Here is a 55,745-nt window from a genome sequence, read left to right on the forward strand (position 1 = left end):
GCCAGGCCGACAAGGACAAGGCCCTCGCGTTCGCCAAGTGCATGCGCGAGCAGGGCCTCGACTTCCCCGACCCCGACTTCGACGGCGGCATGCAGCGGGCCAGGCCCGTGCCCGTTGACAAGGCCGCCTTCGACAAGGCCAACAAGACCTGCAGTGAGAAGACGGGATGAAGCGCGCCACGACGACGCTGACCGCGGGGGCCGTCCTGGCGGCACTCGCGGGCGGTGTCGCCTTCGCCACGTTCGCCACGCCCGGCGGAGCGGAGCCGTCCGCCCCGTCGCCGCTCACCACCGCCACCGGCACCGTCGGCAAGGGCGACCTCACACAGAGCGTCCGCGCCAAGGGCACGCTCGGCTTCGCCGGCCGCCGCACCGTCGGCGCCGCCCTCGGCGGCGTCCTCACCTGGCTGCCGCGCGCGGGCTCGGCCGTCGGCCGCGGCGAGCGCCTCTACGAGGTCGACGGCAGACCCGTCCATCTCATGTACGGCGCCAAGCCCATGTACCGCACCCTTTCCCCGGGCGCGAAAGGCGCCGACGTGCGCCAGCTCGAAGCCAACCTCAAGGCCCTCGGCCACGGCTCCGGCATGACCGTCGACGACGAGTACACCTGGGCCACCGCCCAGGCCGTACGCGACTGGCAGGAGGACCACGACCTGCCCGAGACCGGCACCATCGGCCCGGAGCAGATCGCGTTCGCCCCCCGCGCGCTGCGCGTCCAGAAGCTCGAGACCGCGACGGGCGACCGCGTGACCCCCGGCGCCCGCCTGCTCACCGCCACCGGCGCGGAACGCGCCGTCACGTTCAAGGTGGACGTCGCCGAGGCCGCCCATCTCAAGACCGGCGACCGTGTCACGGTCGAACTTCCCACCGGGAAAACCGTCAAAGGCCGCATCGCCAGCATAGGCCGCACCGCCGAAGCCGACGACCAGGCCGCCGACAAGACCCCCAAGGTCGGCATCACCGTCGCCTTCGACCGCCGCGCGAACGTCAAGGGCGTCGACCAGGCTCCCGTCAGCGTCCTCATCAAGGGCGAGACCCGCAAGGACGTCCTGTCCGTCCCGGTCACCGCGCTGCTGGCCGTACCCGGGGGCGGCTACGCCGTCCGCGTCGTCGGCGCCGGACCACCGCGTGACGTGAAGGTCGAACTCGGCCTGTTCGCCGACGGCCGCGTCGAGGTCACCGGCGACGGGCTCGGCCCAGGCACGAAGATCGAGGTGCCCGGCACATGAGCGTCGTCGAACTCACCGGCGTCACCAAGCGCTACCCCGGCGGCGTCGACGCCCTGCGCGGCGTCGACCTGCACGTCGAACAGGGCGAACTCCTGGCCATCGTCGGCCCGTCCGGCTCCGGCAAATCCACGCTCCTGCACATCGTCGGCACCCTCGACCTGCCCACCGACGGACACGTGCGCATCGTTGGCCACGACGTCGGCCGCCTGTCCGACCGCGCGCTGTCGGCCCTGCGCGCCCGCCACATCGGCTTCGTCTTCCAGGCCTTCCACCTCATGCCCGGCGTCACCGCCCTCGACAACGTCGCCGAAGGCCTCCTCTACACCGGCCTCTCCCCGGTACGGCGCCGCCGCCGGGCCGCCGAAGCCCTGGAGCGCGTCGGCCTGGCCGACCGCATGCGCCACCGGCCCCACGAGCTGTCCGGCGGCCAGAAGCAGCGCGTGGCCATCGCCCGCGCCGTCGCCGGCGAACCCGACCTGCTCCTGGCCGACGAACCCACCGGCGCCCTGGACACCGCGTCGGGCGCGGCCGTACTCGATCTCCTGCACGAGCTCAACCGCGACGGCGCGACCATCGCCGTGATCACCCACGACCCCGAGATCGCGGCCGCCCTGCCCCGCCAGGTACGCGTCAGGGATGGGCAGGTGATCGGCTGATGGCCACGCTCACCCCCGCCCGCCTGCGCCCGCGCGACATCGCCCACGTGGGCTCCGCCGGGCTGCGCGGCCGCCCGATGCGCGTGGTGCTGTCCGCCCTGGGCATCGCCATCGGCATCGCCACCATGATCGCGGTCGTCGGCATCTCGGCCTCCAGCAAGGAACAACTGATGCGCCGGCTCGACCAGCTCGGCACCAACATGCTGGTCGTGACACCGGGCGACTCGATGTTCTCCGGCGGGCGCGCCAAACTCCCCAAGGACGCCCCCGCCATGGCCGCCCGCATCGCCGGCGTGGAGCGGGTGGCGGCCCTGGGCGCCCTGCCGTACCCGGTCTACCGCAACGACCGGGTCGACGAGCTCGACACGAACGGCATCACCCTGTCAGCCGCCGCGGAGTCCTTGCTCGCCACCCTGCGCGGCCGCATGGCGAAGGGCTCCTGGCTCAACGCCGCCAACGGCCGCTACCCCTCCGTCGTCCTCGGCCACGTCGCCGCCCGCCGCCTCGGCATCACCGAGCCCGGCAGGCAGGTCTACCTGGACGGCCGCTACTTCACCGTCGTGGGCATCCTCGCCCCGCTGCCGATGGCCGAGGAGATCGAGCGTTCGGCGCTGGTCGGCTGGAAGGCGGCGCAGGACCTGCTCGCCTTCGACGGCCACCCCACGTCCATCTACGAGCGCTCGACAGACGAGACCGTCGTCAAGGTCAGAGAACTCCTCCCGAGAACCGTCAACCCGGAGCACCCGGAAGAGGTGGAGATAACCGACCCGTCCGCCGCCCTGCAGGCGAAGGCGGCCTCGGCCGGCGCCTTCACCAACCTGCTGCTCGGCCTGGGCGCCGTCGCCCTGCTGGTCGGCGGCGTGGGAGTGGCCAACACGATGATCATCTCCGTGCTGGAGCGCCGCCACGAAATCGGCCTGCGCCGGGCACTGGGCTCCACCCGCGGCCAGATCCGCCTGCAGTTCGTGACGGAGTCGCTCCTGCTCTCCGGTCTGGGCGGCCTGGCCGGCGTCCTCCTGGGCGCCGCCGCGACCTGGATCTACGCGACATCAGGCGGCATGCCCTGGGTCGTACCGCCATGGGCGATGGCAGGAGGCTTCACCGCCACCCTGGCCATAGGCACGGTGGCCGGCCTGTACCCCGCCGTGAGAGCCGCCCGCACCTCCCCGACCGTTGCCCTCCACGCCACCTGACCCCCCGGCATCCGGCAAGCCCCGACCTCCGGCAAGTGGTACCACTCTTCGGCCCTCCCTCCAGATGGCCTCACCACCAACACCCCGCTCCGCGCGGAACGGCGGCTCCGCCCGCTGCCCACGAGTCGCCGCCTGCCCCCCGCCGTTCGCCGGCCGCCGACCAGGAGATGCCGACCGGGAGATGCCGACCGGGAGATGCCGACCGGGAGATGCCGACCGGGGGATGCCGACCGGGAGATGCCGACCGGGAGATACCGAGCCCGGGTAGGCCTGCCCCCTGTCGTTCCGGCGATGACGCGTCACAGCGGTCTTGCCGCCGGCCCCGGACAGATCTCCCGCGCCCGCACGGTCCTCCCCGCTCCGGGACCGACGTGGCGGTCGGGCATGAGCCGGTGGACGCCACGCCGTACGAGCCCGAGGACGGGGTCGTCGCGCGCTCCGCGGTCGCCGGTACGCCACCTTCTGATGGTTGCGGCGGAGACGCCGGCGGTCGGAGAGCCCTCGGGCGGAGAGATGGAGCGCGCGGGGTGCATGCGCTCAGTGTGACTGTCGTCACTGACAGTTTCGGTGGGGTGATGGTGCCGGAAGCGGGATTCGAACCCGCACGCCCTCTCGAGCGGGCGCTTTTGAGGCGCCTATGTCTGCCATTCCATCATTCCGGCTGGGAAAACCGGCAAAATCCGGTTTTGTGCCGGGACGCGCCTGACTAGATCAGGTTCGGACACCGGCGTGGATCTAATGTAGCGGACCTCGGTACTCTTCTGCTCGTGAGTACGCAGCGGCGAGTAGTGATCGCGGAAGACGAGGCGCTGATCCGCCTCGACCTCAAGGAGATGCTTGAGGAGGACGGCTACGTCGTCGTGGGTGAGGCGGGTGACGGTGAGCAGGCGATTTCGCTGGCCACCGAACTCAAACCCGACCTCGTCATTCTCGACGTCAAGATGCCCGTGCTCGACGGCATCTCGGCGGCCGAGCGTATCGTCGCCGAGCGGGTCGCCCCCTGTCTCATCCTCACCGCCTTCTCCCAGCGGGACCTGGTCGAGCGGGCCAGGGACGCGGGGGCGATGGCCTATCTGGTCAAGCCGTTCACGAAGGCGGACCTGGTGCCGGCGATCGAGATGGCGGTCAGCAGGCACGAGGAGATGGTGGCGCTGGCCACCGAGGTTTCGAGCCTGTCCGAGCGGCTGGAGACCCGCAAGCTGGTCGAGCGGGCCAAGGGGCTGCTCATGGCGGCGCACGGGTGGAGCGAGCCGCAGGCGTTCCGGTGGATCCAGAAGGCGTCGATGGACCGGCGCCTCAGCATGCGCGAAGTGGCCCAGATCGTCGTCGCGGACGCCACCAAGTCCGAATAGCCCAGGCCGAGGACTCTCTGCGGCCCCCGCCGCGCACCCTCGCGGGGTTCCGCGCCGCGAGGGTCCATGCCCCTGCGGGTCCATGCCCCTGCGGGTCCATGCCCCTGCGGGTTCATGCCCCCGCGGGTTCATGCCCCCGCGAGTTCATGCCCCCGCGGGTCCGTGCGCTCGCGGGTCCGTGCGCGCCCGCGCCAAGCCGAGGCCCCACGGGCCGGCTCATGGCTTCAAGGGCGCTCAGGGGCCGTGGGGTCTACAGGCCGCAGGTTTTGCGGGCGTAGCCGAGGATGAGCTGGTCCAGGCGCAGGGAAGGCGTCTGGACGGTGTCGGAGCGGAAGACGAGGAATCGGGGTTCGCCGGCTCCCAGCGCCACCCGCGCGTTGAAGAGCATGGCGATCTTGGCCTCCGCGAACGAGTGCGGGTCGCAGCGGCCCGGCGTGATCCGGACGGGGATCTCCAATTTCGCCATTCCCGCCTTGAGCGTCATTTTCCGAGAATTCAGCTCATAGTGCACGTTGCCTGACAACTCAGTAATGGTCACATCTTGATTGCTGTTGCGGCGCGTCACGATAACACTGCCATGGAGGACCTTGTCCTTCTCGGTCCAAGCCTGACCGAACCCCACCGACACCGCCTGCTGAACCAGGAACTGCTCGCATTCCTCCCTGAACAGCTTCGCCAGCAACGGGTCCGGATGGGGCAGCGCCCAGCTCACCTCGCGCGAGGGCTCGTCGCCTGCCTTGACGTGCGCGATCACCCGCGCCGGCCGCAGTTCCGGCACCGCTCCGGGGGCGCACTTGGCCGCGCCATACGCGATGCGCAAGGCCACCGGAACGCTCTTGACGGCGGTGTCCATGCGCGCGAACCCGGTCTCCTGGAACGAGGGCCCGCTCACCCGCACGTCGGACACCCACACCGGGGTGCTCCCGCTGTTGGCCATGACCACGCTCAGCATGTGCTTGGGCATGTCGGATCGTCCCTGCGTGAGGGTCACGGTGAGGCCCCGGGGCGGGCTCGTGGAGGGGGCGGGCGGAGTGCCCCCGCAGGCGGAAAGGCCGAGGATCAGGACCAGGAGGGCGGCGGTGCGCTTCACATCGCCACAGTAGAGGCGGCCCGCGGCCGGGCCAGGTTAAGGAGGAGTCACGACTGCGCATCGTAAGGTCGCGGCCTCTCCCGCCGGATATTTCCGGAGTCATGCTGATCGTGGATTTCGCGAACTCCATGTCCCCCTGCGCATCTGCACGAAGGAGATATCGATGATTCGGCGAGCGTTGGCCGTCGCGACCGCGGCGGTCTCGGCCCTCGCACTCGCGGCCTGCGGATCCTCCGGCCCCGACGGGGCGGGCACCCCGGCGAGCGACACGGCCTCAGCGCCGGGCACCACCGCCGCCAAGGGCGACGGCACGCTGGTCCTCGGCTCCGTACTCCCTCAGACCGGGAACCTGTCCTATCTGGGCCCGCCGATGTTCGCGGGCATCGATCTGGCGGTCAAGGAGATCAACGCGGCGGGCGGCGTGCTGGGCAAGCAGATCTCGGTCTCGCACACCGACTCCGGCGACACCACGACCCAGATCGCCGCCCAGTCCACCGACAGCCTGCTGGCCAAGAAGGTCGACGCGATCGTGGGTTCGGCCTCGTCCTCGGTCTCGCTGTCCATCCTCGACAAGATCACGGGTTCCGGGGTGCTGATGTTCTCGCCGTCGGCGACGGGCATCGAGCTCACCAACGCCAAGGACAACGGCCTGTTCTGGCGTACGGCCCCGCCCGACGTCCTCCAGGGCCGGGTGCTGGGCGACCTCGCGGTCTCGGAAGGCGACGACACGGTGGCGATCGTTGCCATGCAGGACGCCTACGGTTCCGGCCTGGCCGACTCGACCGAGAAGGCCGTCATCGCCGGCGGGGGCGAGGTCGTGGAGAAGATCCTCTACGACCCCAAGGCGGCTGACTTCTCGGCCGACGTGGCCAAGGTGAAGGCGAAGAACCCGAAGGGCATCGTGCTCATCGGGTTCGCCGAGACCAGCAAGGTCGTCCAGGAACTCGTCAAGCAGGGCCTGAGCAGCGACAAGCACCACTGGTACATGGTCGACGGCAACCTGTCCAACACCAACTACCTGAAGTTCCCCAAGGGCACGATGAAGGGCGTGAAGGGCACCCTGCCGGGCTCGGAGGCCCCGGGGGCGTTCCAGAAGAAGCTGCTGGAGGTCAACCCGGACCTCGACGTCTTCGGCTACGGCCCCGAGTCCTACGACGCGGTGAACCTGATCGCGCTGGCGGCGGAGGCGGCCAAGAGCGACGTGGCCGCCGACATGGCCGCGAAGCTGGGCGAGGTCAGCAAGGGCGGCGAGAAGTGCAACGCCTTCAAGGTGTGCGCGGATCTCCTCAAGGCGGGCAAGGACATCGATTACGACGGCGTGAGCGGGCCCGTGGAGTTCAACGACGCGGGCGATCCGGCGACGGCCACGATTGGCATCTACCAATTCGGGCAGAACAACACCTTCGACGCGGCCAAGGCTCTGGAGTATCGATCGGGGAACATCGCCGGGTAACAGGGTGTCAGCGGCCGGTTTCCCAGCTAACCGGCCGCTACCTGGGGGTTTTCTTCATAAGTTGAGGAGTGATTACGACTCAGCATCCAAGTGCCGACAGTTCTTCCAGGCATCTAGCTGGAAGCGTGCTGCTTTTTGTACGTTTCGCTCATTCGATCGGGAACGTCGGCGGTGCTGACAGCCTCCCGGCCTGGATGAAGGAGACACTTCATGACCCGCATTGCCCCACTCGGGCGCGTGCTCGCCGTCGCGGCTGCGGCGAGCCTCGCTCTGACGGCCTGTGGCGGCGGCGCTGACACCGCCGGCACCAAGGCCACCGATTCGGCCGCGCCGGCGACCTCGGCCGCGGCCGGCAAGGGCGACGGCACGCTGAACCTCGGCACCCTCCTCCCGCAGACCGGCTCGCTCGCCTACCTCGGCCCGCCCGAGTTCGCGGGCGTCGACCTGGCGGTCAAGGAGATCAACGACGCGGGCGGCGTCCTCGGCAAGCAGGTCTCGGTCTCGCACACCGACTCCGGCGACACCACGACGCAGATCGCTTCGCAGTCGGTGGACAGCCTGCTGGCCAAGAAGGTGGACGCCATCATCGGCGCCGCCTCCTCCTCGGTGTCGCTGTCCGTGATCGACAAGATCACGGGTGCCGGCGTGGTGCACTTCTCGCCCGCCAACACCTCCATCGAGCTCACCACCTACAAGGACAACGGCCTGTTCTGGCGTACGGCTCCGCCGGACATCCTGCAGGGCCGCGTCCTGGGTGACCTCGCGGTGGCCGACGGCGACGACACGGTCGCCATCCTCGCGCTGCAGGACTCCTACGGCACCGGCCTGGCCGACTCCACGGAGAAGGCCGTCATCGCCGGCGGCGGCGAGGTCGTCGAGAAGATCATCTACGACCCCAAGGCCGCGGACTTCTCGGCCGACGTCGCGAAGGTCAAGGCCAAGAACCCGAAGGGCATCGTGCTCATCGGCTTCGCCGAGACCAACAAGGTCGTCCAGGAGCTCGTCAAGCAGGGCCTGACGGCCGACAAGCACCACTGGTACATGGTCGACGGCAACCTGTCCAACACGAACTTCCTGAAGTTCCCGAAGAACACCCTGAAGGGCGTCAAGGGCACGCTGCCCGGCGCGGCCGCTCCGGACACGTTCCAGAAGAAGCTGCTCGAGATCAACCCGAAGCTCGAGGACTTCAGCTACGCGCCCGAGTCCTACGACGCCGCCAACCTCATCGCCCTGGCGGCCGAGGCCGCCAAGAGCGACGCGGGCACCGACATCGCCACGAAGCTGGGCGAGGTCAGCAAGGGCGGCGAGAAGTGCAACGACTTCAAGACCTGCGTCGACCTGCTGAAGGCCGGCAAGGACATCGACTACGACGGCATCAGCGGTCCGGTCGAGTTCAACGACGCCGGTGACCCGGCGACGGCCACCATCGGCATCTACCAGTACGGCGCGGACAACAAGTACCCCGCCAAGGCCATCGACTACCGCACCGGCAACATCGACGGTTAAGTAGTCAGGCGGGAGCCCCGGGACCTCGGTCCCGGGGCTTCTTCGCGTTCACCCGCCCTTGCAGCCCTCGACGATCCTGTCGGCGGCGGCCCGGTAGTCCTTCAGGAGCGCCACCTGGCGCTTCCTGGGTGTCTGGGCGCTGGACAGGCCCTTCGTGGCCTTCTCGACCTTTTCCGCCTCGTCCCGGAGCACCTGGGGGAGACGGGGGCCGAACTCCTGGACCATGCCGCGCAGCTCGGCCAGCCGGCCCAGGACGGCGTTCTCGAAGTTCTGCTCGTCCTCCCTGCCCGCGGGCAGGAGCAGCAGCCCGGCGTAGCCGATGGAGGAGACGACGCGGGTGCAGGGGTCGTCGTCGGGGTCGCCGCCGGTGCTGTACTTGGCGGTTTCGCTCGGCGCCGCCTGCGTCTTCTGCGCGGGCGGGCTGTTCTGGCAGGCCACGAGCATGGGCATTAACAGGGCGATAGCCGTAATGCGTCGCACAATGCTCATTAAACGCGGAGAAGGGGCCCCAAAGGGACCCCTTCGCGCGAAACAGGTGTTTACGCCCGTGCCAGCGTGCCCAGGTAGAGCTCGATGACCTTCGGGTCGTTGGCCAGCTGGCGGCCGGTGCCGGTGTAGGCGTTGCGGCCCTGGTCGAGCACGTAGCCGCGGTGGCAGATCTGCAGGCAGCGCCGTGCGTTCTGCTCCACCATGATCACGGTCACGCCGGCCTTGTTGATCTGCTGGGCCTGGATGAAGACCAGGTCCTGCAGCTTCGGCGACAGGCCGGCCGACGGCTCGTCCAGCAGCAGCACCGACGGCTCGGTCATGAGCGCGCGGGCCATGGCCACCATCTGCCGCTCACCGCCCGACAGGGAGCCGGCGCGCTGCTTGCGCCGCTCCTTGAGCGCGGGGAACAGCTCGGCGACGAACTCGAAGCGCTCCTTGAACTTCGTGGGCACCTGGTAGGCGCCCATCTCGAGGTTCTCCTCGATCGTCAGGCTGGGGAAGACGTTGTTGGTCTGCGGGACGTAGCCGACCCCGCGGGCGACCAGCTGGTGCGCCTTCATGTTCGTGATCTCTTCACCCTTGAGCACGACCGTGCCGCTGCGGATGTTGACCAGTCCGAACATGGCCTTGAGCAGCGTCGACTTTCCGGCGCCGTTGGGGCCGATGATGCCGATCAGCTCACCCTCGCCGACGTACAGGTCGGAGCCGTTGAGGATGTTGACACCAGGCAGGTATCCGGCGATGAGCTCGTCGCAGCGGAGCACGGCGTTCTCGGCCCCCGCCACGTGGGCGCTGCGGTCGGTGACGGCCGCCTTGGATTCCGGGGTGCTGCTCACTTGCCTGCCTCCTCCTCGACCTCGGCCTCGAGCGCGGCCTCGGCCTCCTGGAGCTGCTCTTCCAGCTCCTCCTCGGACAGCGGCGCGTCGTGGTGGGCGCCCAGGTAGGCGTCGATCACCCGGGCGTCGGACATGATCGTGTCCGGCGGGCCCTCCGCGATCACGGTGCCCTGGGCCATCACGATCACCCAGTCGCTGATGTCGCGGACCATGTCCATGTCGTGCTCGACGAACAGCACGGTCATGCCCTGCTCGCGCAGGTCCTTGACGTGGCCCAGCAGCGACTGCGTCAGCGCCGGGTTGACGCCGGCCATCGGCTCGTCGAGCATGACCAGCTCGGGGCTGACCATGAGCGCGCGGGCCATCTCCAGCAGCTTGCGCTGACCACCGGACAGGGAACCCGCGAAGTCCTCGCGCTTGGCGTCCAGCTTGAAGCGCGCGAGCAGTTCGTCGGCGCGCGCGGTGATCTCGTCCTCCTGGGCACGCCAGGATGACGGCACCAGCGCGCGGAAGAAGCTCTCGCCCTTCTGGTTCTGGGCGCCGAGGCGCATGTTCTCGATGACCGTCAGCTTCGACAGCGCCTTGGTCAGCTGGAACGTGCGGACCATGCCCGAGCGCGCGACCTTGTGGGCCGCGACGCCGTTCATCGTGGTGCCGTTGAACGTCCACTCGCCGGCGTCGGCGGTGTCGAAGCCGGTCAGCTGGTTGAAGAACGTGGTCTTGCCGGCGCCGTTCGGGCCGATCAGCGCGGTGATGGAGCCGCGCTGGATCTCCACGTGCTTGACGTCGACGGCGGTGAGGCCACCGAAGCGGCGCACGACGTTGTCGACGACCAGGATCGGGTCGGGCTTGCTGACGCCGGGCTCGCGCTGCAGGTCCTTGAAAGCGGCCAGCGCGGCGGCCTTGCTGTCAGTGGGCGTGGTTTCAGCGTGCATCGAGTGCGATCTCCCTCTTATCGCCGAAGATACCCTGCGGACGGAAGACCAGCAGCAGGACCAGGCCGAGACCGACCAGCATGAAGCGGAAGGCGCCGATCTGGTTGACCGTCATCCACGTGATGTACTGCGCCTCGATCAGTTCGTTGAGCAGGTTGCCGATGAAGACGAGCAGCACCCAGAAGATGATCGAGCCGACGACCGGGCCGAAGACGCGGGCCGCGCCGCCGAGGATGACGATCGTGTAGGCGTAGAAGGTCAGCTCGGTCGAGAACGCGTCCGGCTGCACCGAGGCGTAACCCAGCGCGTAGATGTAGCCGCCGAAGCTGCCGATGAGGCCGCCGAGGATCAGCGACTGCATCTTGTACGAGAACACGTTCTTGCCCAGGGCGCGCACGGCCTCCTCGTCCTCGCGGATGGCCTTGAGCACGCGGCCCCACGGGCTCTTCATGAGCATGTAGATCACCAGGCACGACAGGCCGACGAGGATCCAGCCGATGAGCAGGACCCAGGTGACGCGCTCGTTGAAGGTGAAGGGGCCGATGCCGTACTCGCCCTTGGAGAAGGGATTCATCGCGAAGAAGCCCTCGGAGAACCCGTAGCGGCCGTCGGAGCCGCCGAAGTAGTCCTTGAAGGTGACCGAGCGGAAGATCAGGCGGACGATCTCGGCCGCCGCGATCGTGACGATGGCCAGGTAGTCGGCGCGCAGCCGCAGCGTCGGGATGCCGAGCAGCAGGGCGAGCAGGATGACCGAGGCCAGGCCCACGCCGATGCCGACCCAGAACGGCAGGCCGATCGTGACCACGGTCACGGCCAGGCCGTACGCCGCGACGCCGAGGAAGGCCGCCTGGCCGAAGTTGAGCAGGCCGGTGTACCCGAAGTGCAGGTTGATGCCGATCGCGGCCAGCATGTAGAAGACCGTCTCGACGCCCACCGCCGCCTCGACGGTGGTCACCATGATGTTGAACCAGTCCATGATTCCCCCCGTCAGCCGATCCGCTCGCGGCGGCCGAGGATGCCCTGCGGCCGGAAGAGCAGGACGATGATGAGTACGGCCAGCGCGCCCACACTCTTGAGCTCAGGAGAGATCCAGAGGGTGGACAGCTGGATGAACAGGCCCACGATGAGGGAGCCGACCAGCGCGCCGAACGCGGTGCCGAGACCGCCCAGCGTGACTCCGGCGAAGATGAGCAGCAGGATGTCCTGGCCCATCGTGAACTTCACGGTCTGCGACAGACCGAGCAGGATGCCGGCCAGCGCCGCGATCGCGCCGCCCGCGGTCCAGATGACGCGGATGACCCGGTCGACGTTGATGCCCGAGGAGGCGGCGAGCGCCGGGTTGTCGGCGACGGCCCGCGCGGCCTTGCCGGTGCGGGTCTTGAGCAGCGCGATGCCGACGATGACGAGCACGGCCAGTTCGATGGCCATCATGATGAAGTTCTTGGGCGCCGCGGTGATCGGGCCGACGGAGATGCCCGCCTGGGCGTTGAACTCGGTGTACGGCTCGCTGTCACCGCCGTGCAGGAACAGGAAGAGGAAGCGCAGGAACATCGCCACGCCGATGGAGATGATCATCATGGCGATGACGCCGGTGCCCCGCCTGCGCAGCTGCCCCCAGAAGAAGCGGTCCTGGAGGTAGCCGAAGGCGCCGCCGACCAGCACCGCGATGATCGCGGACGGGATGACGCCGAGGCCGAAGCCGACGTTGAAGAGGTAGGCGATCAGCGCTCCGAACGTCACCAGCTCGCCGTGGGCGAAGTTGGTGAGCTTGGTGGTGCCGAAGATGAGCGACAGGCCCATCGCGGCCAGGGCGATGATCAGGCCGAGGTTGAAACCCTCGAAGGTGAGCTGCGCGGCCCGTGTCCAGAAACTGCTGTCGCTGGAGGTGTCGGTGGGAGCCGGGGCTCCGGGAGTCTGCTCGCCGCCGGCCTTGGGAACCAGGGCGAACAGGACAGTGGAGCAGTTGTCCTTATAAACCGTTGGAGTGCGGACGTTGTTGCCGCCGCGAACCTCAGCGGTCTGAGGGAGCGAGCTGACATCCAGGGTGACCTTGTACTTCCCTGGTTTGTCGACCTGGACGTCCCATGTGCCTTGGGCGTTACTGGCGACCTCCTTGACGGGTTTTCCGTCCTCGGTGGTCACGACGATTTTCGCGCCGTTCACTGGCTGGCCTTGGAGTTTGAGTGTTCCCTTCACTCCCTGGCAGTCGGCAGGCCCCGCGGACGCGGGGCTGGCGAGCAGGAAGATCAGTCCACCCAGGAAGGCCGTGAACGCGATCACGGCTCTGCGCAATGGTGCTCCCTCTATTAGGTCAAGGCGGGGCTTGGGTTGTACCCCTCCATCTCGACACGCGGGCATCGCAGGCACAACTGGGATGCTGTGGCGGGAGCCTATTCCGGCGACGTCCGGTTCCGAACCGTTCGTCACCAATTAGTGATGCGGGTGTGTCGGTGATGTGAGCAAATAAGAAGGCAGGTCAGGGGCTAAATCGAGGTATACCCCTGGCACGGGCGCGGAGCTGTACTAAAACGAGACCATAACGATCGGTCGGAAAGCGCTGCACAGACGGGCGACGTATGCATCAAGCCCTGAAAGGTGGGATGACCCGCTTATTGAGCGGGTAAAAAAGAGCGAGCCCGGGGGTGACCTTTGGGACCGTGTCCGGCTTCCCCGGCCCGACACGTTATCTACTCGGCCTCCCCGCGGGCTCTGTCCGGTCAACCGTAGCGACCCACGGGGGCCGTGTGCAAAGGGTGAGCCGAACTGCCTTCGCCGTCTCAGGCGTCACGCAGCATGCACGTGAGGCGCGAGGTGCACACGCGCCGGCCCTCCTCGTCGGCGATGTCGATCTCGAACGTGGCCAGCGAGCGGCCGCCGTGAATGCGTGTCGCCACGCCCGTGACGTGCCCGGACGTCGCCGCCCTGTGGTGCGTGGCGTTGATCTCGATGCCGACGGCGATACGGCCCTCGCCCGCGTGGATCGCCGAGCCGATCGAGCCCAGGGTCTCCGCCAGCACGACCGACGCGCCGCCGTGCAGCAGCCCGTACGGCTGCGTGTTGCCCTCGACCGGCATGCGGCCCACCACGCGCTCCGCGCTGGCCTCGACGATCTCTATGCCCATGCGCTCGGCGAGCGTGCCGCGGTGAAGGGAGTCGATGGTGACCCGGTCTATCTGCGTCAAGGAGGAGCCTCCAGTCTTCCGAGCTCAGGTTTTCTGTCGCACATGGAGACTAGGCTTCTGGTGTGCCGAAGAGTGAAGTGACCCCCAACCGCCCATGCCTGTTGCTCCTTGACGGGCATTCGCTGGCCTATCGCGCGTTCTACGCGCTCAAGGACGCCAACCTCATGACCACCGACGGTCAGCACACCGAGGCGGTCTACGGGTTCACCTCGATGCTGACCAACATCCTGCGCGATGAGCAGCCGACCCACGTGGCGGTGGCCTTCGACCGGTCGGAGCCCACGTTCCGGCACGAGGAGTACTCCGAGTACAAGGCCAACCGCAGCGAGACGCCCGAAGACTTCAAGGGCCAGATGCAGCTCATCTTCGAGCTGCTCGACACCCTGCGCGTGCCGCGGCTGTCCAAGGCCGGCTTCGAGGCCGACGACCTCATCGCCACCCTGGCCACCCGCGCCTCGGGCGAGGACATGGACGTGCTGATCGTCACCGGCGACCGCGACGCGCTGCAGCTCGTCGACGAGCGGGTGACCGTGCTCATGACCCGCCGCGGCATCAGCGACATGACGCGCTTCACGCCGGAGGCGGTCTTCGAGAAGTACGAGCTGACGCCCCGGCAGTATCCCGACTTCGCCGCGCTGCGCGGCGACCCGAGCGACAACCTGCTGAGCATCCCCGGCGTGGGCGAGAAGACCGCGGCCAAGTGGGTGCGCGAGTTCGGCTCGCTGACCGAGCTGGTCGACCGGGTCGACGAGGTCAAGGGCAAGGTCGGCGACAAGCTGCGCGAGCACGTCGCCCAGGTGCTGATGAACCGCAGGCTCACCGAGCTGCTGCGCGACGTGCCGGTGGACGTCGAGGTCGCCGAGCTCACCCAGGGCGTCTGGGATCGCGAGGAGATCAACAAGCTCTTCGACACCCTGCAGATCCGCGGCGAGCTGCGTGAGCGTGTGTTCAAGGTGCTCGGCAGCGGCGAGGAGGAGCCCGAGCAGGGCTTCGAGGTCGAGACGATCATCCTCGGCCCCGACCGCGTGGCCGGCTGGCTGGAGGCGATGCCCGAGGGCCGCGCCGGCCTGGCGTTCAAGGGCGCCTACGGCAGCGGCACCGGCCGCATCGACGGCATCGCGATCGCCTCCCCCGACGGCACCGCCGCCCACATCGACCCGACCAAGCTCACCGAGGCCGACTTCGCCGCGCTCGGCGCCTGGCTGGCCGCCGACGACCGGCCCAAGGCCGTCCACGACGCCAAGGGGCCGCTGCTGGCCCTGTGGACGCAGGGGCTCGACCTGCGCGGCCTGAGCGCCGACACCGCGCTCGCCGCCTACCTCGCCATGCCGGGCCAGCGCACCTTCGCCCTCGAAGACCTCGCCCGCCGCTACCTCCACCGCGACCTCAAGGTCGAGGAGGAGTCCGGCGGGCAGGCGGCGCTGTTCGGCGACGACGAGGACGCCCCGGCCAAGGACCTCGCGCTGCGCGCCCACGCGGTGCGCGAGCTGGCCGACTCGCTGGAGGCGTTCCTGTCCCAGCGCGGCGGCACCCAGCTGCTGGCCGACGTGGAGCTGCCGCTGGTGCGGGTGCTGGCCGAGCTGGAGCGGGCCGGCATCGCGGTCGACCGCGACTACCTCACCGGCATGGAGGCGCAGTTCGCCGCGGCGGTCAAGCAGGCCGTCGAGGAGGCGCACCGGGTGGTGGGTGAGCAGTTCAACCTCGGCTCGCCCAAGCAGCTGCAGGAGATCTTCTTCAACCAGCTCAACCTGCCCAAGACCAAGCGCACCAAGACCGGCTACTCCACCGACGCCGACCAGCTGGCCTGGCTGGCCACGCAGACCGACCACGAGCTGCCGGTCATCATGCTGCGCCACCGCGACCAGCAGAAGCTCCGCCAGACCGTCGAGGGCCTGATCAAGGAGATCGCCGACGACGGCCGCATCCACACCACCTTCAACCAGATCATCGCGGCCACGGGCCGGCTGTCGTCGGAGAAGCCGAACCTGCAGAACATCCCGATCCGCACCGCCGAGGGCCGCCGCATCCGGCAGGGCTTCACGGTCGGCGAGGGCTACGAGACGCTGCTGACCGCCGACTACAGCCAGATCGAGCTGCGCATCATGGCGCACCTGTCGGGCGACGAGTCGCTGATCGCCGCGTTCGAGTCGGGCCACGACTTCCACGCCGCCACCGCCTCACGGGTGTTCGACCTGCCGCCGGAGCAGGTCGACGGCGAGCTGCGCGCGCGCATCAAGGCGATGAACTACGGCCTGGCCTACGGCCTGTCCGACTTCGGTCTCGCCGGGCAGCTCAACATCCCGGTGGCCGAGGCGCGGGCGCTGAAGGAGGAGTACTTCGAGGAGTTCGGCGGCGTGCGCGACTTCCTCAACGCCATCGTCTCCCAGGCCCGCACCGACGGCTACACCGAGACGATCATGGGCCGCCGCCGCTACCTGCCCGACCTGACCAGCGACAACCGCCAGCGCCGCGAGATGGCCGAGCGCATGGCGCTCAACGCGCCCATCCAGGGCTCGGCGGCCGACATCATCAAGGTCGCGATGCTCAACGTGCGCCAGGCGCTGGGCGAGGAGGGGCTGCGCTCGCGGATGCTGCTGCAGGTCCACGACGAGCTCGTGTTCGAGGCGGCGCCGGGCGAGCTGGAGCGGCTGCGCCAGCTCGTGACCGACCAGATGAACGCCGCCTACCAGTTGCGGGTGCCGCTGGAGGTCTCGGTGGGCGTGGGGCGTACGTGGGAGGACGCGGGGCACTGATCTCCCGCCCCGCACGGCGGGTCGCACTGATCTCCGCTCCGCACGGCGGGTCCGCTCGCGGGCCCGCCGTCGCCTTTTCCGCCCTCCGGTACGGCCCGCCGCGCCGCATTCCGGACATGCGTGATGATGCACTGTGATGCGTGACATGGTCGGACAAGGCGTGCCGTGGGCCTTCTGAGGAGGGCTTCTGGACTACCCTGGACCTTTGAAATCCCCCGACCGGTACGGGAGTTCTGTGCGGCCCTCACTGTCATCCACGCGTGTCATCGGTGCGGCGAACGTCGCGGTCATCCTCGTCGCGGTCGCCGCGCTGATGATCATGCCGGGGGACGATCCGGCGGCCAAGGCGCCGCCGGAGGCGGTCAAGGTGGGGCAGACACAGCCGGTGCCCCCGTCGGGCCGGCCGTCTTCGCCGGGGCCGTCCGCCCAGCCGTCCGCGCAGCCGTCCGTGCCCGCCCCGATTCCCACGGCGAGCCAGCCGCCGGCGGTGGTCGCCACGCCGGAGTTCGCCAGGCAGGTGAAGGCCAACGAGGCCGGGCTGGTGCCGATCATCATGTACCACCGCATCATCAAGAAGCGGATGGCCTCGATCGACCGCACCCCCGCCCAGTTGCGGCAGGAGCTGGAGAAGCTGGCCAAGCAGGGCTACGTGCCCATCACCGCGGCCGAGTTCGCCGCCGGGCGCGTCCAGGTGCCGGCCGGCAAGTTCCCCGTCGTGCTCACCTTCGACGACGGGCATCCGAGCCACTTCGCCCTGGACGACCAGGGACGGCCCGCGAAGAACACCGCCGTCGCCATCATCTACGACGTCGCCCGCAAATACCCGTCCTTCCGGCCTGTCGCGACCTTCTGGGTCAATCACTACCCGTTCGGGCTGCAGAAGCAGGAGCAGCAGGCCACGGCCGTGCAGTGGCTGCACAGGCAGGGCTTCGAGGTGGCCAACCACACCTGGGCGCACCCCAACCTGCGGGCGATGGGCACCAAGAAGGTGCGTGAGCAGATCGCGCGGCTGGAGCGCATGCTGAAGAAGCTCGGCGTGCCGCCGTCCACCACGATGGCGCTGCCGTTCGGGAGCATGCCGCACAAGAAGAAGGCGGCCCGCAAGGGGGAGTGGGGCGGCGTGCCGTACGACTTCGACGCGGTCTTCCTGGCGGGGGCCGAGCCGTCGCTGTCGCCCTTCGCCAAGGGGTACGATCCTGGTGCCGTTCAGCGGATCCAGAGCAACGGCAAGAAGGGCGAATGCCGTAAGTGGTGCTCTCAGTACTGGCTGGAATGGCTGCAGAAGCACCCGGGATGGCGCTATGTCTCCGACGGCGACCCCGACCGCGTCTCGGTGCCGAAGAAGCTTCAGGGTAATATCGCGCCGAAGCGGAGAGACCAGGTCAACGCCTATTAGGCGTCGTGGTTCCCGAAGGTCATCGCCGTCTCGGATTGACCCCCGCCGCTCGGTCTCATATGCTGATCGCTGCGCTGTGGGCTCGCGCGCGCCTCAGACGGAGCGGGCTCGCGCTCGGTCACGTCGATGTCGTAATCCTCGGCTTGATGCGGAAGAGGGCCTGCCGCGCGCCGCCACATCGATATCTGTCCGCGTTCGGAGCAATTCCACACATGACGTCCAGCACTGAGGCCACCTCGAGCACCCCGCAGGTAGCGGTCAACGACATCGGGTCCGAGGAAGCCTTCCTCGCAGCGATCGACGAGACCATCAAGTACTTCAACGACGGCGACATCGTCGAGGGCACCGTCGTCAAGGTCGATCGAGACGAGGTTCTTCTCGACATCGGCTACAAGACCGAGGGTGTCATTCCCTCGCGAGAGCTCTCGATCAAGCACGATGTCGACCCCGCGGACGTCGTGGAAGTCGGCGAACACGTAGAGGCCCTGGTTCTCCAGAAGGAGGACAAGGAGGGTCGCCTGATCCTGTCCAAGAAGCGTGCGCAGTACGAGCGCGCCTGGGGCACGATCGAGAAGATCAAGGACGAGGACGGCATCGTCACCGGCACCGTCATCGAGGTCGTCAAGGGTGGTCTCATCCTCGACATCGGCCTCCGTGGCTTCCTCCCGGCCTCCCTGGTCGAGATGCGCCGGGTCCGCGACCTCCAGCCTTACGTCGGCCGCGAGCTCGAAGCGAAGATCATCGAGCTCGACAAGAACCGCAACAACGTGGTTCTGTCGCGTCGCGCCTGGCTTGAGCAGACGCAGTCCGAGGTCCGCCAGACCTTCCTCAACACCCTCCAGAAGGGCCAGGTCCGCAAGGGCGTCGTGTCCTCGATCGTCAACTTCGGTGCCTTCGTGGACCTGGGTGGCGTCGACGGTCTCGTCCACGTGTCGGAGCTGTCCTGGAAGCACATCGACCACCCGTCCGAGGTTGTCGAGGTCGGCCAGGAGGTCACCGTCGAGGTCCTCGACGTCGACATGGAGCGCGAGCGCGTCAGCCTCTCGCTCAAGGCGACGCAGGAAGACCCGTGGCAGCAGTTCGCCCGCACCCACCAGATCGGCCAGGTCGTTCCCGGCCGGGTCACCAAGCTGGTGCCGTTCGGCGCGTTCGTGCGGGTCGAGGAGGGCATCGAGGGCCTGGTCCACATCTCCGAGCTGGCCGAGCGCCACGTGGAGATCCCGGAGCAGGTCGTCCAGGTCGGCGACGAGATCTTCGTCAAGATCATAGACATTGACCTCGACCGCCGTCGCATCAGCCTCTCGCTGAAGCAGGCGAACGAGGGTGTCGGCACCGAGGTCGAGTTCGACCCGACCCTCTACGGCATGGCCGCCACCTACGACGACCAGGGCAACTACATCTACCCCGAGGGCTTCGACCCCGAGACGGGTGAGTGGCTGGAGGGCTTCGACCGCCAGCGCGAGGAGTGGGAGCGGCAGTACGCCGAGGCCCAGACTCGCTTCGAGGCCCACAAGAAGCAGATCGAAGAGGCCCGCAAGGCCGAGGCGGAGGCCGGCGAGGCCGCTCCTTCGTCCTACAGCGGTGAGACGCCGGCTCCGGCCAGCTCCTCCTCCTCGACCTCTTCCTCCTCCGCTCCGGCCAGCGGCGCCCTGGCCTCCGACGAAGCTCTCGCGGCACTGCGCGAGAAGCTCGCCGGCGGGCAGAGCTAACCAGCTCGGCAAGCGCGAACCGATCAAGCCCCGCACCCTCGTGGTGCGGGGCTTGACCCGTTTCCGGGCGCGGTCAGCCCGGCGTCGTCCGGGTGTAGGTGAGGCTGAAGTCGTGGGACCAGTCGGCGCCGTCCTTGGAGAACTCCCAGGCCGCGGTGATCCCGCGACCGTCCTCGTCGAAGGTGCCGGTGAAGCGCTGGTGGAATCCGGGCGCGTCGCGCCAGACCCGCCAGACGCCGTCCGCGAGCGTCATCTGGTAGACCCGGTGCACGCCGCGGGCATCGGAGTGCAGGTAGGAGAAGGCGCCGGTGGCGTCGTCCACGCCGATGAGGCAGACGGAGGGCAGGGGAGAGTCCGACTGCCACTCCTGCGGGGCGTCGGCCTCGGCGGTGCCGTACGCGCGGAAGGCGAGGAACGCCCCGTCCTCGATCCACTCGAACACCGCGCGGCCCCCCGAGACGGTATGGCCGCCGGCATGGGCCTTGACGCTCCATTCGCCCACCAGGATGTCGAGGGGGACGAGGGCGGGGTTGCGTGCCATGGGCTCTCCTCCGTGGTCAGGCCCTCCGGTGCCATCCGGTAGGGTCGTCGGCCGTGCGTCCTGCACTCCCAAGAGATCGAAGGAACGACCCTATGCGCAAGCTCACCTATTACGTCGCCGCGACCCTGGACGGCTACATCGCCGAGCGCTCCGACGCCGACCCGTCGGGCGGGCTGTTCGCCATCGGGCAGGACTACATCGAGTTCGTCATCACGAACTACCCGGAGACGCTGCCGGTCAACGCCCGTGAGGCACTCGGCGTCACGGATCCGGGTACGCGCTTCGACACGGTGGTGGAGGGGCGGCGCTCGTACCAGATCGGCCTGGACATGGGCATCACCGACGCCTACCCGCACCTTCGCCACCTGGTTTTCTCCCGCCACCTCGCCCAGACCACCGATGTCGAGGTCGTCGCGAGCGACCCCGTGGAGCGCGTCAGGAAGCTGAAGGCCGAGGACGGCCTCGGCATCTGGCTGGTCGGCGGCGCGGAGCTGGCGGGTGTGCTCTACGACGAGATCGACGAGATCGTGGTCAAGGTCAGCCCGGTCACGGCCGGTGCGGGGGTGCCGCTGTTCGCGGGGCGCAGCGAGGCCGAGGCGCGCCGGTTCACGCTGACCGATCACGTGATCCTGGACAGCGGCCTGGCCGTCATGACCTACTCCGCCGCCTGAGCCCGTCGCGTGCGCAGAACCAGCTGGATCACCTGTTCTTCCAGGTCCTGGCCGGGTGACACGGTCCTGCCCCGCTCGTAGGCGAGCACGACGCGCGGGTCGATGTAGGAGGCCAGGGCGACGGCGGGAGTGTTGCCGAGGCGGCCTGCCACCTGCTCCACCACCCGCCGCACGGCCCGCTGCCGGCCGAGCCTGCCGCGGGGGCGGCGCGTGCGCGCCAGGCCCTCGGCGGCCAGGACGGTGGCGTGCCAGGTGCGGAAGTCCTTCGCCGACACCTCGCAGTCGAGCAGTTCGCGCAGGTAGTCGTTGAGGTCCTCGGCGCCCACGTCCTTCCATCCAGAGCCGTTGCGGTAGCGCAGCAGCTCACCGTCGTGGCCGGTGCGCAGCAGCGCGGAGACCACCTCGCGCACGTGCGGGTCGCGGATCTCCGTCTCCTGCGGCTTGCCGCCCTTGGCCGCGAACCGGCACAGGACGCCGCCGTCGGTGCGGGTCACGTGCTCGGTCCTGAGCGTGGCCAGGCCGTAGGAGTCGTACTCGGCGCCGCCCGCCCGGAACAGCCCGAGGTCCAGCATGCGCGCGGCGGCGGCCAGCACGCGCTCGCGGGTTAGCCCGTCCTGCTCCAGGTGCCGCCGGACCCGGCGGCGGAAGGCGGGCAGCCGCCCGGCCATCTCGGTGACCCGGTCGAACTTGAGTCGGTCCTGCTCTTCCCGCCACAGGTCGTGATAGCGGTACTGGCGCCGGCCCGCCGCGTCGGTGCCCACGGCCTGCAGATGGCCGTCGTCACGGCAGATCCACACCTCCCGCCAGGCGGGCGGTACGGCCAGGCCGCGGATCCGGGCCAGAACGCGGCGGTCGCGCACGCGGCGGCCGTCGGGGTAGTGGTAGCTGAACCCCCGGCCCCGGCGCCGCCGGGTGATGCCCGGTTCCTCCGGGTTGCTGTGGCGCACGCCATCCCGCCTACCCGCAAACCCGCTCGGAACACGCCGGTCAGCACCCCGAGGCCTCAAGCCGGACGATCCGTCCGCTGATCACCTGCGCGTAGACCGCCTCGGTGCGCTCGGCCACATGCGGCCAGCTGTAGCGGCGGCGGGCCCGGCCGGCCCCCGCGGCGCCGAGTTCCCGGCGCCGCTGCGGTGAGTCCAGCAGCTCACGCAGCGCTCTGGCCAGCGCCCGCGGACGGCGCGGCGGCACCAGCGGGCCCCAGCCGGCGACCGTGTCCAGATGTCCGCCGACGGCCGAGGCCACCACGGGCACGCCGCAGGCCATCGCCTCGATCGCGACGATCCCGAACGGTTCGTACCACGGCACCGACACCACCACGTCGGCCGAGCGCATCAGCCCCGGCACGTCCGGCCGGGCCACGCTGCCGATCAGCCGTACCCTCCCGGCCAGGCCGTGCATGGCGGCCAGGCCGCGCAACCGGGCCAGTTCCCCGTCCTCCGGGGCGCCGCCCGCGATCAGCAGTTCCACGCCGGGCAGCCGGCGTAGCGCCTGGACGACGGTGTCGACGCCCTTGCGCGGCACCAGCCGGGCGATGCACAGAACCCGGCCGCCGGTACGCGGGCCGTACCACCAGCGGCTCGCCTCAAGGGGATCGGGCGGCGCGGGATGAAAACGTTCGAGATCCACACCGCACGGCACGACCGAGACCCGCTCGGCCGGCACGCCCATGGCGGCCAGCTCGCGCACCTCGTCGTCGCAGGTGGCCACGATCGCGTCGGCGCGCCGGCCGATCTCGCGCTCGGTGTCCACGCGGAGCGCCGGGCTGGTGTCGGCCGCGCCCTGCCAGCGCCGCTTCACGGTGCCGAGCGCGTGATAGGTCACCACCACGGGGACGTCCGCCGTCGCCGCGAGCGCCGCCTGCCCGCTCATCCAGAAGTGCGCGTGGATCACGTCCGGCCGCTCGCGCCGCCAGCGCTCGCGCAGGATCCGCGCGAACTCCGGCATGTACGGCGCCAGCCCGTCCTTGGCCACCGGTTCAGGCGGCCCGGCCGGAACGTAGTCCACCGTGACGCCCGGCCCCATCGGCACCCGTTCTGCCTGGTGGGGCGAGGTGCGCCGGGTGTGGACGACCACCGTGTGCCCGCGCGCCGCCAGCGCCGATGCCAGGGCGGCCACGTGAACGTTCTGCCCGCCGGCGTCCACTCCGCCGATAGCGGCCAGTGGGTCGGCGTGCTCGGAGATCATGGCGATTCTCATGCGCTCGGCTCCTTTTCACCACGTGCTCGGCACATCCGTGCCCTGAGGTCTCGAAAGATCGCTGTAGCGCGCACGGCCGCGCCGTGGCTGGGACGACTGGAGCGCCTCGCGGGCGCGGACCGTGGGTAGGGCTGGAAGTCCGGCGGGGAGTCGAACCCGGGGACGTCTCATCTACTCCTCCCCGCCGGCTTCACCTTCGCTACCGAGAAACGCGGGCCTCAAACCTCACCGGCCCGCCGCATGACGTCGCGTCGCAGGGGTAGGCGCGCCGGATGAGGACATTGATCCACGACTGGACGGAACGAGCCGCCTGCCTGGAGGTCGACCCGGAGCTGTTCTTCCCCGTTTCCACCCATGGGCCGGGCCAGGAGCAGGTCATGGCGGCCAAGGCGGTGTGTGCCCGATGTCCGGTGCGCGAGCAGTGCCTGGCCTACGCGCTGGACACCGGGCAGGCGGAGGGCGTCTGGGGTGGCACCGATCCGGCGCAGCGCGGGGTCAGGAGTCGCCGGTAGTGCGCTTGTCGACGGGTGGTGCTTCGTTGACGAACAGTTCGATCAGGGTGCGGACCGGCGTGTGCGCCTCGGTCGGGTAGCGGAAGCCCTGGTCGAGGTTGAGTTCGTAGCGGTTGCGGCGTCCCACCCGGTCGCGGGTGAGGTAGCCGGCCTGCTCCAGGTCGGTCACGATGCCCTGCACCGCGCGCTCGGTGATGCCGATCGTGAACGCGATCTCGCGCAGCCGGGCGTCGGGGTCACGGGCGATCTCCAGCAGCACCCGCGCGTGATGCGTCAGGAACGTCCACGACGACCGATCATCAGAGCTACCCATGTTTTCATCCTCCAGCCCCCTGACCACAACTTCAATGACTGACGAACACTCTTTCCGGAAAAGGTCATCGGGGTTAAGCTGGTGCGGTGAGCGGTCTCGACGTCAGCTGCGAGGATACGCGCGGCGCCACGCTGATCCGCGTCACCGGTGAGGTCGACGCCACCAACTCCGCCGTCCTGGCTTCCGCGATCGAGGACGCCCGCCGTCCCGGGGTGCCGGTGGTGCTGGACCTGGCCGGGATGACGTTCCTCGACAGCAGCGGGCTGAAGGTGCTGCTGAGCGCCCATCTGTTCGGCGAGCACGACGGAGGTCACGTGCATCTGGCCGCCGTTCAGCCGATCCCGGTCCGGGTCCTGCGGATCACCGGCGTGCTGGACCGGCTGAACGTCCACGACACCCTCGAACGGGCCTGGGTGGCCGTCTCGACAAACGGACATCGACCCTAACGAGCGGATTTTTCGCTTGTGCTTCGTCCGGGCCTGCCGCGACGCGTGAGCCCGCTGTCCGATCATCCGCGGCCCGGACTCCGCCCAGAGTGGCAGGGGGGTCGGGTGCATTTTGTTGGACGATGGGGTGATTGAGGGTGTTATGCGGGCAGAGGTGAGCTGGGAGAACTTGACGAGCAGGGCCCGCATTCCGGCCCTTGCGAAAGGACAAGAGCATGCCTCGGGGATCAAGCCCGAAACGGGAACGCCAGTACGAGCACATCAAGGACAGCGCCAAGAAGCGCGGCACGAGCGACAAGCGTGCCAAGGAGATCGCGGCCCGCACGGTCAACAAGGAGCGGGCGCGGGCGGGTGAGTCGAAGACGGCCAGCCGTACCTCCACGCAGGACATCTCCTCCGGCCGTCGCGGCGGGCTGCGCTCGCACTCCGGCGCCGGCGGACGCACGCGCGACCAGCTCTACGCCGAGGCCAAGCGCCGCGACATCAAGGGCCGCTCGAAGATGACGAAGGCGCAGTTGCTGAAGGCGGTCGGCTGAGCCGCCGTCGCCATGCCCCGTTCGTAAACCCCCTCCCGGGTCGCCGGCCCATCGGCCGGCGGCCCGGAGCGCGGTTAGCGGGCTTCGAGGAGTTTGGCCAGGTTGTCCAGGGCCATGCGGGTGCCGGTCTCGTTGTCGGCGGCCGAGACGGCCTCCGGGAGGCCTTCGTGCAGGATGACGACCTCGGTGCCGCCGTCCGCGTCGGTCAGCGTCGTCGTCATGGTCATCTCGCCGCGCAGCGCCGGATCCGCGCTCTCGAACTCGACGACCTCCACCACCCGCTCGTCCGGCACCAACTGCGCGAACCGCCCGTGGTAGGTGTCGGTGTGGCCGCCGGACTTTCCCGCCTCGCCGGGGGAGTGGTAGGTCAGCGAGATGCGGAAGTAGCCGCCCTCCCACGCCTCGAACGTGTGCACGTGGCTGCTCATCCCGTCGGGCACCCGCCATGCCGCGATCGCGCTCGGGTCCAGAAAGGCCTGGTAGACGGCCGCTCGCGGGGCTCGTACCAGCCGGGAGACCTGGGTCGTGGACATAGGCCCACCCTACGGTCCGCCGTACGCTGTCAGGAGATCGCGTTTCGCGGCCGGAGAGGTGAGCGTGCGACTCCTAGACCCCGGAGAGACCCAGGCCGACCGGCTCGCCGCCTTCCGCGCGGCCCATCCCGCCGCCGAGGCGGCAGGCTGGACCTACCACGTCGCGGGGAGCGGCCCTGACACCCTCCTGCTGCTGCCCGGTGGGCTGCGGCTGGGCGAATCGCTCTTCTGCCTCATCTCGGCCTTCGAGGACGAGTACCGCGTCATCGCCCCCACCTACCCCGCCGTGAGCACCGTCGCCGAGGTCGTCACCGGAGTGGAGGCCGTTCTCGACGCGGAGGACGTGTCCGCCGTGCACGTGGCCTGGGGCACCTCGATGGGCGGCTTCCTGCTGCAGGCGCTCCTGCGCGCGATCCCCGGCCGGATCGGCCACGCGATCCTCGCCAACACGACCACGCCCGAGGGCTGGGGGCGTGACCTGCCCGCCCGTACCGCGCGTCTGGACCGTATGCGGGCGATGCCGGAACGCGACCTGCTCGCCCTCATCCGCCGGCAGGCCACCGAGGCCACCTCCGCCGGGCCCTTCTGGACCGGGTTCCTCGCCGAGGCCGCCGCCCTCGACACCAAGGCGCACCAGGTCGCCATGGCCGAGCTGGCCCTCGATTACTGCGCTCGCCATTACACCCCGTCTGACCTGGACGGATGGCCGGGGCGGCTGATGATCATCGAGTCGGCCGACGACGCCGGGATGGACGCCGAGGCGCGCCGGCTGCTGCGCGCCCTGTACCCGCGTGCGGCGCCGCACCGCTTCAGTGACGGCGGGCACTCGCCGCTGGCCACGCGTCCCGATGAGTACGCGCTGGTGGTGGCGGCCTTCCTGCGCGCCTGCCGCGCATAGGCTCGGGTGAGGGCGACGAAGGGTGGACGATGTCAGCGACACGCCTGCTGATCCTGGGTGCGGTACGCCGTCGCGGCCGGGCCCATGGCTACCAGGTGCGTTGTGACCTGGAGTCCTGGGGCGCCCATGAGTGGGCCGGCATGAAGCCGGGTTCGATCTACCACGGGCTCAAGCAGATGGCGGCACAGGGGCTGATGCTGGCCCACGACGTCGCCCCGAGCACCGCCGGTGGCCCGCCGCGTACCGAGTACGAGATCACGGCGACTGGCGACCAGGCGTACTTCACGCTGCTGCGTGACGCGCTGACCCGCCATGACCAGCGGCTGGACGTCATCACCGCGGGCGTCGGCCTGATCGAGGACCTGTCCAGGGCCGAGGCGGTCGAGCTGCTGCTGCGGCGGGTGCAGGGGCTGGAGGAGTGGCGGGCCGCGGTGACCAAGGAGTGGACGCCCGAGGCGGATCCGCGGGCGTGGGGAGCGGTGGGCGAGGTGCTCGGGATGTGGGTGCACACGGCCGACAGCGGCGCCCAGTGGACGCTGGGCCTGATCGAACGGCTGCGCCAGGGGGCGTACACGATGGCCGACGACGCCTGACAATCCGGATTTGTCACCTCAAATGGGTATATACCTCTGCATGAAGGACAATGCGGAGGATGTCGGGGTGTTGCTGTTGCGGGTGCCCGCGGGACTCCTGCTCATGGGACACGGCGCGCAGAAACTCTTCGGCTGGTTCGGCGGGGGCGGGCCCGACGAGACCGGCGAGATGATGACCGCGCTCGGCTACCCCCACGGCAAGCTCATGGCGCTGGCCGCAGGGCTCGGCGAGTTCGGGTCGGGCGCCGGGATCGCACTCGGCGCCGCCACTCCGCTCGCCTCCGCCGGGCTCGTCTCCGTCATGACGAACGCCATCGTCTCCGTCCACCTGCCCAAGGGGTTGTGGGCGCAGCACGGAGGATTCGAGTACCCGATGCTCCTGGGCATCGGGGCCACCGCGCTGGCCGTGCACGGACCGGGCCGGTTCTCCGTGGACGCGGTACTCGGGCTGGACCGCAAGGGGATCGGGTGGGGGCTGGCCGCCCTCGTGCTGGGGGCCGGGGCTGCGGCGGCCGTACTGTCGATGCGTGGCAGGGACACGCCCGGCGAGGATGAGTAAAGTGGGCGGGTGCTGATAGAGCGGGCAGTCGTGGCCGACGCCGGGGAGATCCTCACGCTTCAGCGTGCGGCCTACGTGACCGAGGCCCAGCTCTACGGCGACCCGTTCATCGCCCCGCTCGTGGAGTCCGCCGAGCAGGTGCGCAAGGCCGTCGAGAGCGCGACGGTCCTCAAGGCCGTCGACGGCGGCCGCATCGTCGGCGCCGTACGCGGTCAGCTGTCCGGCACCACGTGCCTGGTCGGCCGGCTCGTCATCGCACCCGACCGCCAGGGCCAGGGCGTCGGCACCGCCCTGCTGGCAGCCCTGCACGAGCGGGTGCCGCAGGCGACGGCCTTCGACCTGTTCACCGGGCACCTGTCCATGAGCCTGCGGCTGTACCACAAGCTCGGCTACCGCGAGACGCACCGCGAGCGGATGGACGACCACCTGACGCTGGTGCATCTGCGCCGCCCGGTCTCGGTACGCTGATCACGTGCTGAAGGTGGGACTGACCGGCGGGATCGGCTCCGGTAAAAGCGAAGTGTCCAGACGCCTGGCCGCCAAGGGCGCCGTGGTGATCGACGCCGACAAGATCGCCCGCGAGGTGGTCGAACCCGGCACCGTCGGCCTGGCCCGCGTCGTCGCCGCCTTCGGCCGGGAGATCCTCCGCCCGGACGGCACCCTGGACCGCGAGAAGCTCGGCTCCATCGTCTTCTCCGACGCCGACCAGCTCGCCACCCTCAACGCCATCGTCCACCCGCTGGTGGGCGAGCGCGTGGCCACCCTCCAGAACGAGGCCGCCGCCGACGCCATCGTCGTCTACGACGTGCCGCTGCTGGCCGAGAACAAACTCGCTCCCCTGTACGACGTGGTCATCGTCGTGGACGCCGCCGACGACACGCGTATCCGCCGCCTGGCCGACCACCGCGGCATGCCGGAGGCGGACGCGAAGGCCCGCATCGCCGCCCAGGCCTCCCGCGAGGCCCGCCTGGCCATCGCCGACCTGGTCGTGCCCAACGAGGGTTCGCTGGAGGACCTGGGCGGGCGGGTGGAGGAGGCGTGGGCGGAACTGCGGCGACGCGCGGGCCGAGGCTAGTCAGAGGCCGGACCGCTTGATGCGCCCGGATGAGCTCGGTCATGGATGGCGGTGGAGCCGGCGCAGGGTGAGGGCCAGTTGCAGGCGTAGCCGGCCCTCGGGGTCGCGGATGGTCCAGCCGAGGAGGTGTTCGGCGTGGGCCAGGCGGTCCTGGAGTGTGGAGTGGTGGACAGGCAGCCGGGCCGCGGCGGCTCGCAGGCTGGTGGCGTACGCGATCGTGTGCAGCGTGGCGAGCATCCAGGGAGCGGCGGAGGCGGCATGCTCCAGGGCGTGCACGTCCGGTACGGGGTCGGCGCCCGCGGGAACCGCCGCCGCCAGCGCGGCCAGTCCGCCCAGGCTGTCGTAGAGGACGACGCGCGGGCCGGGATCCTGGTCGGTGCCCTCGGCGGCCAGCCGCAGCGCCAGCCGGGCCAGCGGCCAGGAGGCGGGCAGCTCGCGCACGGGTACGGCGGGCCCGACACCGGTCCTGCGGGCGGGAGTAGCCGAACCGGGATCGGTGCCGGCGGGCACGACCCTGGGCTCGCCACCCGCGAAGGCCACTGCTCTGGCCCGGCCGCTCACCTCCAGGCCCAGGGAGCGGGCGGCGCGCAGCCGGGCCCGCTCCGGGGCGGTGCCGTCCAGGACCAGCTCGACGAGCGCGGCGTCGTCGCGCGAGGGAGCCCGTCCCCGTGTCCGGTCGAGGACGTCCCTGGCGGCCACGGCGGCGCGTTCGAGCACCACCGCGCGCACGGGCCCGGCCGGTCCCGGCATCTCCAGCCACACCCGCACGGCCCCGCCGGGCGCGGCCCCGACCGGCCAGGCCAGATCCACCCGCTCGTGCCAGCGGTCCGCGGCGGGGCCGCTGCGGCGGCCGTCGGCCAGCACCCGTACGCGGACGTTGCGTTCGTCGTCGACCAGGCGGACCGGGCACCCGGCCAGTACGGCCGCGCCCCGCACGATCGCCTCCAGCCCGGCCCGCGCCTCCACCAGCCGGTCGAAGTACGCGATCACCTGAAGCGCCGCCCCCGCGTCAGGGTCGGGGGCGGACAGCCTGCCCGCGAGCTCCTTCACACGGCCATCATGTCTCAGCCGCCGAGCAGGCGCCGCAGCCAGCGCAGCCGCGCCTCCTTGGCGTCCTGTGAGAGCGCGGCCTGCGGGGCGAAGCTGTCGAAGCCGTGGAAGCCGCCGGGCCACACGTGCAGTTCGGCCCGGCCGCCGTCGCGCCATATACGCACGGCGTAGTCGACGTCCTCGTCGCGGAAGGTCTCGGCCGAGCCGACGTCGATGAACGCGGGCGGCAGGCCGGACAGGTCGGTGGCGCGGGCGGGCGAGGCGTAGGGCGGCACGTCGGGGCCGCCCCGGGAGGAGCCGAGCAGCGCGGTCCAGCCGGTCTCGTTCGCGGTGCGGTCCCAGATGCCCAGCCCGGCCATCTGGTGGGCGGACGGGGTGTCGTTGCGGTCGTCGAGCATGGGGCAGATGAGCAGCTGGCCCAGGATCGCCGGCCCGCCGCGGTCGCGGGCCATCAGGACGACGGCGGCGGCCAGCCCGCCGCCCGCGCTGGCGCCGCCGACGACAATACGTTCGGGGTCGATGCCCAGCTCCGTGGCGTTCTTGGCGGTCCATTCGAGGCCGGCGTAGCAGTCTTCGACGGGTGCGGGATGGGGGTTCTCCGGCGCCAGGCGGTACTCGACCGCGACGATGGCGATGCCGAGCTCCAGCGCCAGGTCCGCCAGGTCGGGCAGGCCCTGGCGGCGGTTGCCGACGATCATGCCGCCACCGTGGACGTAGTAGAGGGCGGGCACGGGAGCGGCGGCGGCCGCGGGCCGGGCCACGAGCAGCGTGATGTCCGGCTCGCCCGCCGGGCCGGGCGCGGTGTGGTCGGCGATGACGAGCGCGCCGTCCCGGCTGAGTTCCTCGTCGGTGAGCTGCGGCAGGCCCACGCGGGCCGCGCGCAGTTCCGGGATCATGTCCGGCGTGATCGACGAGGGAACGGCCTCCCCGAACATCTCCAGGGCGGCGGTGAGTTCCGGGTCGAACGGCGGTGGTGTGCTCATGTCGTTCATGGTGCGTTACGGCTCAGCCCGCCCGCGAGCGCCACGTGGAGGACACAACCCGCCATCTGGCGGGTTCAGATGCCGGCCTCGAGCGGGATCTGCCGCACTCCCGGCAGGTACGCGTCCAGCTCCCCGAGCTCGAACCTCGACATCCCCACCACGTGCCAGAACTGGCCGCCGACCTGCCCCTCCAGCTTGTACCTGCCGTCGGGAGCCAGCGCCGCCCAGCCTTCCGGCAGCCCCAGCAGCGTCGCCCTGCGTTCGGCCCCCTCCCAGAGGATCACCACGCCGTCGTCGCCGGCGCTGGCCAGCAGGTCGTCGGCGGGGTTGAAGGAGACCGACCAGACGCGGCGGGCGTGGCCGTACAACGTGTGGAGGAGACGGCCGGAGGCCGTGTCCCACACCCGCACGGCGGGATCGTCGCCGCCGGTGGCCAGCTGGGAGCCGTCGCGCGAGAAGGTGACGCTCCACAGCCGGCCGACGTTCTTGGTGAGCGTGTGCAGCAGGCGCGGCTGCCACGGCTGGCCGGGGCGCAGCTCCCAGACCATGGCCTTGCCGTCGTTGCTGGCGCTGGCCAGTTGCCTGCCGTTGGGGGAGAAGACGACGGAGTAGACGCGGTCGGCGTGGCCTTCGAGCGTGGCCACGCGCCCGCCGGAGTCGACGTGCCAGATGCGCACCAGGCGGTCGTCGCAGCCGGTGGCGACGAAGCGGCCGTCGGGGCTGAACGCGATCGAGCGGACCCGGCCGCGATGGTCGGCCAGGTTGCTGAGCAGGCGCGCGGTGGGCCGGTACCAGACGCGCACGCTGTCGTCGTCGTTGGCGGTGGCCAGCAGGGAGCCGTCGGGGCTGAACGCCTCGGCCCACACGTGGTCGGTCTCGGCGTTGAGCTCGCGCTCGTAGTCGCCGGTGGCGCCGTTCCAGAAGTGGACGCCGCCGTCGTTGCTGGAGGTGGCCAGCAGCGGCCCGGACGGGGCGAACGTGGCGGAGATCAGCCGGTCGGCGCTGCCGGTGATCTCGCGCAGCCGGCGCCCGGTGCGCGGCTCCCAGATACGGACGATGCCGTCGTTGCCGCTGGTGGCCAGCATGGAGCCGTCGGCGCTGAACCGGGCCGAGGAGATGCGCCTGCCGTGGCCGCGCAGCACCTGCTGGCAGCGGCCGGTGGCCGGCTCCCACAGCCGGACGGTGCCGTCGTTGCTGCTGGTGGCCAGTTGCTCGCCGTCGGGGCGGAAGGCGAAGGGCCACACCGAGCTGCGGTGGCCGCTCAGCTCGGTACGGCGGCCGCCCCCGACGTCCTGCAGCCGCACGGCCCCGTTGGCGTCACCGGTGGCCACGGTGTGCCCGTCGGGGGAGAAGGCGACCTGGTAGACGGCGGCCGAGTGGCTGGTGTGGACGCCGTGCGCCGTGCCGCTGGCCGGGTCCCACAGCCGTACGACGCCCGCGGTGTCGCCGCTGGCCAGCAGGTTGCCGCCGGGGGAGAAGGCCACGCAGTAGACGCTTCTGGAGTGCCCGGTCAGGGTCTGCTCCAGGGCCCAGGTGGTGGCGTTCCAGACGCGGACGGTGCCGGCCTCGTCGCCGGTGGCCACCCACCGGCCGCCGGCCACGACCCGGTAGACCGCGCCGCGGTGCCCGCCGAGCGAGCCGGCCAGGTGGCCGGTCGCCACGTCCCACACCCGCACCACGCCCCCGGCGTCGCCGGTCACCAGCGCGCCGCCGACGAACGCGGCGGTGAACACGGGCGCCTGATGGCCGCTCAGGTCGTGGACGAGGGCGCCGGTGGCGGTGTCCCACACGTGGATGACGCCGTCGGCGTCGCCCGCCGCGACCAGCGCGCCGTCGGGGCTGAGCCGTAGCGGCCAGACGCCGTCGGGGTGGCCGACGCGGCGGTGGCGCAGCTCGCCGGTGAGCGCGTCCCACAGCAGCACCTGTCCGTCGCTGGCCCCGGTGGCCAGGACGTCCCCGGCGAAGGTGACGGCGTAGACACGACCGGTGTGCTCCTGCAGCGTGCGTACGGGCCGGCCGTCCACGCACAGCAGCACGCCGCCGTCCTGGTTGCCGATCGCCAGCGTGGATCCGTCGGCGCTGTAGGCGACGGGCTCGGGCAGGCGCGTGGTCTGGAAGTGGAAACCGTACGGCACGCCGATCCCGGCCGGCGCGAGCTGCACCTCGACCGGATGCCCCGGCACGACGGCGGCGCCGTGCAGCTCGGACATCGGCGGCAGGGTGCCGCTCACGTTGATCAGCGAGGCGCGGTGCCAGCGGGTGCCCTCGGCGGCCACGTCGCTGAGGTCGGTCTTGGCCAGGCGGGCCCCCGACAGGTCCGCGCCGGACAGGTCGGCGCCGGTGAGCCGGGCGCCGTCGAGTTTGGCCCCGGCCAGCTTGGCCGCGTTCAGCCTGGCCCGCGACAGGTTCGTGCCGGCGAGGGTGGCGCCGGTCAGGTCGGCGCCGGTGAGGTCGACACCGGTCAGGTCACGGCCGGACAGGTCCTCGCCGCGTAGGTCCGCGCCGCGCAGGTCGGCCTGGGCGGGCGTACGCAGCCGCGTGCTGACCTTGATGGCGTTGGCGGTGGCCACGTCGTCGGCCGGCGGGTCGGCCAGCCAGGCCCGCAGCGCCGCGGAGTCGGCCAGGTCGCACAGGAACTCCACGGTCAGCGCCGAAAGCGGGCGCCGCGACAGCGCCTCCCAGTGGCCGGCGGCGATGTGCCGGGCGATCAGCCACTCCATGACGGAGGCGTGGATGAAGCCGAACATGCCCTCGTCGGTGCGGACCATCAGGCTTCCTGTGCCCACGGCGTGCGCGGTCTGCGGGCCGGTGAGCTGCCCGTCGGCCAGGTCGGTGAGCGTCTCGGCGAGCTCGGTCAGCTCGGCCAGGCCCAGGAAGGCCTCGCCGGTGTCCCACAACCGCAGCGCCAGCGCGGTGACGGCCCGCCACAGCTCGTCCACGCTGAGCATCCCCGCCGAGCCGGGAATGCTGGTGCGCTGCTCCTCGAAGCGCAGCCACGAGCTGAGGATCTCCTCGTACAGCAGCGCCGGGCTGATCGTGTGGCGGGTCGTGGCCACGGTACGCAGCCGGTCGGCGTCCAGGTCGGCGATGAAGCTGAGCATGCGCGGGTTCTGCGCGAGGTCCAGCAGGTCCTTGATGCCCTCCATGAGCGACATGCGGGCCACGGCCTCGTCACCGTCGGTGAACCGGTTCTCCAGGTACGTGCGGATCTGGGCGTGCGTGAAGTCCTCCACGGCGAAGACCCGCCGCTGCGGCAGCACCCCGACGCGCTCGCCGAGCGTGGTCAGCACCTGGCTCTGCGACTTGAAGTGTTGTGTACGGCTGGCCACCACGATCTTCGCCTTGTCCACGGCGGCGGCCAGCAACGTGGACAGGTGGTCGGCCGCCCGGTCGTAGGTCAGCCGGGTCACCAGCTCGTCGAACCCGTCGAACAGCAGCACGATGCGCCCCTGCGCGAGCAGGTAGCGGAAGGCTTTGAGGTCGATGACCTCCTCGCGGTGGTTGGCCAGGTGCGCGGCGACGAGCGCGTCGACCGAGTGCGCCTTGTCCAGCGCCCGCAGCTCGATGAAGATCGGAGTCAGGTGCGGCAGCTCGGCCGGGATGCGCCGGGCCAGCTCGCGCAGCGCGAACGTCTTGCCGTGCCCGAACTCGCCGAGCAGCAGCAGGAAACGGCCGTGGTCGGCCGCCAGCTGGCGCATCATCTCGTCGGTCAGCCCCTGCTCGACCCTGCCGGGGCGGTCGAGCGCCCGGTAGCGCTGCGGGACGTACAGGTCGGGCGGGTAGCGGCGGTCGCCGACGAGCCTGGTGGTCTGCTCGGCGACGTAGCCGGACAGGTCGAGCAGGCCCTGGAACTCGGTGAAGCTGCGCAGGCGTACACCCCGGCGCATGAGGTCCTCGCGCAGGGAACGTTCCGGCGGCGCGCCCTGGTAGACGAGCTCGCCCTGCAGGCCGGTGGCGTGCGCCTGCCGGACGAAGCGCTCGGCGTCCTCGGTGGCGGGCGTGCCGACGTGCGCGCCGACCATGGACAGCCGCACGAACCCGTCCTCGGGGTAGGTGACCACCAGATGGTCGGGGAAGCGGCGGACCCTGGCCCGCTCGTGCCTGGCCTCGCAGACCTCGGTGAGCCGGTCGAGCAGCAGGTCGACCGGTCGCGGAGCGGGGGGAGCGGGTTCGGGCTCGGTGTCGGGGACCGGCCCAGGCACCGGCGGGCCGCTCTGGTCGGCGCGGAAGGTCTCCTGGGCCGAGCGCCATGCGCGCTTGTCGCGCTCGGGCTCACCGGGGCCGTCGGGCGCCCAGGCGCGCAGGCCCTCGCGGGTGAGCTCCAGCACCCGGTGGCGGCCCGGCCGCAGCTCGGGCCCGTCCAGGAGCAGGTTGACGCGGTGGGCGAGCAGGCGCTCGTAGGTGGCGGCGTCGCTGAGGTCGCGCACCGGGTGGCCGATCGCGCCGAGCCGCAGCCAGCCGCGCTCCTCGTAGGGGCGCAGCCGTTCGGCGAACCAGGCCGCCTGGCCCTCGCCGAGCAGCGCGTACGCGTCGCGCTCCAGGTGGCTCATCGCCATCGTGGAGTTGAAGCCCGCGATGACGACCTTGAGATCGGGGATCTCGAACATCGACCACGGCTGCCCACCGTCGAAGACCCGGTCGTCCAGCCCCTGGAAGACCTCGGCGAACAGCCCGCCGAAGTGCCGCCACTTCGGCCAGTACGGCGGCTGCGGGCTGACGTCGTCGGCCTCGCAGGTCAGGAAGTACGCGCTCGCTGCCGCCTTGGTGACGTCGCGAGGACCCGGCACGATGGCCAGCCGGTGTGGTTCGAGCCCGATGAGGTGCCGCAGGTCGGTGAGGAAGCGGGTGGCCTGGCCGAACTGGCCGAGGCTGCCGGACTCGGTGAGGTTGCCGCTGACCACCATCAGGTCGGGACGCGGCATGCCCCTGTCGTACATGCCGGTCAGGTCGGCCCAGATCCTCGCCTGCATGTCCTCGGGCGTGAACGGCTCGCCCGGGTCGGGCAGCGCCCGGCCGAAGCGCGGCCCGCCGACGTGCAGCACGCTGACCGACTCGCGCGAGCGGGCCGCCTCCGCCTGGGGCGGGAAGCCGGGCGCCGTCACGGGTGTGCGCCTGGCACGTGAGCGCTCGCCGGGTTCCGGCAGCGTGGGCGCGGGGGCGGGCTCGCCCGTGCCGTCGGGGAAGGCGGGCGCCCGTTCCGGCTTGGCCCGGCCCGCCAGCGACTCGCGTACCCGGCCGAGCAGCAGCGCCCTGGCCAGGCCGGGGTCGGTCACGCCCAGCAGGTCCACCCACGTGATCGTGGACAGCAGCCCTTCGAGCTGGACGTCCTCCAGCCGGATGGTGACGAGCTTGTTGGAGGGGTTGTCCGGGTCGGCGCGCAGCGCCGCCTGCCACTCCATGCGGCCGTAGCGCGAGGTGAGGTAGTTGCGCGAGAGCACCGCCACGACCAGTTGCGCCTCGCTGACGCCACGGTCCATGAAGTCGATGAAGTTCGTGCCCGGCACGAAGTCCCAGGCCTGGATCATCGTCCGGTATCCGGCCGCCTCCAGCTGCCAGGCGATCCATGTGGCCCACGCCGTGTCGGCGGGGGAATAGCTGACGAAGATGTCCGTGGGCCTTCCGTCACGCGCCATCTGCCCAGTATTCCGCGTGGGATCGGCGTTTTGGAGGTGGTGTGCGATCATCTTCGGGTGTGGAGGCGACCGTCCGCGCTCGACTGGGTCAGGATCGGGCTGCTCGCGCTGGGACTGATCTTCGTGGCGACGGGCTGGCTGCCGCTGAACGTGGCGGTGGAGAAGTTCGACGAGATCGCTCCGCTGCTGCTGTTCCTCGTCGGCGTGATCGTTCTGGCCGAGCTGACGAAGGAGGCTCAGGTCTTCGACGCGATCGCGGCGAGGATGGCGGTGTTCGGGCGCGGCAGCTATCTCGCGCTCTTCTTCTTGTGTACGGCTTTCGCCTCCTTCGTCACGATATTTCTGAACCTGGACACCACGGCCGTCCTCCTCACCCCGGTCATGCTCGCCCTGGCCGCCCGCGCGGGCATCGCGGCGCTGCCCCTGGCCATGACCACGATCTGGCTGGCCAACACCGCGAGCCTCCTGCTGCCGGTCTCCAACCTGACGAACCTGCTGGCCATGAACGCCCTGCAGATGTCCAACCGGGAGTTCGCCACCCGCATGTGGGCGCCCCAGGCCGCCGCGATCGCGGTGACGATGGTGTTCCTCTGGCTGTTCTTCTGGCGCGGGGGCCGCCGCGGCGAGGTCCGCTACACCCCGCCGAGCCTGGAGCCGATCGCCGACACCGTCCTGTTCTGGGCGGCTTCGGCGGCGTGCGTACTGTTCATCGGCGCGCTCCTGTTCGACCAGCCGGTCCACGTGGCCGCGACGGTGGCCGCGCTGATCGTCGTGGCGGCATTCCTCGTGCGCGACCGCAAGCGCCTGACCTGGAGCCTGATCCCCTGGCAGCTCCTCATCTTCGTCACCGGCCTGTTCCTGGTCGTCCCGGCGCTCAGCCTGCACGGCCTGGCCGACGTCATGACCTGGATGATCGGCGGCGGCGAGAATCCCTACCGCACCGCGGCCGTGGGCGCCGGCCTGTCCAACGCCATCAACAACCTGCCCGCCTACCAGGCGCTGGAGGAGGTCGCCGACCGTGACCAGCTGCTCGCCGTACTGATCGGCACCAACGTCGGCCCGGTCATCACGCCGTGGGCGTCGCTGGCGACTCTGCTGTGGTTCGAGTCGTGCCGCCGCCACGGCGTGAAGGTGCCGATGGGCCGCTTCCTGCTCACCGGCGCGGTCCTGGCCGTCACCGCCCTGGTCGCCGCGGTCTGGGCGCTGGGCGCGGTATGAGCTGTTCGCATGATCGCCACTCGCCCGTAATGGGATAGTTTCCTACCTTTGACACGCTCTCCGCCATGTCTCTCGCACCCTCTCGCCGCGGCTTCCTGGCCCTCGGCGCCGGCATCGCGGCCGGCTCGCTGCTGCCCCTCTCCGTGCACCGGGCCCTGGCCATGCCCGTCCCCCGGGGTGGCCTGTCGGCCATCAAGCACGTGGTCTTCCTCATGCAGGAGAACCGCTCGTTCGACCACTACTTCGGCAGCATGCGCGGGGTGCGCGGCTTCGCCGACCGCAACGCGGTCACGCTCAGGAACGGCAAGCCCGTCTACGAGCAGCCGAACGGGACGGGAAGCGTGCTGCCCTTCCCGGTACGCGAGGCGGCCGACCTGGTCGGCAAGGACCTGCAGTGGATCAGCGCCCTGGCCCACGGCTGGAACGACGGCCAGCGCGCCGCCGCCAAGGGCTTGCACGACGGCTGGATCCCGGCCAAGAGCCCGGCCACGATGACCTTCTACCGCCGCGCGGACATCCCGCTGCAGTACGAGCTGGCCGACACCTTCACCATCTGCGACAACTACCACTGCTCCGTGCTCTCCTCGACCAGCCCCAACCGCAACTACCACGTCTCGGGCCACACCGGCTACGAGCCCGGCACCACCAAGCGGGCCATCGACAACGCCGCCTACAGCGAGGACACCCACCAGGGCTACACCTGGGCCAACGCGGGCGAGATCCTCCAGGCGGCCGGCCGCGGCTGGAAGGTCTACCACGAGTGGGACAACTACCAGGACAACAACCTGGAGTTCTTCGCCCGCTTCCGCCAGGTCGCCCGCAAGGCGCTCCAGGGCGACTTCAAGAGCATGGACGCCTTCTACGGCCAGGTGAGTGGCGCCGCCGAGCCCAGGCGCGGACAACTCCTGGCCCGCCTGGAGGAGGGCGTGGCCAAGCTCGACCCGCAGGAGCGGGAGCTGTTCGAGCGCGGCCTGCGCCGCGTGCCGGCCAAGCAGCTGGCCGCCTCCTTCCGCGCCGACGTCCAGGCCGGAACCCTGCCCGAGGTCAGCTACATCGTGCCGTCGGCCGCCGACTCCGAACACCCGAGCGCCTCCTCACCCCTGCAGAGCGCCCGCATCACCTACGACATCCTCGACGCCATCGCCTCCCACCCCGAGACCTGGCAGTCGACCGCGCTGTTCATCACCTACGACGAGAACGACGGCTTCTTCGACCACGTCCCGCCGCCGCTGCCGCCCGCCGAGCAGACCTCCGACTGGTACGACGGCAAGCCGATCGGCCTCGGCATCCGCGTCCCGATGACGGTCGTCTCGCCCTGGACCGCCGGCGGCCACGTGGCCTCGCAGATCTTCGACCACAGCTCGACCTGCCGCTTCCTGGAGACCTGGCTGGGCGTGCGCTTCCCCGACATCACGCCCTGGCGCCGCACGGTCGCCGGCGACCTCACCTCCGCCTTCGACTTCTCCGGTACGGCCCAGCCCCCCGCACCCGCCACCCCGGCGCCGGTCCCGGCCTTCAGCGGCCGGTGGAAGCCGGCGCCGCCGGCCAGCCAGTCGATGCCGGAGCAGGAGCCTGGGACCAAGCCGGCGCGGGCGCTGCCGTACCAGCCGAACGCCTGGGCGCGGGCGCTCGGGAAGGAGCTGGAGGTGACGCTCGCCAACACCGGCGCGGCGAGCATGCACATGACGCTCTACCCCTACAAGGGGGAGTTCGACCTGCCGCGGCACTTCGACGTGCAGGGCGTGAGCACGCGGCGGGTGGCGGTGGGGGATGCCTACCACCTGGTGGTGACCGGGCCGAACGGGTTCCGGCGCGAGTTCGCCGGGACGCTGTCGGCGGCGGCGGGCCGGGTGGAGGCGCGGGCGGTGATCGACATCGACCCGCGGCGGCTGCGCGTCGAGATCACCAACCTGGGCGATTCGCGGGTGAAGCTGCGGGTCCGCGCGCTGGCCTACGGAGGCAAGGAGCAGGCGGTGCCGCTGCGGGCCCGGCAGTACCGGCAGGTGGTGTGGCCGCTGGAGGGCTCGCACGGCTGGTACGACCTGGAGATCACCTGCGAGGAGGACCCGTCCTACCGCCGCCGCCTGATGGGCCACGTCGAAAACGGCCGCCCCAGCATCACCGGCTGACCCGCCATCCCTCCGAGGTTTCCCCATGTGGGTTTCCCCCGTGTGGGGTTGGCTCCGTGTGAGGTTAGCCCTGTGTGGGGTTGGCTCCGTGTGAGGTTGGCTCTGTGTGGGGTTGGCTCTGTGTGAGGTTGGCCCTGTGTGGGGTCAGCTCCGTGTGGGGTTACCCCGGGTGGCGGTGACCTGCGTCGGGGTGGGTTGCCGAGGTGAGGAGGGGAAGGAGGGTGGGGAGGGTGTCGGGGTGGGCGGCGACGAAGCTGCGGTCCTCGGCGGTGCCGTTGACGTTCTCGTCGAACGGCGAGCCGTCCAGCGCCCGGATCTCCATCCCCGCCTCCTGGGCGATCAACGCGCCCGCGGGCAGGTCGACCGCCTCCGCGCGGTAGCCGACCATGCCGTCGATGTCCCCCCTGGCCAGCATGACCCAGGACAGCAACGGGGCCCAGAGCTGCAGGACGCGCCGCGAGTGCAGCTCCAGGGCCGCCTTCAGCCCGAGGACGGTCGCGTCGTCGCGGGTGACCGTGTAGCCCTGGGTCCAGGCCAGCAGGGGCCCGTGGGGAAGGGGGCGGGCGGGCGGCGCCAGCCGTACACCCGAAGGAGAAAGCGCCCCGTGACCGCGGATCGCCGACCACGTCTGGCGGGTCACGGGGTCGTGCACGACCCCGAGCACGGGACGGCCGGCGTGGCACAACGCCAGCCCCACCACGTAGGCGGGCAGGCCGATGGCGACGTTGTTGGTGCCGTCGAGCGGGTCGACCAGCCAGGTCCACTCCGCCCCGGCGGCGCCCAGCAGGCCGGACTCCTCGGCGATCACCGCGTGGCCGGGATAAGCGGTCAGGATGCGTTCGACCAGCACCTTCTCCGAGGCCAGGTCGAGGTCGGTGACGACGTCACCGGCCGCGCCCTTGGCGTGCACGCCGAACGCGTCCGCCGTGCCGGCCGCCAGCAGCCGCCCGGCCGCCCGCGCGGCCTCCACGGCCAGTTCGCGCGCACGCTCCAGATCCATCACGGACCCCCACAGTGAGTCAGGACCAGCTGGACGGCCAGCGCCCGTTCCCCGTCGTCGAGCGGGCGGCGGGCGACGTGGTGGCCGGGCGCGCCGAGCGGGCCCAGCGACAGGTCGCGGCTGCCGGTGCGCCCGGAGCCCAGCGCGATCGTGGCGGCCTCGCCGCCCTCGGGCACGACGCTGGAGTGGAAGCTGTCGGCGGGCAGCGTGTAGGTGTCACCGGCGCCGAACACCTCGACCAGCCCGGTCGAGTGGCGCACGGTGCGCGGCGTGGGCGAGATGCGGTCGCCGTCGTCACCGCTGACCACCTCGAACACCCGGTGGGTGGCCTCGGCGGCGGGCGTGTCGGTGACGACCGCGTGGACGTTGCGCACCTGGCCGTACAGGACGTGGCTGACCAGGTCCCAGCTGTGGCAGTGGATCTGCGAGGTGGTGCTGCCCGCGCCGGGCAGGCGGCGCGACCACAGGTGCAGGCAGACGCCGTCGCCGCCGGCGCGTTCGAGCGGCAGGCAGACGAACCCCAGCGGATGGTGCACACCGTGGAAGTCCCCCCGGATGGCGGTGCTCACCCATGCGCGGGCGCGCGCCGCGGTGAGTTCCTCATGTGCGCTGCGGTAGCTCATACGGATCCTTGGCCCGCAAGGCCTTGCGGGCGATGTCGACGATGTCGCGATCGTTGTACGTCCTGGGCAGCGGCAGCTCGATCCCGCGGAAGAGTTCCTGGACCTCCTCGACCGTGGGCTCGTCGCTCAGCGGTACGTGCTTGTAGGACTCCAGCGGAACCCGGCGCGCCTGCTCCAGGCTGAGCCGGAGCTCGGTGTCGCAGCTCTCGTAGTAGAAGGTTCCGGCCAGTGCGGTCATCGCGCGGTTCGGGTCCTCGATCGTCATGATCACCCTGGAGGCGGACAGGTCCCAGCGGAAGGTGGTCATCGTGGAGGACAGGCCCACGCCGATGTCGAGCAGGCCGTAGCGCTGGCGGTGCCAGAACGCGGCCAGGATCGTCGCGAAGGACTCCTTCCTGACCCGGTCGGTGGTCCACGTCTCGCCGGTGACGTCCGGGGCGTCGGCCAGCGAGCGGCGGTAGTGGGCGTACGCCTCGCAGACCTCGTTGTTGGTCGGGTCGATGATCTCGATGCGGACGGTCAGGTGGCGCTTGTCCTTGCGGGCGGCCACCACGCACTCGGGCAGCGTGACGGCGCGCAGGAACGTTCCGGTGCCGCCCTTGAAGCTCCACCGGGTGGTGCCGCTGCGGGCGTCGCGGTGCGCCTGGGCGATCTCCAGCGGGCTGGCCAGGACCCTGACCAGCTGGAGTTCGTCGAGGGCGCGGCGGGTGCCGGTGACGAGGGTCTCGATCTGCTCCAGCCGGGCCAGGCGGACCGGGAGCTCGGACAGGGCGCCGGAGGTGATGGTCGCCTCGACGGGGGCCTGGCGCAGCCGGTCGCGCAGCAGGGCGGTGGCGACCAGCGCGAGGATGACCAGCGTCGCGGCGCTGACGAGCTGGTTCTGGATCTTCTCGCCTTCATCGCCGAAGATCTCCTCCGGCATGATCCCCAGGATGCCCACGGTGATCGCCAAGCCGAGCGCGATCGCGCCGTCGGCGTTCTGCGCCGCCCACGGAGCGACCCGCCTCAGCGCCGCGCCGACCCGCCCCATCGTCTCGCCCCGCATCCGCAACGATCAGTCAGTTCCCCCACGTCATGGTAACGAGCGGGTCATGCGACCACCAGAGCATGATCCCGTACCTGGGGAGGAGGCGAGAATCCACCCCTTTGATGAGGTACGCCGCTGACCTGCCCTTACGCTAGTTGTGGGGGTTGCAAACGGGGATGAAGTGGGTCAGGGCGGCGGGGGCCGTCGTGTGTGCTCTGGTGCTGGTCGTGTTCACGGTCTGCCCGGTGCTGCCGTGGACGATGAGACAGGTGGTCGCCGCCGAGCGGGCCGACCGCTTCGTCCAGGTCGTCGCGCACGCCGACGACGACCTGCTCTTCATGAGCCCCGACCTGTTCGGCGCGGTCGCCGGCGGGCGGGTCACCACGACGATCTACCTGACCGCCGGCGAGGGGCCGACCGGGGTGGAGGACGACCGTGACCCGCGGGCCTACGTCCGCGGCCGGCAGGAAGGCATCAAGGCCGCCTACGCCTACCTCGCCGGGGTGCCGAACGTCTGGCGATCCCGCGTCCTGAGCCTCGGCAGGCTGCCGGTCCGCGTCGACACCCTCGCCGCCAGTCCCAGGATCAGGCTCGTCTTCGCCGGGCTGCCCGACGGCGGCGACCCCCGGGCCGACGGCGGGCACGACGCGCTGTCCAGGATGTGGGCCAGGGACGCCTGTGTGCGCAGGTTCACCGGGCCGTGCCCGCACCCGTGCGTACGCAGGCAGGACGTGCTCGCGACGCTGCGCGCGCTTTACCAGCGTTACCGGCCGACCGTGCTGCGCACCCTCGACCCCAACCCGCCCGACTGGCACGGTGACCACACCGACCACACGGCCTCGGCCAAGTTCGCCGCCGAGGCCGCGCGGGGGATGAAGCTCAGGCTGCTGGCCTACCGCGGCTACACGATGACCGGCTGGCCGTCCAACCTCGACTGGCGGGCCAGGCGGCTGAAGGAGGCCGCGTTCCAGGTCTACCGGCGCCACGACTACCGCGCCGAGTCGGGGCCGCGCTACGCCGCCTGGCTCAGGAGGATGTACCTCGTCCGGCCCGGGACGTTCGGGCCGTGAGCCAGGCGGCGGGAGCGTTCTAGAACCAGCCGCGGCGGCGGGCCATCGCCTCAAGGCCCTGCTGGAGCGCCTGCTCGGCGGCGCCGGGGTGGTCGCCGTAGCGGACGGTGAAGCGGTTGTAGGAGTCGCCGCCCGAGCTGAGGAAGCCGCCCCGGTTGTCGGCCTCCAGGATGACGTCCATCTGGGACGGGCCCGCGATGAAGGTCAGCTCCAGCTCGTTGAAGTGGCGCCGCCACTGGCCGCCGGCGTAGTACTCGATCTCCTGGAAGAACGGCATCGTCGAGCCGTACAGCGTGCCGCGCTCCAGGTCGGCCTTCTTGAAGCCGAAGCCCAGCCGGTCCAGGGCCGTGATGATGTGCTCCTGGGCCGCCAGCGGGCTGACGAACAGCGGGTCGAGGTCGCCCTTGTCCAGCGCGCCGGCCAGCGCCAGCTCGGTCTGGACGCCCAGCCGCATGCCCGGCAGCGCGTGGCCGCCGATCGCGCTGATCGGCGTCTCCCACGGCACCGGGATCTCGAACGGGTGGCTGTGCGAGGTCCCCGCGGCCAGGTGGAACGGCCCCGACACCTGCTGGCGCAGGAAGCTGTAGGTCGAGCGGTACTCGCTGTCGCCGCTCTCGATCTCGACCACGGCGGTGAACTCGATGTGGATGCCCTCGACCTTGTAGTCGGAGCCGCTGCTCTTGAAGTGCACGTCGCCGCGGAGCATCTCACCCGGGCGGACGGTGGCATTGCTCAGGACGGTGTCGACCTCGACGCCGGCGCCGAACGCGGCCTTCAACTTGCGGAACACCATGGGGTTCTCCTAAGAGGTAGTGCCTGACCCGTTTCCGTGGGAGCCGGAGAGCCGGGGGAGTAGCTGGGCGAGCAACAGGGTGGACATCGGGTCGGACTGGCCGCCGGCCGTACGAACCACGAGGGGCTGGGGTGCGCTCTCGGCCAGTTTGGCACCGACGTCGAGGCGGCGGCGAGCCAGCTCGTACTGCAGGACGGCGCGGTTGTCACGGTAGGACTCCGCCAGCCTGCGCAGCGCCTTGGCCTCGTTCTCCGCGGCGGTGAGGTCGGCGCGGCCGCGCGCCTCGATCTCCCAGCGCACGCGCTGTGCCTCGGTCTCCTGCTCCTCCAGCATGCGGGCGACGTCCTTGCGGGCCTTGTTGTGCGCGGCCTTGACCTCGACGACGCGGGCGTCGCGGGTCTTCTTGGAGCGCTCGATCTCCATGAGCAGCGTGTCGATACGGCGCTTGCGCGTCAGCTCCCACTCGCGCTCGTAGGCGGACAGCTCCTTGGCGACCTTCTCGCGGGTGGCCAGGTGCTGCTGGTACTGGTCGGGCAACTGGACGTCGGGGATGTTGGCGCCGATGATGCGCACGCCGTACCGGCCGAGCTGGCGGCTGAGCGCGTCCTGCATGTCGCCCACGTCGGAGCCGCGCAGGTCGTAGGCGCGCTCGGTGTTGACGCGGCGGCTGCGCTGGCGGATGGCGTCCTGGACGGCGCTGGACAGCACGAGGTCGAAGTTGCCCGCGCCGATGGTACGCACGAAGGCGACCGGGTCGACGATGCGGAACTTCAGGAAGAACTCGATCGACTTCAGCGGCACGTTCTCGGCCGTCGGGCAGGCCACGATCGGCGCCGAGTAGGGGATCTCGGTGGAGGTGTCGACGACGGCGTCGACGCGGTCCCACGGCAGCCAGAGGTAGTGGCGGCCCGGCGGGAGCGTTCCGGTGATCGCGCCCCACCTGCTGCGGACCCCGGTGGTGCCCTCCTCGATCTCGATGATGGCCTTGCGCCACATCCACACGGCCGCGATCACCACCAGCGCCGCGGCCGACAGAGCCGCCCAGAGCCAGCCGGAGAAGATCGCCAGCCCGGCGAAGTACAGGGCCAGGAAGATCAGGGCCATCCACGCGAAGCCGCGCCGGTCCTTGGGGATCACGACCGGCACGAGCTGGCCCTGCTCGCCGCCGCGCAGCAGTTGCCTGATGTCCGACCAGGAGGCCAGTGACTCCTTGATCTTCGAGAACTCGCGCGCCATCAGAGCTCACCCTCCTTCTGTACGGCAGGCAGCGGACGCTCCACGGTCTTGTCCGCGTCGCCGGGCGGATCCGCCGCGATCTCCGGCAGCTCGGTGGCGTCGGCCGGCTGGGCGACCTTCTTCAGAAGCGTGGCGATCTCGTCCTCGCGGGCGGCCACGCGGCGGCCGATCTCGTCGAGCCTGCCCCGGATGGCGGCCATGTCCTCGGGCGAGAACAGCGCCGCGCCCTTGCCGCCGATCAGCTGCTGGGCCAGCGCGAGGAAGTCGATGTCGGTCTCCTCGCCCACCTGCACCACCTGCGGCAGCTTCGCGGCCACCGACTCCAGCTTGGCCAGCAGGTCCTGCTGGAAGCGGTAGTCGAGGATCTCCGGCGCCTCGGCGGCGCTCAGCGCCCTGATGTCCAGCGCCTGCGCCTCCAGGAGGGCGGCGTTGGCGTTGGCCGTGGACTCCGCCTCGACCAGGCGCTGCCCGGCCTGCGCCTTGGCCTGGTGGCTGGCCCGCTCAAGGGCGGTGTCCATCCTGGCCTGGTAGCCGGCGATCTCGGCCTGGATGGCGCTGAGCGTCTCCTGCAGCCCGGCCAGCTCCTTGATCAGGTCGCCCTCGTTCTGCTCCTTGCGCAGCTGGAGCTCGTACTCGTAGGTGTAGGCCTCCTTGGCCACCCTCACCATCTCGGGGGCCGCGAGGTCCATGCGGTACTCCTGGCTGGAGGGCTCGGCGTGGGTGATGTTCACGTCGGTCAGCCGTACCGCGGGCAGGAACTGCTGGTTGAGGCTCTCCAGGATGCCCTGGGTGCTCTCGCCCACCAGGTCGTAGATGTCCTCGGCGCGCTGGGCGTAGATGAGGGAGCGGGTGACCTCGCTGACGGAGTTCTGCAGCTTGGACTGGAAGCCGCTGACCGAGCCGAGCACGAAGATGAACTCCGCCGGGTTCTCGATCCTGAACTGCAGGAACAGGTCGACGCTCGCCTTGACGCCCTGCTGCGTCGGCGCCTCGCTGATCGGGGCGTTGAACGGGTACTCGCGGGTGGTGTTGACGATGTAGCTGACCCGCTTCCATGGGTTGATCAGCGTCACCCGGCCCGGGTCGGCGATCTGCACCAGCTTGCCGAACTTGGTGATGAGCGCCTTGCAGCCCTCGGGCACCATGACGACGCTGCGCCGCCACCACAGGAACACCGCGGCCAGCACCAGCACGAGCCAGTAGTGGGGGCCGAAGAACAGGTCGGTGTTCGGGATGATGCCGCCGAGCGCGCCGATGAGGCCGAGCACCACGAGGATGCCGAGCGGCACCACCACCTTGGCCGTCGTCCCCTTGGGGATCACGACGGGGGAGATGACGTGCATGCCGTTCTCGCTGAAGCTGCGGTTGACGATCTCGCCGGCTTCGTTGAGCGAGGCGCTCCTGGCCTCGATGACCGTGCCCGTCGACACACCGCCGTCGCGGGCGGCCGCGAAGTCGTGCGGGTTGAGGGCGAACCCAGGAGCTTGGGCGGCGAGTTGCTGCCCTGCCTGGTCCACCGCCTGGCCGACCGCCTGCCGCAGGTCGCCGCCTTGAACCACCGCTTGGGCTATCCCCTGGCCTGCCTGGATCAGGGCCTCTCTGGGTCGTGACATCGCACCTCTCTTTTCCTGTTCAGGCCGCTCTTGACCGTATCGGGTGCGACTTACTGTTCGCTTGCAATGCCCTGTCACAGATGTATTGCGGCGCATAGTAGGTGTGCTATCAATGTAGTAGACCTACTATCAGGAGGGATGATGGAGGCTCTGAGCGAGCTCCCGCTGAACGCGGAACCCGCCCGCGATGACGCCGTCATCGAGGTCAGCGGCCTGCGGATGAACTATGGTCCGCGCGAGGTGCTGAACGGTGTCGGATTCACCGTGGGGGCGGGAGAGGTGATCGCCCTGCTGGGTCCCAACGGGGCGGGTAAGACGACCACGATCGAGATCCTCGAAGGATTTCGCGGGCGCTCCGCCGGGCAGGTCCGCGTGCTCGGCCAGGACCCCGCCCAGGGCGGGGAGGCGTGGCGGGCCAGGATCGGCGTCGTGCTGCAGTCCTGGCGCGACCACGGGCGGTGGCGGGTCAGGGAACTGCTGCGGCACCTCGGGCGCTACTACGAGCCGTACCGCACGCCGTACCCCACGGACGAGCTCATCGAGGCGGTCGGGCTCGCCGAGCACGCGGGCAAGCGCGTCAACCGGCTCTCCGGCGGGCAGCGGCGCAGGCTCGACGTCGCGATCGGCATCGTCGGCCGGCCGGAACTGCTCTTCCTCGACGAGCCGACCGCGGGCTTCGACCCGCAGGCCAGGCGTGACTTCCACGACCTGGTGCACCGGCTGTCCGACCTCGACTCCACCACCATCCTGCTGACCACCCACGACCTCGACGAGGCCGAGAAGCTCGCCGCCCGCATCCTCATCCTGTCGGGCGGCCGCATCGTCGCCGACGGCAGTCCCGACCAGCTCGCCCGCGGCGTCTCGCGCGACGCCCAGGTCCGCTGGAGCCGTGACGGCGAGCTGTTCGTGCACGCCACCGACGACGCCACCCGCTTCGTTCAGGGCCTTTTCGCGCAGTACGGCGACGCGATCGAGGACCTGGAGGTACGGCGGGCCACCCTGGAGGACACCTACATGGCCATCGTGCGGAAGGAGGAACGGTGAACGCCACCACACACGCCGTGAAGCTCGGCCTGGCCAGGGGCTGGATCGAGTTCCGGCACAGCCTGACCAGCTCCACCGACATGTACTTCAACGCCTTCATCTCCGTGGCGTTCGTCGTCGTGCTGTACTTCCAGCGCGAGGTGAAGCTGCCCGGCACGAACCTGTCGCTCGCGGCCGCCACGCTGCCCAGCATGCTCGCCCTGCTCGTCGCCGTGGGCGGCCTGGTCGGCACCGTCGGCACACTGGCGGTCGAGCGGGAGGACGGCACCCTGCTGCGGGCCAAGGCCATGCCGCACGGCATGACCGGCTACCTCATCGGCAGGATCGTCAGCACCTCCACGGCCGGGCTGGTCACCCTGGTGATCGTGCTGGCGGCGGGGCTGATCCTGGTGCCCTCGATGCTCGGCACGGGGCTGGGCGGCTGGCTCATGTTCGCCTGGGTGATCGTGCTCGGGCTGCTGGCCACGCTCCCGCTGGGCGCCGTCGTCGGCTCGCTGACCAGCAACCCGCAGGCCGCCGCCGGCTTCTCCATGCTGACCGTCGGCGCCCTCACCTCGGCCTCCGGCATCTTCTACCCGATCACCTCCATGCCTGAGTGGCTCCAGACGGTCAGCCAGATCTTCCCCCTGTACTGGCTCGGCCTCGGCATGCGCTCGGCCTTCCTGCCCGACGCGGCGGCCGCCGCGGAGATCGGCCAGTCGTGGCGGGTCTTCGAGACCACGGGCGTGCTGGGCCTGTGGGCGCTGGCCGGGCTGCTGCTCGCGCCGCCCATCCTGCGCAGGATGGCCAAGCGTGAGTCCGGCTCGCTGGTGCAGGAGCGCCGCGAGCGGGCGATGCAACGGGTGAGCTGAGAAGATAGGCGGCGATGAGCGAGATCGTCTATAACCGCATCGCCCTGCTGCGGGCCGAGCGCGGCGTCACCCGCAGGCAGCTGGCCGACGCGCTCGGCGTCCACTACCAGACGGTCGGCTACCTGGAGCGGGGGGAGTACAGTCCCAGCCTGTACCTGGCGCTGCGCATAGCCGCCCACTTCGAGGTGCCGGTCGAGGTCGTCTTCTCCACCACGCCGTTCCCGCGCATCGGCGAGCGCTCGGCATGAACTGTCGGTGCGGTTGCCTACAGTGGCAGCATGCGACCGGTCACAGATTTGCAGCGCAAGGTGGCACCCTTCGAGGTGATCACCGAGATGACTCCCTCGGGCGACCAGCCCACGGCCATCGCCGAGCTGGAGCGCCGCGTCACGGCCGGTGAGAAGGACAACGTGCTGCTGGGCGCCACGGGCACCGGCAAGACCGCCTCCATCGCCTGGCTCATCGAGCGCCTCCAGCGGCCCACGCTGGTTATGCAGCCCAACAAGACCCTGGCCGCGCAGTTCGCCAACGAGCTGCGCGAGATGCTGCCCAACAACGCGGTCGAGTACTTCGTCTCCTACTACGACTACTACCAGCCCGAGGCGTACGTCCCGCAGAGCGACACCTACATCGAGAAGGACTCCTCGATCAACGACGAGGTGGAGCGGCTGCGCCACTCGGCGACGAACTCGCTGCTGACCCGCCGCGACACCGTCGTGGTCGCCTCGGTCTCGTGCATCTACGGCCTGGGCACGCCGCAGGAGTACGTCGACCGCATGGCCAGGCTCAAGGTCGGCATGGAGGTCGAGCGCGACCAGCTCCTGCGCCGCCTGGTCGACATGCAGTACACGCGCAACGACCTGGCCTTCACCCGTGGCACGTTCCGGGTCAGGGGCGACACGATCGAGATCATCCCGAAGTACGAGGAGCTCGCCGTACGCATCGAGATGTTCGGCGACGAGGTCGAGAAGCTCGCCACGATGCACCCGCTGACCGGCGAGGTCATCACCGAGGACGACGAGCTCTACATCTTCCCCGCCTCCCACTACGTGGCGGGCGAGGAGCGCATGGCCAAGGCCGTGGCCGGCATCGAGGCTGAGCTGACCGGCCGCCTGGAGGAGCTGGAGCGCCAGGGCAAGCTCCTGGAGGCCCAGCGCCTGCGCATGCGCACCACCTACGACATCGAGATGATGCGCCAGATCGGCACCTGCTCCGGCATCGAGAACTATTCGCGCCACATGGACGGCCGCGAGGCGGGCAGCGCACCCAACACCCTGCTCGACTACTTCCCCGAGGACTTCCTGCTGGTCCTGGACGAGTCCCACCAGACGGTCCCGCAGATCGGCGCCATGTACGAGGGTGACGCCTCCCGCAAGCGCACCCTGGTCGACCACGGCTTCCGCCTGCCCTCGGCCCTGGACAACCGCCCGCTGAAGTGGGAGGAGTTCCTGGAGCGCATCGGCCAGACGGTCTACCTGTCGGCCACGCCCGGCTCCTACGAGCTGGGCCGGGTCAAGGGCGACGTCGTCGAGCAGGTCATCCGCCCGACCGGCCTGGTCGACCCCGAGGTCGTGGTCAAGCCCACCAAGGGCCAGATCGACGACCTGGTCCACGAGATCCGCGAGCGGGCCGACCGCGACGAGCGCGTCCTGGTCACCACGCTCACCAAGAAGATGTCGGAAGACCTCACCGACTACCTGCTTGAGCTGGGCATCCGCGTCCGCTACCTGCACAGCGAGGTCGACACCCTGCGCCGGATCGAGCTCCTGCGCGAGCTGCGGAGCGGCGAGTTCGACGTCCTGGTCGGCATCAACCTGCTGCGCGAGGGCCTCGACCTGCCCGAGGTGTCCCTGGTGGCCATCCTCGACGCCGACAAGGAAGGCTTCCTGCGCTCGGAGACCTCCCTCATCCAGACCATCGGCCGCGCCGCCAGAAACGTCTCCGGCCAGGTCCACATGTACGCCGACAAGATCACCCCCTCGATGGAGCGGGCGATCGACGAGACCAACCGGCGCCGGGCCAAGCAGATCGCCTACAACGAGGCCAAGGGCATCGACCCGCAGCCGCTGCGCAAGAAGATCGCCGACATCCTCGACTCGCTGCAGCGCGAGGACGCCGACACCGAGCAGCTCATGGGCAGCGGCCGCCAGCAGTCACGCGGCAAGGCACCCGTGCCCGGGTTCGCGGCCAAGGCGGCGGGCCAGCACGCCAAGGCGATCGCGGGGGAGATGCCGCGTGCGCAGATGGAGTCGCTGATCGAGTCGCTGACCGAGCAGATGCACCAGTCGGCGGCCGACCTGCAGTTCGAGGTCGCGGCCCGGCTGCGCGACGAGATCAAGGAACTGAAGCGGGAGCTACGCGACATGCGGGAGGCAGGCGTCAAGTAGGGCCACAAGGCCACGGCCCTCGCTGCCGCCCGGGCGCTGTGGGCGTGGTCCCTCGCTGTCACCCGGGGCTGGGATAGCGGGGCTCTGCTCGGCTGCCGCTGTGGTGACAGCGGGGCTCGGCCCCACATCCCGGCGAAGGAGACACCGTCGCGGTCGCGGCTGGGTGGGGGCGCGGCGGTTGTTCTTCGGTGATGGGTTGGGTGGCGGGCGCCCTTCAAGGAGGCGGTGCCCATGGTCATGGCTCTGAGCTGCGGGTTCGCGGGTGGTGGTGGGGTGTGTGATGAAGGCCACGGCCAACTCGGACCATAACAAGAATCGATAGCCCCACCGGCCACCGTAAACACAGCGTAATCTGACGGTCACCCTTTGAAAGGAGTCCGCTGTGTCCGGACCGCAGGCGTACGAGATGCCGCTGGAGATGGTCAGACGGCATCCGAGTCTTGTCCTGGAGCTGATGTCGGTGGCTCAGGGTGGGCTGCCGACCGGGTATCGGGATGCGCGGCTCGTCGCGGGTGAGCCGGAGGCGCCGATCGTGGAGGTCACGGCGGCCAGCGGCGGGCGGATCCATGTGTGTCTGCGGTTCCCGCTGGCTCCGGGTGGCGGGCGCGCGGATGACAGCGGGCTGTTGATGGTCGTCTGTTTCGACGAAGAGGTGGCCGACCAGTTCCGGCATGGGCTGGAGACCGTGGTGGTCGGGCCTCGGGATCTGCGGCGCTGGTACGCGTTGGACAAGATCGCGGAGTCGCCCGAACTGGCCACACTGTGGGCTATCGCCAGTGGTGACCCGGATGTTCGCGCGTGTGTGGCCAAGGCGCTGCTGGTGTTGAGAGATGAGCGTGGCGCGCACTACTACTCGTATTTGAGCTCCCGGCTCTCCGCCCAGGACCGGGCGGAACTGGAGAAGCTGATGATGGGCGAGCGCTACCTGCTGATCGACAACGCCGTGACCGGGCCCTTCTGGGAGGCCGGGCGCTGGCATGGGCGGCGGGAGACGTTGCGGTGGCTGCTGGAGCATCGGGGGCTCAAGGTGGATCGGATTCAGGAGGAGGCCATCGACTCCTGCCGGCGTCAGTCGACGGTGCGGGAGTGGATGCGGCGCGCCCTGACCGCCGCCACCGCCGAGGACGTCTTCATCGGAGTCTGGTAGCCACCCACGGCGCCAGGTCGTCGTAGCCGGCGCCCTTGTTGATGCGGGCCCGCAGGTTCTGGGCCTGGGCGGTGGTGAACATCCCGCCCGCCAGCACCAGCGGAAAGCCGAGACGCCAGCTCAGCAGGGCCTTCTCGCTGTGCCGGTGCGCGTTGCGGAGCACGGCCGCGCCCACGCGGACCGCGTGCTCGTTCAAGGGCGGCACGCCGGGACGGTCGGGTTCCCTGGCCGAGTAGCGGAAACCCTCGTCCAGGTCGCACGGCGGGCACCCGGCAGGGCCCCTGCCCCTGCGGTTGCCGCAGGCGGGGCAGGTCAGGCGGTCGAAGGCGGCGTCCACGACCCGCCACGCGTAGGGCTTGATCTCGCTGACGATCATCTCGGCGAGGTCCGGGTCGTCGGGCAGCGACTCTTCCTTCAGGAAGGCCTGGTAGCCGTCCTCCACGAGGGTGTCCAGGAGGTCGCGGCAGCGGGGGCAGGCGGGGGCGCCGCCGTACTCGAAACAGCCGCATCGCGGGCACCGGTGCATCCGCCCAGCGTAGCGACGGTTATGCGGTTGCGGGTCGTCGGCGGCCTGGGCATAATCGTCGGAGCTTCGAGAGGGAGGAGGTCGAGACCATGGCGAATGTCTTCCGCGTGCCTTTTTCCGCGTCCTCAGACCTCCCCATCGGTCAGCCGCCGACCTGATCGCCGCGCCGGTGGGCCTTCACTCTGGAGCCTTTCACCGTGCCGAAGCACTACCGCAAGCGTGGCAAGAACGCCCTCGACGCCGACGACATCGAGTGGCTTGAGAACCATCACCGCGACGAAGCCGACGAAGACGGTCCGCCCGAGGGGGATCGCTGGTCCACCTGGGATCTCAGCGTGCCGACCGAGCGCGGGCCCCGGCCGTACCCCGGATGGCTGGTCACCGAGCTGGCCGCGGTCGACACCGAGCTGGGCGTGCTCAAGACCGGCAAGGAAGCCGACGTGCACCTCATCTCGCGCGGCGTGCCCGGCACCGGCCGCCAGTGCCTGCTGGCCGCCAAGCGCTACCGCTCGGGCGAGCACCGCCTCTTCCACCGCGACGCCGGGTACCTGGAGGGGCGCCGCATGCGCGACAGCCGCATGTCACGGGCCATGGCGGGGCGCACGGCGTTCGGCAAGCAGGTGATCGCCGGGCAGTGGGCGGGCGCGGAGTTCGCGGCGCTGACCCGGCTGTTCGAGCTGGGGCTGCCGGTTCCCTACCCGGTTCAGATCGTGGGGACGGAGGTGCTGGAGGAGTTCATCGGCACGCCCGACGGCTACGCGGCGCCGCGCCTGGCCAACGTCTCGGACGACCTGCCCGGCCTCTGGGAGCAACTCGTCGACGCGATGGTACGGCTGGCGCACGAAGGCCTGGCCCACGGCGACCTGTCGCCCTACAACATCCTGGTCCACGAGGGCCGCCTGGTCATCATCGACCTGCCCCAGATCGTGGACGTGATCTCCCACCCGGCCGGGCCCGAGTTCCTGGACCGGGACGCCCGCAACGTGGCCACCTGGTTCGCCGGAAAGGGCCTGCCCCAGGCCGACCCCGACGGGCTGGCCGCCCTCCTGCGCGCGGAGGCCCGGGTGAGCTGAACCGGGGTCGTTCAGATGGCGGCGGTGCCCATGACGTGGAACGCCCACGGTGTGCGCCCGCCGGGGAACAGGAACCGGTCGAGCCGCCCCACCCGCAACCCGGCGCGCTCCACGGCCGCGACCGTGTCCCGCCCGCAGTGGCAGCCGCCGAGCAGGCGCGGGCCCACGGTCGCGTCGATGACCCGCTGGGCCCGCCGGATCCCGGCGGTGTCGGCGCGTACGTGCTCCAGGAACCGGAACCGGCCGCCGGGCGCCAGCACGCGGCGCACCTCACGCAGCGCCGCGGCCTGGTCGTGCACCGAACACAGCACCAGGCACGACACCACGCCGTCGAACTCCCCGTCGGCCGCGGGCAGCCGCTCGGCCAGCCCGTCGACGACCTCGACGGGCACCGGCGCCTCCTTGGCGGCCTGCCGGGCGGCCGCGCGCAGGCTGGGCTCGGGTTCGACGGCGAGCACCCGGGTGACCTCGCGCGGGTAGTGGCGGAAGTTCATGCCGTTGCCCGCGCCGATCTCCAGCACGCGGCCGTGGAGCGGGGCGAGTAGCGCCTGGCGTTTCTCGCGCATGCCGCCGCGCTCCATGGCGTGGCTCAGCCGGATGTAGAGGCGGGCGAAGATCGGGTGCTTGACGTCCACCCCTCCATCACATCACCCGACGGCGGGTTCTTCGACGAGGGCGACGCGTACGTCCGCGGGGGCGCCGCCGTACAGGGGGATGGAGAAGACCGCGGTACGGCCCCGCGCCGCATAACTCGCATACCGCAGCCCGTCCTCATCCCAGAAGTCCTGGATGTCCGAGGACAGGTGGGCGGCGGCCGTGCAGTAGGCGGGGCTGCGGTAGAGCAGCCGCAGCGAGGTCTCCAGCGGGATCAGCCCCGGCTCGCGGACGGCCAGCGGACGCGTCAGCCGTACCAGGAGCTGCCGTGACGGGGTGAGCCAGTGACGGTCGAGTTCGGGGGAGAGGGCCAGCAGGGCGAGGGCCTCGGCGCCGGCGATCACGAGCGCGAGCGGCTCGACCGGGTACGGCCCGGCCGTCACCGCCGGCGCGCTCATGGCCAGCAGAAGCCCGGCGCGGGCGAACGAACGCCACTCGACCGGCCGGCCGTGGGCGCCCAGGCAGCCGCAGGACGCGTCGGGGACGGAGATCGCGGAGTAGGCCAGGTAGGCGAGGAAGCCGGTGGACAGGGCGGCGGCGGCCGTACCCTCCCAGGGGGAGGACGGCGGCGCGAGCAGGACGCCCGCCACCGCGAGTTCGGCCACCGCCACCAGACGGAGCAGAGGGACCGCGCGCGCCGGGCCGGCCAGCCGGGCCAGCGCCGTCCGCCCGGCCTGCGACCGCATCCGTCGGCTGAGCAGTTTCATCAGGGCCGCCCAGACCAGGAAGGCGGCGATCACGTAGGGCTGCAGCGCGGCGATCCCTTGCATCACACGCTCCTAGTGCGGGGAGAACACGGTGGCGATGTCGACTTCGTTGGTGTCAGGCCGCCAGGCGCCCAGGATCTGGACGTGCTGGCCGACGCGCAGGAGCGACAGGTCGGCCGACGGCGGCGCGTCGGAGTGGACGGCCACGGACCTGCCGGGTACGACGTGGCAGAGCACGTCCTTGCCGTTGTGGTCGAGGTGGATCTTCTCGTTGGTGATGTTCCTGACGTGGCCCTTGATGTTGACGATGTTGAGCCACACGGACTC

General features: G+C 70.4%; 53 protein-coding genes and 1 tRNA gene (2 of these 54 cut by a window edge). 28 read left to right on the forward strand and 26 right to left on the reverse strand.

Annotated elements, in window-relative coordinates:
• The 4 genes in view from ACIBKY_RS30160 to ACIBKY_RS30175 are tightly spaced (each overlapping or abutting the next) and all read left to right on the forward strand, a layout consistent with a single transcriptional unit that may run on beyond the window.
• Nucleotides 1-170: the 3' end of a hypothetical protein gene (locus ACIBKY_RS30160; RefSeq protein ID WP_397101742.1), read on the forward strand. It extends 262 nt beyond the left edge of the window; 170 of the gene's 432 nt are visible here — the last part of the coding sequence; its start codon lies off the left edge, out of view; it ends in the stop codon at nt 168-170.
• Nucleotides 167-1,228, forward strand: a complete 1,062-nt coding sequence (locus ACIBKY_RS30165; RefSeq protein WP_397101744.1) for an efflux RND transporter periplasmic adaptor subunit — start codon at nt 167-169, stop codon at nt 1,226-1,228. The genes ACIBKY_RS30160 and ACIBKY_RS30165 overlap by 4 nt, the downstream gene beginning before the upstream one ends.
• Nucleotides 1,225-1,884, forward strand: a complete 660-nt coding sequence (locus ACIBKY_RS30170; RefSeq protein WP_397101746.1) for an ABC transporter ATP-binding protein — start codon at nt 1,225-1,227, stop codon at nt 1,882-1,884. Before ACIBKY_RS30165 ends, ACIBKY_RS30170 begins: the two co-directional genes overlap by 4 nt.
• Nucleotides 1,884-3,077 (forward strand): ABC transporter permease, encoded by a 1,194-nt coding sequence (locus ACIBKY_RS30175; RefSeq protein WP_397101748.1) that lies wholly within the window; start codon nt 1,884-1,886, stop codon nt 3,075-3,077. The genes ACIBKY_RS30170 and ACIBKY_RS30175 overlap by 1 nt, the downstream gene beginning before the upstream one ends.
• 576 nt (nt 3,078-3,653) lie before the next feature.
• On the opposite strand, the gene ACIBKY_RS30180 is transcribed toward ACIBKY_RS30175, so the two are convergent.
• Nucleotides 3,654-3,739, reverse strand: a tRNA-Leu gene (locus ACIBKY_RS30180).
• Nucleotides 3,740-3,844: 105 nt separating this feature from the next.
• Between ACIBKY_RS30180 and ACIBKY_RS30185 the strand changes: the two genes are divergently transcribed.
• Nucleotides 3,845-4,429 (forward strand): ANTAR domain-containing response regulator, encoded by a 585-nt coding sequence (locus ACIBKY_RS30185; protein WP_397101750.1) that lies wholly within the window; start codon nt 3,845-3,847, stop codon nt 4,427-4,429.
• 250 nt (nt 4,430-4,679) lie between these two features.
• On the opposite strand, the gene ACIBKY_RS30190 is transcribed toward ACIBKY_RS30185, so the two are convergent.
• Nucleotides 4,680-5,519, reverse strand: a complete 840-nt coding sequence (locus ACIBKY_RS30190; protein ID WP_397101752.1) for a hypothetical protein — start codon at nt 5,517-5,519, stop codon at nt 4,680-4,682.
• Between the two features lie 163 nt (nt 5,520-5,682).
• On the opposite strand from ACIBKY_RS30190, the gene ACIBKY_RS30195 reads away from it, so the two are divergent.
• Together ACIBKY_RS30195 and ACIBKY_RS30200 are read left to right on the forward strand one after the other, a co-directional pair.
• On the forward strand, nt 5,683-6,972 hold the full coding sequence (locus ACIBKY_RS30195; protein WP_397101754.1) for an ABC transporter substrate-binding protein: 1,290 nt from the start codon (nt 5,683-5,685) through the stop codon (nt 6,970-6,972).
• Between the two features lie 210 nt (nt 6,973-7,182).
• Entirely contained in the window at nt 7,183-8,478 is a 1,296-nt protein-coding gene (locus tag ACIBKY_RS30200) for an ABC transporter substrate-binding protein (protein WP_184960872.1), read from the forward strand.
• Nucleotides 8,479-8,526: 48 nt separating this feature from the next.
• Here ACIBKY_RS30200 and ACIBKY_RS30205 read toward each other — a convergent pair whose 3' ends face one another.
• The 6 genes from ACIBKY_RS30205 to ACIBKY_RS30230 form a co-directional block, all read right to left on the reverse strand.
• Entirely contained in the window at nt 8,527-8,928 is a 402-nt protein-coding gene (locus tag ACIBKY_RS30205) for a hypothetical protein (protein WP_397101756.1), read from the reverse strand.
• A gap of 89 nt (nt 8,929-9,017) precedes the next feature.
• On the reverse strand, nt 9,018-9,803 hold the full coding sequence (locus ACIBKY_RS30210; protein WP_397101758.1) for an ABC transporter ATP-binding protein: 786 nt from the start codon (nt 9,801-9,803) through the stop codon (nt 9,018-9,020).
• On the reverse strand, nt 9,800-10,738 hold the full coding sequence (locus tag ACIBKY_RS30215; protein ID WP_397101760.1) for an ABC transporter ATP-binding protein: 939 nt from the start codon (nt 10,736-10,738) through the stop codon (nt 9,800-9,802). The genes ACIBKY_RS30210 and ACIBKY_RS30215 overlap by 4 nt, the downstream gene beginning before the upstream one ends.
• Entirely contained in the window at nt 10,728-11,714 is a 987-nt protein-coding gene (locus ACIBKY_RS30220; protein WP_397101761.1) for a branched-chain amino acid ABC transporter permease, read from the reverse strand. Before ACIBKY_RS30220 ends, ACIBKY_RS30215 begins: the two co-directional genes overlap by 11 nt.
• Nucleotides 11,715-11,725: 11 nt before the next feature.
• On the reverse strand, nt 11,726-13,030 hold the full coding sequence (locus tag ACIBKY_RS30225) for a branched-chain amino acid ABC transporter permease (protein WP_397101763.1): 1,305 nt from the start codon (nt 13,028-13,030) through the stop codon (nt 11,726-11,728).
• A gap of 485 nt (nt 13,031-13,515) precedes the next feature.
• The gene (locus ACIBKY_RS30230) at nt 13,516-13,860 is read right to left on the reverse strand and encodes a PaaI family thioesterase (protein ID WP_397102160.1); all 345 of its coding nucleotides are present in this window, start codon (nt 13,858-13,860) and stop codon (nt 13,516-13,518) included.
• A 122-nt stretch (nt 13,861-13,982) separates the two neighbouring features.
• Here ACIBKY_RS30230 and polA point away from each other — a divergent pair, with 122 nt between their 5' ends.
• The 3 genes from polA (at nt 13,983) to rpsA (ending at nt 19,778) form a co-directional block, all read left to right on the forward strand.
• Nucleotides 13,983-16,673: a DNA polymerase I gene (polA, locus tag ACIBKY_RS30235; protein ID WP_397101765.1), complete on the forward strand. Its 2,691-nt coding sequence runs from the start codon at nt 13,983-13,985 to the stop codon at nt 16,671-16,673.
• A gap of 205 nt (nt 16,674-16,878) precedes the next feature.
• The gene (locus ACIBKY_RS30240; protein ID WP_397101767.1) at nt 16,879-18,069 is read left to right on the forward strand and encodes a polysaccharide deacetylase family protein; all 1,191 of its coding nucleotides are present in this window, start codon (nt 16,879-16,881) and stop codon (nt 18,067-18,069) included.
• Nucleotides 18,070-18,281: 212 nt separating this feature from the next.
• Nucleotides 18,282-19,778 carry a 30S ribosomal protein S1 gene (rpsA, locus tag ACIBKY_RS30245; RefSeq protein WP_184960885.1) on the forward strand — a complete coding sequence of 499 codons (1,497 nt, stop codon included), beginning with the start codon at nt 18,282-18,284 and terminating at the stop codon, nt 19,776-19,778.
• Between the two features lie 73 nt (nt 19,779-19,851).
• Here rpsA and ACIBKY_RS30250 read toward each other — a convergent pair whose 3' ends face one another.
• On the reverse strand, nt 19,852-20,319 hold the full coding sequence (locus ACIBKY_RS30250; RefSeq protein WP_397101769.1) for a hypothetical protein: 468 nt from the start codon (nt 20,317-20,319) through the stop codon (nt 19,852-19,854).
• Nucleotides 20,320-20,411: 92 nt separating this feature from the next.
• Between ACIBKY_RS30250 and ACIBKY_RS30255 the strand changes: the two genes are divergently transcribed.
• Entirely contained in the window at nt 20,412-20,990 is a 579-nt protein-coding gene (locus tag ACIBKY_RS30255; protein WP_397101770.1) for a dihydrofolate reductase family protein, read from the forward strand.
• Here the strand turns inward: ACIBKY_RS30255 and ACIBKY_RS30260 are convergent.
• Both ACIBKY_RS30260 and ACIBKY_RS30265 read right to left on the reverse strand, forming a co-directional pair.
• Entirely contained in the window at nt 20,975-21,937 is a 963-nt protein-coding gene (locus ACIBKY_RS30260; protein ID WP_397101772.1) for a DNA topoisomerase IB, read from the reverse strand. The two genes, ACIBKY_RS30255 and ACIBKY_RS30260, sit on opposite strands and share 16 nt — an antisense overlap.
• A gap of 40 nt (nt 21,938-21,977) precedes the next feature.
• Nucleotides 21,978-23,189, reverse strand: a complete 1,212-nt coding sequence (locus ACIBKY_RS30265) for a glycosyltransferase (protein WP_397101774.1) — start codon at nt 23,187-23,189, stop codon at nt 21,978-21,980.
• Nucleotides 23,190-23,461: 272 nt separating this feature from the next.
• On the opposite strand from ACIBKY_RS30265, the gene ACIBKY_RS30270 reads away from it, so the two are divergent.
• Nucleotides 23,462-23,701 (forward strand): WhiB family transcriptional regulator, encoded by a 240-nt coding sequence (locus ACIBKY_RS30270; RefSeq protein ID WP_397101775.1) that lies wholly within the window; start codon nt 23,462-23,464, stop codon nt 23,699-23,701.
• Here ACIBKY_RS30270 and ACIBKY_RS30275 read toward each other — a convergent pair.
• A complete protein-coding gene (locus tag ACIBKY_RS30275) occupies nt 23,685-24,014 on the reverse strand; it encodes a helix-turn-helix transcriptional regulator (protein ID WP_397101777.1) in 330 nt (109 codons plus the stop codon). The two genes, ACIBKY_RS30270 and ACIBKY_RS30275, sit on opposite strands and share 17 nt — an antisense overlap.
• A gap of 86 nt (nt 24,015-24,100) precedes the next feature.
• Between ACIBKY_RS30275 and ACIBKY_RS30280 the strand changes: the two genes are divergently transcribed.
• Both ACIBKY_RS30280 and ACIBKY_RS30285 read left to right on the forward strand, forming a co-directional pair.
• Nucleotides 24,101-24,460: an STAS domain-containing protein gene (locus ACIBKY_RS30280; protein ID WP_397101778.1), complete on the forward strand. Its 360-nt coding sequence runs from the start codon at nt 24,101-24,103 to the stop codon at nt 24,458-24,460.
• Between the two features lie 215 nt (nt 24,461-24,675).
• A complete protein-coding gene (locus ACIBKY_RS30285) occupies nt 24,676-24,996 on the forward strand; it encodes a plasmid stabilization protein (protein WP_379612957.1) in 321 nt (106 codons plus the stop codon).
• 74 nt (nt 24,997-25,070) lie between these two features.
• Here the strand turns inward: ACIBKY_RS30285 and ACIBKY_RS30290 are convergent, their stop codons facing one another.
• On the reverse strand, nt 25,071-25,529 hold the full coding sequence (locus tag ACIBKY_RS30290) for an SRPBCC domain-containing protein (protein ID WP_397101781.1): 459 nt from the start codon (nt 25,527-25,529) through the stop codon (nt 25,071-25,073).
• A 64-nt stretch (nt 25,530-25,593) separates the two neighbouring features.
• Between ACIBKY_RS30290 and ACIBKY_RS30295 the strand changes: the two genes are divergently transcribed.
• The 5 genes from ACIBKY_RS30295 to coaE are packed head-to-tail and all read left to right on the forward strand — an operon-like array spanning nt 25,594 to nt 28,654.
• Nucleotides 25,594-26,427, forward strand: a complete 834-nt coding sequence (locus tag ACIBKY_RS30295) for an alpha/beta fold hydrolase (RefSeq protein ID WP_397101782.1) — start codon at nt 25,594-25,596, stop codon at nt 26,425-26,427.
• Nucleotides 26,428-26,456: 29 nt separating this feature from the next.
• Complete coding sequence (locus tag ACIBKY_RS30300; RefSeq protein WP_397101784.1) at nt 26,457-27,020, forward strand: PadR family transcriptional regulator; 564 nt, start codon at nt 26,457-26,459, stop codon at nt 27,018-27,020.
• 40 nt (nt 27,021-27,060) lie between these two features.
• On the forward strand, nt 27,061-27,579 hold the full coding sequence (locus tag ACIBKY_RS30305) for a DoxX family protein (protein WP_397101786.1): 519 nt from the start codon (nt 27,061-27,063) through the stop codon (nt 27,577-27,579).
• Nucleotides 27,580-27,591: 12 nt separating this feature from the next.
• Nucleotides 27,592-28,047, forward strand: coding sequence for a GNAT family N-acetyltransferase (locus ACIBKY_RS30310; RefSeq protein ID WP_397102162.1), 456 nt, complete (start codon nt 27,592-27,594; stop codon nt 28,045-28,047).
• Between the two features lie 4 nt (nt 28,048-28,051).
• Nucleotides 28,052-28,654 carry a dephospho-CoA kinase gene (gene coaE, locus ACIBKY_RS30315; protein WP_397101788.1) on the forward strand — a complete coding sequence of 201 codons (603 nt, stop codon included), beginning with the start codon at nt 28,052-28,054 and terminating at the stop codon, nt 28,652-28,654.
• Between the two features lie 39 nt (nt 28,655-28,693).
• On the opposite strand, the gene ACIBKY_RS30320 is transcribed toward coaE, so the two are convergent.
• The 3 genes from ACIBKY_RS30320 to ACIBKY_RS30330 all read right to left on the reverse strand — a co-directional run bounded on the left by ACIBKY_RS30320 (nt 28,694) and on the right by ACIBKY_RS30330 (nt 36,320).
• Nucleotides 28,694-29,704, reverse strand: a complete 1,011-nt coding sequence (locus tag ACIBKY_RS30320; RefSeq protein WP_397101790.1) for a helix-turn-helix domain-containing protein — start codon at nt 29,702-29,704, stop codon at nt 28,694-28,696.
• A gap of 14 nt (nt 29,705-29,718) precedes the next feature.
• Nucleotides 29,719-30,687: an alpha/beta hydrolase gene (locus ACIBKY_RS30325; RefSeq protein WP_397101792.1), complete on the reverse strand. Its 969-nt coding sequence runs from the start codon at nt 30,685-30,687 to the stop codon at nt 29,719-29,721.
• Nucleotides 30,688-30,761: 74 nt separating this feature from the next.
• Nucleotides 30,762-36,320 (reverse strand): TIR domain-containing protein, encoded by a 5,559-nt coding sequence (locus ACIBKY_RS30330; RefSeq protein ID WP_397101794.1) that lies wholly within the window; start codon nt 36,318-36,320, stop codon nt 30,762-30,764.
• A gap of 57 nt (nt 36,321-36,377) precedes the next feature.
• Between ACIBKY_RS30330 and ACIBKY_RS30335 the strand changes: the two genes are divergently transcribed.
• Nucleotides 36,378-37,538: an SLC13 family permease gene (locus tag ACIBKY_RS30335; RefSeq protein WP_397101796.1), complete on the forward strand. Its 1,161-nt coding sequence runs from the start codon at nt 36,378-36,380 to the stop codon at nt 37,536-37,538.
• Between the two features lie 65 nt (nt 37,539-37,603).
• Entirely contained in the window at nt 37,604-39,667 is a 2,064-nt protein-coding gene (locus ACIBKY_RS30340; RefSeq protein ID WP_397101798.1) for a phosphocholine-specific phospholipase C, read from the forward strand.
• Nucleotides 39,668-39,827: 160 nt separating this feature from the next.
• Here the strand turns inward: ACIBKY_RS30340 and ACIBKY_RS30345 are convergent, their stop codons facing one another.
• The 3 genes from ACIBKY_RS30345 to ACIBKY_RS30355 are packed head-to-tail and all read right to left on the reverse strand — an operon-like array spanning nt 39,828 to nt 42,335.
• On the reverse strand, nt 39,828-40,667 hold the full coding sequence (locus tag ACIBKY_RS30345; RefSeq protein WP_397101800.1) for an inositol monophosphatase family protein: 840 nt from the start codon (nt 40,665-40,667) through the stop codon (nt 39,828-39,830).
• Nucleotides 40,667-41,290 (reverse strand): hypothetical protein, encoded by a 624-nt coding sequence (locus ACIBKY_RS30350; RefSeq protein ID WP_397101802.1) that lies wholly within the window; start codon nt 41,288-41,290, stop codon nt 40,667-40,669. The genes ACIBKY_RS30345 and ACIBKY_RS30350 overlap by 1 nt, the downstream gene beginning before the upstream one ends.
• Nucleotides 41,268-42,335, reverse strand: a complete 1,068-nt coding sequence (locus tag ACIBKY_RS30355; RefSeq protein ID WP_397101804.1) for a hypothetical protein — start codon at nt 42,333-42,335, stop codon at nt 41,268-41,270. Before ACIBKY_RS30355 ends, ACIBKY_RS30350 begins: the two co-directional genes overlap by 23 nt.
• Before the next feature lie 158 nt (nt 42,336-42,493).
• On the opposite strand from ACIBKY_RS30355, the gene ACIBKY_RS30360 reads away from it, so the two are divergent.
• Nucleotides 42,494-43,387, forward strand: a complete 894-nt coding sequence (locus ACIBKY_RS30360; protein ID WP_397101806.1) for a PIG-L family deacetylase — start codon at nt 42,494-42,496, stop codon at nt 43,385-43,387.
• A gap of 19 nt (nt 43,388-43,406) precedes the next feature.
• Here the strand turns inward: ACIBKY_RS30360 and ACIBKY_RS30365 are convergent, their stop codons facing one another.
• The 3 genes from ACIBKY_RS30365 to ACIBKY_RS30375 are packed head-to-tail and all read right to left on the reverse strand — an operon-like array spanning nt 43,407 to nt 47,029.
• Nucleotides 43,407-44,180, reverse strand: a complete 774-nt coding sequence (locus ACIBKY_RS30365) for a sporulation protein (protein ID WP_184960928.1) — start codon at nt 44,178-44,180, stop codon at nt 43,407-43,409.
• Between the two features lie 9 nt (nt 44,181-44,189).
• Nucleotides 44,190-45,416, reverse strand: coding sequence for an SPFH domain-containing protein (locus ACIBKY_RS30370; RefSeq protein WP_397101808.1), 1,227 nt, complete (start codon nt 45,414-45,416; stop codon nt 44,190-44,192).
• Nucleotides 45,416-47,029: an SPFH domain-containing protein gene (locus ACIBKY_RS30375; RefSeq protein ID WP_397101810.1), complete on the reverse strand. Its 1,614-nt coding sequence runs from the start codon at nt 47,027-47,029 to the stop codon at nt 45,416-45,418. The genes ACIBKY_RS30370 and ACIBKY_RS30375 overlap by 1 nt, the downstream gene beginning before the upstream one ends.
• A gap of 138 nt (nt 47,030-47,167) precedes the next feature.
• On the opposite strand from ACIBKY_RS30375, the gene ACIBKY_RS30380 reads away from it, so the two are divergent.
• From ACIBKY_RS30380 to ACIBKY_RS30400, 5 genes are all read left to right on the forward strand, one after another.
• Nucleotides 47,168-48,073, forward strand: coding sequence for an ABC transporter ATP-binding protein (locus tag ACIBKY_RS30380; protein WP_397101812.1), 906 nt, complete (start codon nt 47,168-47,170; stop codon nt 48,071-48,073).
• A complete protein-coding gene (locus ACIBKY_RS30385) occupies nt 48,070-48,924 on the forward strand; it encodes an ABC transporter permease (RefSeq protein ID WP_397101814.1) in 855 nt (284 codons plus the stop codon). Before ACIBKY_RS30380 ends, ACIBKY_RS30385 begins: the two co-directional genes overlap by 4 nt.
• A gap of 14 nt (nt 48,925-48,938) precedes the next feature.
• On the forward strand, nt 48,939-49,172 hold the full coding sequence (locus ACIBKY_RS30390) for a helix-turn-helix transcriptional regulator (RefSeq protein WP_397101816.1): 234 nt from the start codon (nt 48,939-48,941) through the stop codon (nt 49,170-49,172).
• 30 nt (nt 49,173-49,202) lie between these two features.
• Nucleotides 49,203-51,311, forward strand: coding sequence for an excinuclease ABC subunit UvrB (uvrB, locus tag ACIBKY_RS30395; protein WP_379612937.1), 2,109 nt, complete (start codon nt 49,203-49,205; stop codon nt 51,309-51,311).
• A gap of 382 nt (nt 51,312-51,693) precedes the next feature.
• Nucleotides 51,694-52,458 carry a hypothetical protein gene (locus ACIBKY_RS30400; RefSeq protein WP_397101818.1) on the forward strand — a complete coding sequence of 255 codons (765 nt, stop codon included), beginning with the start codon at nt 51,694-51,696 and terminating at the stop codon, nt 52,456-52,458.
• On the opposite strand, the gene ACIBKY_RS30405 is transcribed toward ACIBKY_RS30400, so the two are convergent.
• Nucleotides 52,442-52,984, reverse strand: coding sequence for a hypothetical protein (locus ACIBKY_RS30405; protein ID WP_397101819.1), 543 nt, complete (start codon nt 52,982-52,984; stop codon nt 52,442-52,444). The genes ACIBKY_RS30400 and ACIBKY_RS30405 overlap by 17 nt on opposite strands.
• 197 nt (nt 52,985-53,181) lie before the next feature.
• Here ACIBKY_RS30405 and ACIBKY_RS30410 point away from each other — a divergent pair, with 197 nt between their 5' ends.
• Nucleotides 53,182-54,057, forward strand: coding sequence for a serine protein kinase RIO (locus ACIBKY_RS30410; RefSeq protein ID WP_397101821.1), 876 nt, complete (start codon nt 53,182-53,184; stop codon nt 54,055-54,057).
• 11 nt (nt 54,058-54,068) lie between these two features.
• On the opposite strand, the gene ACIBKY_RS30415 is transcribed toward ACIBKY_RS30410, so the two are convergent.
• The 3 genes in view from ACIBKY_RS30415 to ACIBKY_RS30425 are tightly spaced (at most 12 nt apart) and all read right to left on the reverse strand, a layout consistent with a single transcriptional unit that may run on beyond the window.
• Nucleotides 54,069-54,692, reverse strand: a complete 624-nt coding sequence (locus ACIBKY_RS30415; protein ID WP_397101823.1) for a class I SAM-dependent methyltransferase — start codon at nt 54,690-54,692, stop codon at nt 54,069-54,071.
• Between the two features lie 12 nt (nt 54,693-54,704).
• Complete coding sequence (locus ACIBKY_RS30420) at nt 54,705-55,481, reverse strand: MauE/DoxX family redox-associated membrane protein (RefSeq protein WP_397101824.1); 777 nt, start codon at nt 55,479-55,481, stop codon at nt 54,705-54,707.
• Nucleotides 55,482-55,490: 9 nt separating this feature from the next.
• Nucleotides 55,491-55,745, reverse strand: the 3' end of a protein-coding gene (locus ACIBKY_RS30425) for a cell wall protein (RefSeq protein ID WP_397101826.1). It continues 342 nt past the right edge of the window; only the last 255 of its 597 coding nucleotides appear in the window; its start codon lies beyond the right edge, outside the window; it ends in the stop codon at nt 55,491-55,493.

This window comes from Nonomuraea sp. NPDC050394 (assembly GCF_044459065.1).
GTDB lineage: Bacteria > Actinomycetota > Actinomycetes > Streptosporangiales > Streptosporangiaceae > Nonomuraea.

Bases quoted from the DNA above. Each gene is read 5' to 3' on its own strand.
- ACIBKY_RS30165 (WP_397101744.1), top strand. From the start codon at position 167: ATGAAGCGCGCCACGACGACGCTGACCGCGGGGGCCGTCCTGGCGGCA.
- ACIBKY_RS30170 (WP_397101746.1), top strand. From the start codon at position 1,225: ATGAGCGTCGTCGAACTCACCGGCGTCACCAAGCGCTACCCCGGCGGC.
- ACIBKY_RS30175 (WP_397101748.1), top strand. From the start codon at position 1,884: ATGGCCACGCTCACCCCCGCCCGCCTGCGCCCGCGCGACATCGCCCAC.
- ACIBKY_RS30195 (WP_397101754.1), top strand. From the start codon at position 5,683: ATGATTCGGCGAGCGTTGGCCGTCGCGACCGCGGCGGTCTCGGCCCTC.
- ACIBKY_RS30200 (WP_184960872.1), top strand. From the start codon at position 7,183: ATGACCCGCATTGCCCCACTCGGGCGCGTGCTCGCCGTCGCGGCTGCG.
- ACIBKY_RS30205 (WP_397101756.1), bottom strand. From the start codon at position 8,928: ATGCCCATGCTCGTGGCCTGCCAGAACAGCCCGCCCGCGCAGAAGACG.
- ACIBKY_RS30215 (WP_397101760.1), bottom strand. From the start codon at position 10,738: ATGCACGCTGAAACCACGCCCACTGACAGCAAGGCCGCCGCGCTGGCC.
- ACIBKY_RS30220 (WP_397101761.1), bottom strand. From the start codon at position 11,714: ATGGACTGGTTCAACATCATGGTGACCACCGTCGAGGCGGCGGTGGGC.
- ACIBKY_RS30230 (WP_397102160.1), bottom strand. From the start codon at position 13,860: ATGGGCATAGAGATCGTCGAGGCCAGCGCGGAGCGCGTGGTGGGCCGC.
- rpsA (WP_184960885.1), top strand. From the start codon at position 18,282: ATGACGTCCAGCACTGAGGCCACCTCGAGCACCCCGCAGGTAGCGGTC.
- ACIBKY_RS30250 (WP_397101769.1), bottom strand. From the start codon at position 20,319: ATGGCACGCAACCCCGCCCTCGTCCCCCTCGACATCCTGGTGGGCGAA.
- ACIBKY_RS30255 (WP_397101770.1), top strand. From the start codon at position 20,412: ATGCGCAAGCTCACCTATTACGTCGCCGCGACCCTGGACGGCTACATC.
- ACIBKY_RS30265 (WP_397101774.1), bottom strand. From the start codon at position 23,189: ATGAGAATCGCCATGATCTCCGAGCACGCCGACCCACTGGCCGCTATC.
- ACIBKY_RS30270 (WP_397101775.1), top strand. From the start codon at position 23,462: ATGAGGACATTGATCCACGACTGGACGGAACGAGCCGCCTGCCTGGAG.
- ACIBKY_RS30275 (WP_397101777.1), bottom strand. From the start codon at position 24,014: ATGGGTAGCTCTGATGATCGGTCGTCGTGGACGTTCCTGACGCATCAC.
- ACIBKY_RS30285 (WP_379612957.1), top strand. From the start codon at position 24,676: ATGCCTCGGGGATCAAGCCCGAAACGGGAACGCCAGTACGAGCACATC.
- ACIBKY_RS30290 (WP_397101781.1), bottom strand. From the start codon at position 25,529: ATGTCCACGACCCAGGTCTCCCGGCTGGTACGAGCCCCGCGAGCGGCC.
- ACIBKY_RS30300 (WP_397101784.1), top strand. From the start codon at position 26,457: ATGTCAGCGACACGCCTGCTGATCCTGGGTGCGGTACGCCGTCGCGGC.
- ACIBKY_RS30305 (WP_397101786.1), top strand. From the start codon at position 27,061: ATGAAGGACAATGCGGAGGATGTCGGGGTGTTGCTGTTGCGGGTGCCC.
- ACIBKY_RS30325 (WP_397101792.1), bottom strand. From the start codon at position 30,687: ATGAGCACACCACCGCCGTTCGACCCGGAACTCACCGCCGCCCTGGAG.
- ACIBKY_RS30330 (WP_397101794.1), bottom strand. From the start codon at position 36,320: ATGGCGCGTGACGGAAGGCCCACGGACATCTTCGTCAGCTATTCCCCC.
- ACIBKY_RS30340 (WP_397101798.1), top strand. From the start codon at position 37,604: ATGTCTCTCGCACCCTCTCGCCGCGGCTTCCTGGCCCTCGGCGCCGGC.
- ACIBKY_RS30345 (WP_397101800.1), bottom strand. From the start codon at position 40,667: ATGGATCTGGAGCGTGCGCGCGAACTGGCCGTGGAGGCCGCGCGGGCG.
- ACIBKY_RS30350 (WP_397101802.1), bottom strand. From the start codon at position 41,290: ATGAGCTACCGCAGCGCACATGAGGAACTCACCGCGGCGCGCGCCCGC.
- ACIBKY_RS30355 (WP_397101804.1), bottom strand. From the start codon at position 42,335: ATGCGGGGCGAGACGATGGGGCGGGTCGGCGCGGCGCTGAGGCGGGTC.
- ACIBKY_RS30360 (WP_397101806.1), top strand. From the start codon at position 42,494: ATGAAGTGGGTCAGGGCGGCGGGGGCCGTCGTGTGTGCTCTGGTGCTG.
- ACIBKY_RS30365 (WP_184960928.1), bottom strand. From the start codon at position 44,180: ATGGTGTTCCGCAAGTTGAAGGCCGCGTTCGGCGCCGGCGTCGAGGTC.
- ACIBKY_RS30370 (WP_397101808.1), bottom strand. From the start codon at position 45,416: ATGGCGCGCGAGTTCTCGAAGATCAAGGAGTCACTGGCCTCCTGGTCG.
- ACIBKY_RS30375 (WP_397101810.1), bottom strand. From the start codon at position 47,029: ATGTCACGACCCAGAGAGGCCCTGATCCAGGCAGGCCAGGGGATAGCC.
- ACIBKY_RS30380 (WP_397101812.1), top strand. From the start codon at position 47,168: ATGATGGAGGCTCTGAGCGAGCTCCCGCTGAACGCGGAACCCGCCCGC.
- ACIBKY_RS30390 (WP_397101816.1), top strand. From the start codon at position 48,939: ATGAGCGAGATCGTCTATAACCGCATCGCCCTGCTGCGGGCCGAGCGC.
- uvrB (WP_379612937.1), top strand. From the start codon at position 49,203: ATGCGACCGGTCACAGATTTGCAGCGCAAGGTGGCACCCTTCGAGGTG.
- ACIBKY_RS30405 (WP_397101819.1), bottom strand. From the start codon at position 52,984: ATGCACCGGTGCCCGCGATGCGGCTGTTTCGAGTACGGCGGCGCCCCC.
- ACIBKY_RS30420 (WP_397101824.1), bottom strand. From the start codon at position 55,481: ATGCAAGGGATCGCCGCGCTGCAGCCCTACGTGATCGCCGCCTTCCTG.